The organism is Vibrio sp. Isolate32 (genome assembly GCF_022397955.1).
Classification (GTDB): Bacteria; Pseudomonadota; Gammaproteobacteria; order Enterobacterales; family Vibrionaceae; genus Vibrio.
The window spans coordinates 1-57,671 of sequence record NZ_JAKEUQ010000008.1; the positions used below are offsets into that span (position 1 = coordinate 1).

Below are 57,671 nucleotides of genomic sequence, written 5' to 3' on the forward strand. Positions count from 1 at the left end.
CCGTACAAAGCCTTGAGAGACATCTGCTTTTTTGAGTTGCTGGCGCTTAGCATAAAACGTCGAGGGATTGAGTTCATTAAGCTTACAAAATGCAAGCGTTGACAATGAACTCGATTCAGACTGAGCGATGAGCGTTTGCCATTCTTGATTAGTGTGTCGTTTTCCCATTTCAAATCTCCTCATGGTTGGAGACTTGATCTTATTCTTCGCGCTAGGCGATTAGAATGCGGGTTTTATGGAGCGCTTACTAATAATCCAGTGCAATCGTCTTGTAGGAGCTACAATCAATTTAGAGTCATCCACTTAAATTAAGTGAAGAATACAAGCCTAATCAGTAAACGAATAATCGTCACCTTGAAAAGCCGATAAATCAAATTTTAGTAAAAAGAACTCAGGCGTTTTGCGTTTTTTTAACACATGGTAAAGCCCTATCATGGGCAATGGCATTAGGTGGTTCCCAATACGTTACGATTGCTGATCCTAGATTATACTACTTTGAGGTAAATAATTAGTTTATCTAATCTGAAATGCTTATTCACGGTACAAATATTCATTCGTCAATCGCCTATTTTACTACTACACTCGCGCTTCATTTTTATATCTCCAAGGCCTATAAGACTCCAATTTATAGACCTAAATAATAGAGCTACAGCAATGCTACTAAGTGTTTTGTATATCATTGGCATCACGGCAGAAGCCATGACCGGCGCTCTCAGTGCTGGCAAACAAAAAATGGATTGGTTTGGTGTAATGTTGGTTGCCAGTGCAACGGCAATTGGCGGCGGTACAGTCCGAGATATCTTACTTGGACATTACCCTTTAGGTTGGGTTGAAAATCCACAGTATCTGGCGATCACCTGTATCGCGGGTGTTATCACAACGGGACTGGCTAAATGGGTAATCAAGCTAAAAGGCTTATTCATTCGTTTAGATGCTTTAGGGCTTATCGTATTTAGCATCATTGGCACCAAGGTGGCGATGACAATGGGTCTACATCCAATGATCTGTATGGTATCTGCGCTAGTCACAGGTGTCTTTGGTGGTTTGCTACGCGACCTTATCTGTCGTCAAACACCATTGGTGTTGCATGAAGAGCTCTATGCCTCTATCGCACTGATTGCTTCAGGCTTATACCTAGGTTTGCTTGAACTTGGCATTAACGATGTCACCGCAACGATTGTAACGCTCGTGGTGGGTTACTTGCTACGTATGGCGGCGGTGAGATTCAAGTGGCGTTTGCCTTCATTCCAGCTTGATCCTGAAAGCTCTGTGCATTAGATAATATATTCTCAGTAACGCAGAAAACAAAAAGGGTTGCTCCAGCAGGAAGCAACCCTTTTTTCATTCGCTCAATCGTTAGATTTGAGGAGTGTTAGTCGTTACACCAAAGTTTTGACCACGGTGACGTAACAAGTGATCAAGCAATACAATCGCTAACATCGCTTCTGCGATCGGTACAGCACGAATACCCACACATGGATCATGACGACCTTTAGTGATTAGCTGTGTCGCTTCACCGTCTTTAGTGATCGTGTCACCAGGAACCGTGATGCTTGATGTTGGCTTAAGGGCAATACTTGCCACAATATCTTGTCCAGTAGAAATACCACCTAAGATACCGCCAGCGTGGTTGCTGCTGAAGCCTTCTGGCGTTAATGGATCACGATGTTCACTACCGCGCTGATTAACCACATCAAAGCCATCGCCAATCTCAACACCTTTCACAGCATTAATGCTCATTAGAGCATGCGCGATGTCTGCATCTAGACGGTCAAAGATTGGCTCACCAAGGCCTACAGGCACTTTAGTCGCAACCACTTGAATCTTAGCACCGATCGAGTTGCCTTCTTTTAGCAAATCACGAATCAGTTGGTCGAATTCAGGTACTTTATCGGCATCTGGGCAGAAGAAAGCGTTGTTTTCGATCTCGTTCCAATCCACTTTATCAATCGAGATATCACCCATTTGAGAAAGGTAAGCTTGGATTTCAACACCAAATTCTTGTTTTAGGTATTTCTTCGCAATCGCACCTGCAGCAACACGCATTGCAGTTTCACGAGCTGAAGAACGACCACCACCTCTGTAATCACGCACACCGTACTTTTGGTGGTACGTGTAATCAGCGTGGCCTGGGCGGAATTTATCTTTAATTTCGGAATAGTCTTTAGAGCGTTGGTCTGTATTTTCAATCAATAGACCAATAGAAGTACCCGTAGTTTGGCCTTCAAATACACCTGATAAAATCTTTACTTCATCCGCTTCACGGCGAGCCGTTGTATAACGAGAAGTACCAGGGCGACGACGATCCAAATCTTTTTGAAGGTCTGCTTCGGTAATTTCTAATCCTGGTGGGCACCCATCTACGATACATCCTAGTGCGATACCGTGACTTTCTCCGAACGTAGTCACGCGGAAATGTTGTCCGATACTGTTTCCTGCCATTACTTCCTCTAAATCAGCCATCACTCAGAAGGTTTGATTCCTAAACCAACCGGCTAATAGCTTTACTTGTCTATTCTTCGTGAATTCATAGTGGCTTTATTACTAAATGATGTAAACCCCAAAAAAGGAACAATTTTAACTTTCTATTACATGAGCCGAACGAAATGAACAAGAGAAGGAAATAACTGGAGCTTTGAAAGAAGTGTTTTATGATGGATGAAATGCAAAAAACCCGACAACTCTATGGGCTATCGGGTTTCTTTAAATAATGGCACGCCCTGAAGGATTCGAACCTTCGACCACATCCTTAGAAGAGATGGGATGTCGAAATCAACATGAAACACAAAGAATCAAAATAAAACGATAAAACTTTAAAAATCAAAAATTTATAATATCAAAAACATAAATATAAGTTTTATTACGTTTCACTAAGTTTCAAAGAAATCACTCGTTACTTGACCATATACTTGACCACGGATCTAGGCAAGTGCTATTTTTAATCAACGAAGCTTGGAGAAAAACTTATGCTAACTGTTACACAAATTAACAGCCTAACGCCTAAAAAAAGTTCATTCTACGCTTGGGATAAAACAGGCGAGCGCGGAAAAGGACGATTAGGTGTTCAAGTAACGCCTGCCGGTTCAAAATCTTTTAAGTTTCGTTACTACCAAAGTTCAAAAGCAATTTTGATTCCGATAGGCCGCTTACCAGGAGTTACGCTGGCAAAGGCAAGGAAAATCGCTGAGTCTTACAGCGAATTACTGTCTCAAGGTATAGACCCGTTAGAATATCTTCAGGAAAAAGAAGCAGAGCAAGAATATCTCGAACAAGAGTCACTTAGGGCTGGTTCGTTTGAGCAGCTTATAGACCTCTATACATTAGACAAATGTAAGCGCGGCAAAAGAAATTACGAAGAAGATAAACAAAAAATCATCTGCAACATCTACCCTTACCTTGATAAAACACGCAAAGCAAAAAGCTTCGAACCAAGTGATTTTATGCAGGCACTCAGTATCCCTATCCAAGAAGGTTACGCTCCAAAAAGTAATAAGCTTCGTTCTTACTTACATGCCGCCTTTGAGTTTGGACTTAAAAACGATAATGACCCAGCAAGTAATAACTCTAAAGTGAAGTTTGGGTTGAAATACAACCCTATTTCAGCCATTCCTAAGCAAACATACGCCGAAAAGGCAGGAGACCGTTTCTTAAACATTGATGAATTAATACAACTCATCCATGACATGAGCTATCGCTACCACGACCTTAAGTTAGCAACATCAACGCGACGCTTTATCAAGCTTTGTTTCTATTTAGGAGGCCAGCGCCCCTATGAGATCGCCAATACTAAATGGAGCGATATTAACTTCCGCGATAAAACACTCACGATTCGCGCTGAAATTTTCAAAACCAACCACGCACACGTAGTACCTCTCACTCATACTGCAGTGGAGATCCTCAAGGATTGCCTCAAAGATAACGAATTTAATAGTCCATTTGTGTTCCATAAAAAGACCAAGCCAACTGAGCCAATGCCAAGCAACACTCTTGCTCAAGCAGTGCTGTCCTACAAACGGAATACAGAAATTGAAAACTTTATTGCGAGAGACTTTAGACGAACATTTAAAACGCTTGGCGGTCAATTCAAAATCAGTAAAGAAGTCCGTGATAGAATTCAGGGACATGCTATCAGTGATGTCTCAGGCAAACACTATGATAGGTATGAGTACCTGGACGAGAAAAGATACGGACTAGAACTATGGGAAGAAGTTCTCAATGAACGATTAATTGAGCGCTCAAAGTTTGGGGACATTTCGTAGATAACGCATTGAAACTATGGCCTATTCAAGACGCTCAACTTCAAAAAGTTCGTCAATTTGAACATCCAGATACAAACACAACTTACCAATGACATCTAGCTCTACCCTCTCCGCTTCATCATAATACAAACGTGTGATGGTACCTCGATTAATCCCGGTATCCCTCGAAACAATTGAAATCTTTAACCGCTTTTCGCCCATAATCCTAGACAAATGGCACTTTACTACGCTTTTTAAAAGCAAAATATAACCTCCTATAAGTCATAATAAGTTGCAAAGACGTAATTATGTACTAATATTAATCTATAGGAGATTAAAAATATGCTTCTAAAGACCAATATGTATGACTGAAGAGTGTAATTTGTACAACTCTAGTTCGCTGTGACTCTGGTCTCATCTGGGGGAAGACCCCACGAAAGTTTCGAAGAATATGGAGTTGAAAATGAACATCACCCCTATAGAGATCCAAACTGCAGGAATATGCTTAGAGATTGCAGCTTTTGAGGAATTCCATCACTTAACCAGCGATGAAGTAAGAAGCTACCAGCCTTCAATACAAGATAAAATATGGGAACATGATTTCCATATAAATTGCCACCTAACTGAAGGTTATGTAAATCATTTATCCCAGCGAGCAATAGAAGTACTACTTAAGTGTCGACAAGGAGCTCAGCTTCATGATGCAAGTTGGATTATAAGGCAAATATCATCTTCAGAAAAACAAACCTATCTGCATTAATTTACGTAAAAGTCCACCAGCATCGCTGGTGGACGTGTCTGCCAGCCAAGGTGTCAATTACAAGTCCTAGAGGGAGATCGTTTATCTTTGCTAAATGCAGCAATATATTGACCTTCGCTTTATAGCACTTACTAAAATACCGCATAGATTTACTAATACTGTTGCATTAATACATATATAGTTTAGCAACTAACTACGGGCAGTTAAATTACGGTATTTACATTTCCCATGTTTAGGCGACCTAATTCTGTTTTGCTAAGCGAACGATCACATCCTAAATTAGACTGACTCTAGCATTGTTCTGCCCACTTTTGAGTGGGCCACGATGGCTAACTCAAAATTGCCCCTTTATGGTTTAGAGTAGATGCTCATACAAATTCTGTTAATGTGCGTTTGCCCTACAAAAAGTTATTTTAGCCGTCACTCTCTTTGCCAGTACGCTTATTACGTTTTGTCGTCAGAAGGAAACTATGTTCGCTGCAATTATATTCAACATGTAAAACTAAAAATAGTGATAACTGATGATTTTACACTTGCAACTGCTTGAAAGATTAAAGGGTGTTTTGTAGCATATTTGATAATAATTACAAATTATTACAACTCTTTAAGGAAAAGGATAATGTTAAAAAGCAAGTGGTTGGCTAGTGCTATAGTCACGTTGATGTTGTCAGGGTGTGCAACAACATATGAATCGGCAGAAGAAGCCTATCAAGATGGTGATTATGCTAAAGCAAGAGAATCTTGGCAAAAACTGGCTTTAGACGGTGATAATCGCTCAATGTATCGCTTATATACCTCAACGAACCGTCCATCAGATGAAGATATTGGTTGGCTTAAAAAAGCGGCGGATTCTGGTTTAGTTAATGCTCAATTTGATTATGGTATGTATGCGCTTGAACACGAAAAATATAAAGAAGCACAAACATATTTGACTAAAGCGTCAGAGCTAAAATCAGATCGAGCATCCAGAGTTCTAGAACAGAATAAAAAGCTGTTCCCATTATGGCTAAAAGCTGAAAAAGATGATGCTAAATCGATCAAAAAGCTTGGTGAGCATTTTTGGTCAACTAAAGATTATGGAAAATCTCTAAAATGGTATGAAAGATGTGTTGAAAGCTATAGTGATTGTTCAGCTTACATGGGATTAGCTTTTGAAAATGGATATGGAGTAACTCAGGATTATCAGAAAGCTATCCACTGGTATACTAAATCGGCCAAAAAGGGGAATGGCTCTGCTGCAAGAAACTTAGCGTGGCTCTATGAATATGGAAAGGGAGTACACATAGATAAAAAGAGAGCTTTTCACTGGATGAAAAAGTCTGCTAAAACTAATTGGAGTGGGCAAGCTCAACTAGGTTCCTATTACCTCTATGGCATAGGAACTGAAAAGGATACCGATAAAGCGTTTTCTATCCTAAGTGAAGCAGCACCACACACGAAGTACGCATCCCACTACTTGGCAAAAATGTACTATTATGGCGATGGTATAACGCAAGATTATAAAAAGTCATATGAGTACTTTGCTAAGGCAAGCAAACAAAACCACCCTTGGTCTGATTACTTTATTGGTAATCATTATTATTATGGTTATGGGAAAGAAAAAAACTATACGCAAGCCTACAATTGGTTTGAAAAATCAGCAAATGCAGGGGTTGTTGATGCTGAGTTTAGGCTTGGCTGGATGCAGAGTGAGGGCGAAGGGGTTGCTCCGAATTCAAGAAAGGCATTTAAATGGTATCAAAAAGCAGCGGAACAAGGTTCAATTGCCGCTCAGAACAACCTTGGTGTTATGTATGCGGAGGGCAATGGAGTAGAAAAAGATGATTATAAAGCATTCAAGTGGTATAAAAAAGCGGCAAGACAAGGTGATGATGTTGCTCAAAAAAATCTGGGAGTAAGGTTCGAAACAGGAAAAGGTGTACGAAAAAGTAATCAACTAGCTGCGTTCTGGTACGCAAAGTCTGCACAACAAAATCATAAAGAAGCACAATCGTACCTTAATGAAATACTGAATAAACTTAAAACCAAAACAGTTCAGATCAAAAAAGCTTCAGTGTATGAAGAAGGCAATTTTGACAGTAAGGAACTGCTGGCATTGCCACAAGGTCAGCGTGTTTATGTCTTGTCCTCTGGAAGCAAATGGACAGAGGTATATGTTCCTAAAAACCACACCATTGGTTACTTAAACAATACTCATCTTTACTAAAATGGATTGAAAAATGAAGAAATTAATCTTTGCACTGTTATTTATATGCCAATCAGTATTCGCAAACCCTACTGTATTTGGGCTAACGATTGGTGAAACTACCGTTGAACAACTTAAAAGCAAATATAATGTATCCCACCAAGGTATCAACAAGTATAGTCAGGGTGATATGTATCAGATCCCTCGAAATCAAATACAATTCGAAGATATCAATGATGTGACGGTGATCTTTAGTCGCTCCAACAAACTGATTGCAGTTTTAACCGAATTACCGAAAAATAAGTTTGATTATTTGAATGGCACCCTTGGGAAAAAATATCAATTAGTAAACCAAAAAATCCCTTTTGTCGGGAATAAATCTGCGACATACAAAGATGGTGAGACTGAGATTACATTGGAAGCTCCACACATGAACTTTCAATTATCTATGAATTATATCCACTCAGACCTTTTGAAAGCCTTCAACACCCAGAGCGAAAAAGCGAAAAAAAAGAAGCAGCAACAAGAGAGTTCAATGCTTTGATCTAAATAGGTCGTTATTTTGCGCTCGCTAGATGGACGATAGTGGTAGAATCTGAGCTTTCAAGTTACTATTTCTCATCTTTTAGAAACGATTTAGAGCTATTTACCTAAATCGTTTCTGTCCAAAAGCTATTTAGATCAAGCTCTACAGATTTCATGAGCTTGGTTCTCTGCTATCCAATATAATTCGATGAAAGAGGATAAGATCATACTCATATGAGAGTGATGTAGGAGTAAGTAAGTGTTGATATTGGGGTGTTATGAAGAAAAGTGAAAAAGTATTAGGTATAGCATTTTTTTGGTTTTTAACCTTAGTGCTTAACTTCAAAGGATTGTTGATATTATCGGTATTGAGTTACTTTAGTTTCTGGATTTTACTTGTTAGAGAGAAGTCTTTTCTTGAGTTTAAAAAATCATGCATATTCGCATTAGTATCTGTGCCGATTGTCTATTCCTCTATCATTTTAGATGGTTATTTTCAGTTAGAAGGGAACTTAAGAATAATAGTATCTTTACCTATTATTACGATTGGTGCTTTTGTTTTTTCTAATATAAAACGTTCTCTTTCACCGGCAAACTGAAGGTAACTGGGGTATTGGAGGTTCAAACTCTCTAAGCCCCATACGTACTGGTCAACAAACTTCGGTCCCAATTTAACCACTGCTTGGATAAGAACTTGCATTCAAGGCTTACAGATACTTTTTCTAATAGATATCGAGCGCGTTAGAGTCCAAACTCTAACCCGTTTCTGTCCAAAAGCTTCTCAGATTGAATCTTTACCCGTTTGTGATCACCAAGCGATTCTGTCGTGCCTGAATTACCGAGCGACTTTGTCATTACACTAACTACCGAGGGAAAATGACGGGACTGAATTAGCGTACTTTTTAAAGTATTTGAACAAGCTTTAAAGGGTGCTAAGGATGTTCTACATGGATTCAAAATCACAGTTTACTGTCGATATCATTAGCAAAGTCATTGATGGCTAAAGGCTTCTTGTACTTAAAACAAACCTATCTGCACTAGTTTGTTTACATCCACCAGCATTGCTGGTGGATTTATCCCCATTTAGAAACAATAATAATTACTCTCTCATGATCGAAATCTGCTTTTTATACTAAACAGTCATTAATTTACGGGACGATAATTTTCGTGTATTCCTTATTATTACCACCCTCCAAACTATTATTTTTATTTCCTTCATAAGCATCCAGCTTCTTGGTCAACTCTAGATTTTTCTTATATTCAAAATCTAACTTAATCCGCAAAGCTCTCTCTGTCGGATTACTAGATCTAATTACTTCATCATATTCCTTTCTCAGATCTAGCAGTTTACCTTCAATCACAGTTAATTCATTTTCCAATCTAGCTCTTTCTAACCTTTTATAATAAAGAATTTCATTCTCTGATTTACTATTTAATACAGTTTTATTTATATCACGTTTTATTTTCTTTAGGTGGTTATTTAACTTAACAATATCTTCTCTAGCGACCATTAATTCATGCTTACTATCATTATAATTAATTTCTTCCTGCTTCTTAACTAAGCGAAGTCTATTAATTTCAGAAGTGGTTTTTATTAATTCTTTTTTTAGTGAAACTGACCTACATTCTTCTTTTCTAAAATTGGACTCTTGGTCTATTATTTTTGACTCAATGCCTGAAAGCTTAATCAGTTTAACACTTAACTCTTTTTCTACTTGGCTATAAGAAGCATTAAGAGATTCTAAAGCCGCCTTAAGTCGTTCAACAAGAGCCTCTAAATACTCTGCTTTATCCTTATGTACAGCACTTGTTAACTCCTTCGATTTACCACGGACAAACCCTAATTGAATAAATGCCCTACCTGTAAGATCTTGCAGCTTCTTCATATTGCCTTTTCCCATTAGGCGAAAAGGATGAATCAATTTTTCGAAATCGAAATTAAAGAAGGTCATATGCACGTGAAAATTTTCAATGAACTCTTCGGATTTAAAATGGCCCTCATCAACATGAAGATCAATCGCCATTGGAAACAGCCCAAAGTTCTTATGAATAAAGTTTGCCAATTTCTTACAGCAATCTATAATTTTATCTTTCCAATTGAATGGATACTTTGACTTTACAACCATAACTTGGTCTCGAGAAAGAACAACAACATTATCAACGAAGGCGTTTGAATTTTTAGAGAATTCAATATTGCAAGTACGCTTACCTGCAGCTTCCTTCAATTTTTTCATTCTCTTCTCACAATTTGCGAATGAAACAACCTCTTGAATATAAACATTTCCACAACTCAACTCCGGATAGACGTTCTTGTCATCTACAATAGTTCTTACATGATGTTTTCTAAGACCAAGAAATTGAGTTTTTTTAAATCCCTTCATCTGACTAGATACATAATTACTCATAATGAAACCTATTTTTTTATTTACATTAACAAATAATTTCACATGGTGTAAACACTGAACAAATCACATTAAACAAGGAAAATAAAAAACATCGAACCATATTAAACCACGATGTTTCAATATGTTTCATGGTAGTTCTAATTTATTTTAAATTAATTGGAGCTAATTTTTGATAGCGTAGCGGCTTTGTTGCGTAATTCAATGGAACTAAATCCAGAACCTACGATCTGATTAGTTCCGTCCACTCCCTCTCTTAGCCCAATACCTAAACCTCATTACAAAACAACCAGGAAGCAAATACACCCAATCATTAACCGTGGTTCTCTGACCTTTTGGCTTGATGACGCTGCGATAAATGGGTGAGCACAAAGAAAACAGCATAAGCGTAGGAGGTCTCGTCGGTTAAGAGATTTAGCTATCACGATAACGCTCAGGGTGAAGCGAGTTTTCTATGCCGCTGAAAGCGCGGTCCCCATCAAAATCATGCCTTGGGTTGCCAGAAGTTATACGGCTCAAATAAGTATTAGAAAGAGCGGAATGGACACCATAGACGCTCGCTGTCAGAAATCGAGATGGATCGAGTTAAACAGTTGTTAGGAGGGCGATTGAACTTAAGAGATTACAATGCACAGGTGGGGGGAGACTTACTCGATGATAAAAGCGTTGAACAAGCATACGGAGCTAGGTATGCCTGAAGACTAAACGCCCTTACAAGCCCCACCGCCTAGCGTATTCTGCAGTGAAAATCTAGTAAATGAAAGACTAAGACAGGCACAGTTGCAATACCTATTGGCGTACAACTACTGCCTATTAGCACACTAACCCTGCCTATTGGCGCACTAATACTGCCTATTGGCGCACTAATACTGCCTATTGGCGCACTAACGCTGCCTATTGGCGCACTAACACTGCCTATTGGCGCACTAACACTGCCTATTGGCGCACTAACACTGCCTATTGGCGCACTAATACTGCCTATTGGCGCACTAATACTGCCTATTGGCGCACTAATACTGCCTATTGGCGCACTAACACTGCCTATTGGCGCACTAATACTGCCTATTGGCGCACTAACACTGCCTATTGGCGCACTAATACTGCCTATTGGCGCACTAACACTGCCTATTGGCGCAGATGTAACGTCTACTCAATCAAAAGCTCCCAAATAACTAATTTTTAGGCACTGACAAAGTACACTCCATGGATCCGCCCTCAACCTAAATTTCAGGGTATCTATTATACCTATGGACAAAGACGCAAAGGAAAAAGAGCTTATTAATTCCAACTCAGCGCTTCAAGGTAGGGCATCATGATATTAGTCATTCGGTAATACTTGGCATATTCCCAGAGCTTATCGTGATTGAGCTTATTAGCTCGTTTTGCTTCCACAAATGCTTCAATCGCAACGTCAATCCCGATTTTATTACGGAACTTAAAACAATCAACAATAGTCCGCTCAACATCAGTCACCAAAATAGGAATACCATCAACTTGTCTTGAGACAACTCCAAAATTCGCCATGTCTCTGGTGCGAACAATTCGTATGTTTGGGTAGTCAATGCTGGGCGCTCTATCGTTTTTATTAATGCTGATCCACACCTGAAATGGCGCTTGGGTGGTGAGGTCGTGGTATCTGAGAGCAGACAGAAGGCAAATAACGCTATTTTTCGCTCTAGCACTAACCTCTGCAAAAGATTGCATTTCTGACTCTTCTCGCCCTACGTATCCATAAAGCCCTCTCTGAAGTTTTTCTATATGACCTTTTTCCACGGCGCGAGAAAGCGCTGCACGAGTGATGTTGAATTTCGCGGCATCTGAGGTAGTAAATATAGATAACTTTTTAAGTTTATCTCGTTGTGAGGGATTCATTTAAAATGATACGCTTTGTAGTACATTGTATGTATTGTACTACAAAGCGTATCACCGTTCCTGCAATAAAGCAGAACATATTAGAAATGTTACCTGAAATCGTTTCAAGGCATATCAGGCTAAATATGACCGCCGCAGGTTATGACGATGAGGCACACCATCGCTTCCCCATCTCTGCTCATACTATGCCATATCGTTTACTGGAGTATGAGTACTGCTGAATTCTACTGCATAGTGAAAAGCCGACATATCCAATCGGCGCACTGCCCCGATTATTAACATTCAAGGTTTCAATACACAAACAAAGTGCAATTCCCGAAATATATAACAAAGCCACCACCACATTCACAGCACACATATTAAGCCGCTTCGGTTAAGCATAACTAAATTTTGGATATGGATTAATGTGTTGCACCACTGCAGTAATAATTGTGTATGTTGTAGCTATTAAAAATCGATAAATAGGGATTAGTTTGGCTTTGTATGCAGACTCGGCAACACAAGAGTCCCAAGATAAATACCAACAATGATACTCAACACAGAAAAAACACCCGCTAGAGAAAGCACCGGCATGGCAACAAGAAGTTGAGTGTCATTCCCTCCTCCTGCCATCACGGCCCCAAACCCCATAAGTACACCAGCAATTAAATGTTTACCAAACCGACGTATCGGGCTAAACCTCAATGAAAAAGATCCTGTAAATAGTGCAGCACTGATCATTCCAACCAATAGTGAGGTCATCAATATAAAACGCTCACTACTCGGCCAGTCTTCTGTCTTCCCATGCCAAATTGAAGTACCCATAGATTTCAGCAAACCACTTGGCGTCCAATGCGGTTCATACAAGAATACGAAGCCGGCCATCAACCCAATACCCAGCATTGAAAACCACAGCTTACGATTGACCGAGTTCATAAAGTAACAACTCACCACAATTATGAGCGAGATACTCCCAAGGAATATGTATCTGGAAAAGTCGGACAGTACCAACCTAGAGCCTTTCAACTCCGAAGGCAAAACTGGAGCAAACACCAGCCAAGCAACAAACCAACCGAATACAGTAGCCAACATAACCACTTCGCCGCGAGCTAACCTGCTCACTGTAGAAACCCCACAACCACTGTTGATTGCCGCGCCAATACCAAATAGAAAGCCACCAAGCAGTGAGAACAAACTCGGCCAAAAAGCTATGGACAACTGGCGCCCCTCAACCACTGAACCTAACCCCATTGATACCCAAGCCAGCGATCCACTAAAAACAATCGCAACGATGAACATTGGTGATCCTTTTATCGCCTCTTTTACTCCTCTCACCATACAAAGGCCTGTGGTTTGGGCGAGATATCCCAATAAGAAAATGCAGAGCAAAGCGAGAATAAACAACATACATAGCCTCCAGATTGCATTGATTTTGCTGTTGTCGTTCGTTAAATATAGTAAGAGCGTAAAACTTCTAGGTAAGAATATGATCCACATACTGGTTAACTGGCATAAAGACAAGCACCCCGGCTATTTGGGTAGCAACGTAACTAATAAGCTTTCTAATGCCGAATTACAGCGCTTAATGGTTCAGGTTATCCGGCCCATCGAACGAGAGTTTGGAGAAGTAACGGTGACCTACGGCTACACCAGCCACTCTTTGCTTCGTTGGATATTGAAGAATAGCCCAGGTGACATGGCTCCAGACATTGACCAACACGCTTCCATGGAGCTCAACAGCAAAGGCAAGCGTATTTGCAAACGCGATGGAGCAGCCTGCGATTTCTATGTTGAAGGCTATGAAACCCGAATGGATGAAGTCGCGAAATACATTTGCACTCACCTACCGTTCGACCGCCTCTACTTTTATGGAAAGAACAAACCGATCCACATCAGCATTGGCCCTGAAAACAGCCGGTATGCACTGATTCGGCAAGCACGAAGTGATGGGCTTCGCGTAAATACGAAAAGTGCAAAAGGCAGCGCCACACAGACCTTATTCGATGACTTATAATCGAAAAAACATCTGAGAGGACAAGGAATGAACGAAGAACTGTTTGCTGAGTTGGTGGCACAAATCAAAGTGGGGAAACAATTGCCGGATGCCGTTTACCTTCATAGAGACGCCCTCAATGCCCTTCCGAACGTTCTCACTCAATTCATTCCTGCCGTCGCAAAAGCCGTTAGCTTAGAAGATGACAACTGGAACCTAGTTAAGCTATTCAAGAAAGAGTTCCGCTTATCCCTGCTTCATTACCCTGACTTTTACACCGATTCCTACCCGGCTTTAAAACAGAGCTTAAACGTCGACCTCTCTAAACTCAGCCATAAAGTTATGAGCTACGAAGGCTCTGATAATCCTCCGATTTTGCACCGTAAAGAGACCATGATTCTGCCCGACAGCGAATACTTCGAGCACTTCACCTCTTTAACACAAGAAGGTGAAAATGCAGGGCTGTACGAGAACAGTCGCTTGATCGGATTTAAGCGCTCTTGGGAGAACTTGATTGCACGCCATGGTTACGAGCTTGTCGATGGCCGCCTGTTTCGTAGCTCTGCAATTACGCAAGTAGAAGACGCAGGGATAGACAGGCACAGAACCGCATTAGTACGACATGAGTTGTCTGCTCCGATGAAAACATTGGTCAAGCATGGTTACTTAGAAGGCTCTTACTCTATTTTCGACTACGGTTGCGGCCGAGGTGACGACTTACGAGAGCTTGAAGCGCATGGTTTAGATGTGCTTGGTTGGGACCCGAACTTTCAACCGGATAACGACAAAGTTAGTTCCAGCATCGTTAACTTAGGCTTTGTACTTAACGTTATTGAAGATCAAGATGAACGATTAGAGGCACTATTAGGGGCTTGGGAGCTAGCAGACAAATTCCTGGTGGTGTCTGTGATGCTGGCGAACGAGAACTACATTGCGCAGTTCAAACCCTATAAAGATGGGGTGATCACCTCTCGTAACACCTTTCAAAAGTACTATGCGCAATCTGAGATAAAAGCATACATAGAAAGAAGCCTTCAAGAAGACACCATTACCGTCGCGCCCGGTATTTTCTATATATTCAAAGATAAACTCGAAGAACAGCAATACCTACAGAGTAAATACAAACGACACCACAAGTGGCAACAACTGACTTCGCCAGAACCTATCGAAGCGAAAGATAAAGCCAAGCTACTTATCACTCAGCATCAAGACCTGTTCAACAACTTTTGGAATACCTGTTTAGAACTAGGCCGTATTCCGGCCAACGACGAATTTGAACACTCCGACAAAATCCGAGAGTTAATCGGCTCACACAAAAAAGTGTTCAATCTGCTGCAAGAAATGTTCGATACCCAAGAGTTTGAGCAAGCCGAAAAAAGCAGAAAGGAAGACCTTTTGCTGTATTTCGCTATGGGGCTGTTTGAGAAAAGAAAGCCTTACACGCAGCAGCCAGAGCCACTAAAGCGCGATATCAAAGCGCTGTTTGATGACTACAAAACTGCCATTAACCTCGCTGCCGAGCTACTGTTCGCGATTGCCGACACCGACTTAATCCAGCGGCAGTGCGAGAAAGCACATAACCAGTTACCAGCAAGCCTTCTAAACGAAGGGCACTCATTGATTCTTCATCGAGACTTTATCGATGAGTTACCATTACTGCTACGAGCATACGTTGGGGCGGGACTGCAAATGTATGGCGAGATGGATCAAGAGATAGATCTAATCAAAATTCATATAACATCCGGGAAGCTGACCCTCACCGCCTATGACGACTTTGAAAGATCGGTTCCTTTCTTAGTAGAACGCATAAAAATCAAGATGGCCGAGCAAGACATCGACTTCTTCGATTACGTTAATGAAGAACGCAGGCCACCACTACTTAATAGGCATCTTTACATGACAGCCGAACACGAGAACTATAAGAAACAGCTGAGCTTCGACAAGCGATTGGCGAAGCTCATGGAGTTTGAATCAAATGAAGAAACACATATGGTGAGAGCAGAATTTGAAGTGCTTTTAGGTAAACACAACAAAGAAATCAAAGGGTTCATAATCAACACCCAAGTACCCACGTAAACTTTTAGAAAAAAAGCGCCCTGCCATAGAAATCCCCTCTCTATCACTGTAAAATACTCGACCTATTTTGGCAAACCAATGTAGTATTTCGCACTTTCGAAACGCACACATAACAAACCCGACGCCTAGTATGTCATTTTTTGACAAACTAAAAATAATTAACTTTACTTATTTTTAGTTCTTACGTCATAAAAATAACAAACCAACTAAGGTCTTCCCATGCAAAATCAAGATTCAGGTTATTGCTACTCTTTTCCTGCTGTTAGAGGTATTCAAGCTGGACGTCCATTTTACATTGCGACATGCCCTCTTCGAATTATTCCAAAAATTTTCAGTTACAACGAAGATGACGTTCCACCAGAGCTAAGAGCTCAAAGAACTTTGAACAAAACTCGTATACCTGAAATGGTCAAGTACCTGCTCGATAACCCTAAAGAGTACGTATTCTCAGCATTAACAGCATCGGTTGGTGTTGATATCTCATTCCATGATCACGAAGGTGCACCTAATTTGGGTACACTTCAAATACCAATGGATGCGCAGATTCTGATTAATGATGGTCAACACCGTCGTAAAGCGATTGAGGAAGCACTGAAAGAAAACCCAGACCTCGGGCAAGACAATATTCCGGTCTTATTCTTTATCGATGAAGGCTTAGGTAGAAGCCAACAAATGTTTGCAGATTTAAACAAGTATGCCGTCAAACCGAGTCCATCCCTTGGCACACTTTATGACCATAGAGACGAAAGCTCAGAGCTTGCTCGTGAATTAGCAACCAAAGTGAAACCCTTCATCGGAATGACTGAAATGGAAAAATCCAATATCAGTCCTAAGTCAAACAAACTATTCACTTTGAGCAGCATAAAACAATCAACACGAGCACTTTTAAGTAAAGGGCCAAAAGATGGTTTCACTGAAGAAGAGAAGCAGTTAGCGTCTGAGTTTTGGGAAGAGGTCACTCGCCATATTAAAGATTGGCAAATGGTGATGGACAAACAAGTATCCCCAGCACAGCTTCGCCAAGAATACATCCACGCACATGGTGTCGGGCTGCATGCGATTGGCGTCTTGGGTAAACACCTGTTGTGCCAAGAGCCAAAGCAATGGAAAGAAAAGCTTCAGTTACTAGGGAAAGTTAATTGGTTGAAAACCAACCCTGAATGGATAAAGCGTAGCATGAACCACGGCAAGTTGAGTAAATCGAACATCAATATTCAGCTCACAGCAAACGCACTTAAAATTGAACTTGGGTTACCACTAACCCCAGAAGAAAAAGCTCTAGAGAAGCAGTTATCATGATACACGAGCTAAAACTGGCAGAAGATCTCGCCGAAGAATACCAAGAATTCATCAACGCTGAAGAGTTCGCAAATAATAAACTCAGCTATTATGTTGCTGACGTTCAACGCGTCTATTGTGCAGACAACCGCCCATGGGTGATTGGCTACAGTGGTGGTAAAGACTCCTCCGCGATCATGTCTTTAATCTATATGGCACTACTTGGCCTAGAAAAAGAACAACGCAACAAACCCGTATTTGTCGTTTCATCAGATACCTTGGTTGAGACACCTGTTGTTGTTAACCACATTAAAGACTCTTTAGCGGCGATACAAAAAGGCGCTAAGCGTGACGACTTGCCAATCAGCTGCCACAAAGTTGTGCCTGAGTCAGACCAAACGTTCTGGTCAAGTCTTCTTGGTAAAGGCTACCCAGCACCGACACGTTCATTTCGCTGGTGTACGGAGCGAATGAAGATCGATCCAGTTAGTGACTTCATCAAAAGCAAAGTGTCTCAATTTGATGAGGTGATTGTTGTATTGGGCTCACGTAGCCAGGAAAGCGCCTCGCGTGCTCAGGTTATCGCTAAACACAAAATTGATGGCTCTCGTCTAGCTCGTCATACAACGCTTGCTAATGCATTCATTTACACCCCTATTGATACATGGGCTGTTGATGATGTTTGGAAGATCTTGCGTTTATGTCACTTAGAGACAAAAGAAACGCCATTAGGTACTAGAAATATCTGGAAAGATGACTATGACCTAGAATGGGAAAACCCTTGGGGTGGCAAAAACCTAGTGCTTTGGAATCTTTATAAAGATTCTTCAGGGCAAGGCGAATGCCCAATGGTTATTGACGAAACAACACCTTCTTGTGGTAACTCTCGTTTTGGCTGCTGGACATGTACGGTTGTAACGAAAGACCGAGCGATGGAAAGCCTTATCCAAAATGGTGAAGAGTGGATGGCTCCTCTTCTAGAATTCCGAAATAAGTTAGCAATGACAACGGATCCAGCGAACAAGGAAGAATACCGAAACCACAAACGTCGAACCGGTAAAGTAAGCTACCAATATGCCAAAGAAGGTGAAGATATAGCGAGCGAGCGAAAGCACGTACCGGGCCCCTACTGGCTTAAATACCGTCGCCAATGGCTTCGTGAACTTCTAGAACTAGATAAGAAGTTTAAAGCTGAAGGCCGAGAGATTGAGTTAATCACGGTGCCAGAGCTGCATGCTATTCGCCAAGAGTGGATTCATGATCCAAATGAGCCAGACTGGGATGACTCTCTACCGACGCTTTTCAAAGATGTTTATGGTTATGACCTAGATTGGGTATACGACGATAACGCGAGTTTTGGTAAAGATGACGCACAGCTAATTCATGAGTTATGCGACAACTTCGATGTTGAGCCCGAGATGATCATGAAACTGATCGAGTTGGAAGTTTCTATGGAAGGTTTAAGTCGCCGTAGCGGTATTTCAAACAAAATTGCATCGCTATTGAAGCGAGACTGGGGAAGCTTGGAAGAGATCAAACAAAAGCATGCTTCTCTGCAGAGTAAGGCTGAATTTGATATTCACCAAAAAGAAATTGAGCGTTATAACGAACAGCTTGCTGACTTAGATAAGCAGCTTCAAAAAGAGTTTTAAATACTGAAATGTTGATTACAAAACTAACTTTAAACAACTTTCGCGTGTTTCGCGGTGTGCATGAAATCGACCTGCGCCCTGCTCCTGCTCGTCTAAGTAAAAATGGTCCTATTGAAGGAACCGAAAGACCAATCATTCTGTTTGGTGGTCTTAACGGTGCTGGTAAAACATCGATTTTGACAGCAGTACGACTCGCTCTTTTTGGCCGTCAATCATTTAGCCAAGTACTATCAAATGGCGAGTACGTGGATGCCCTATCCGAGCTTATTCATAAAGGTGTCGGCCATGGTGGCGTTCAAGATAACGCATCTATCGAGCTTGAGTTTAAATACAGCCAAAACGGTGAAGAGAACACTTATAAAGTGATTCGCGGCTGGAAACGAGGCAAGAAAGACAACCTTTGCCTTGAGAAAGATGGTATCCAAATTCCAGAGCTCAATTACGAACAGTGCCAAGGTTTTCTTAATGAACTTATTCCAACTGGCATCGCTGACTTATTCTTCTTTGATGGAGAAAAAATTGCAGAACTAGCTGAAGACGAATCTGGAACAGTTCTGAAAACAGCTGTACGTCGACTACTAGGTTTAGATGTAATCGCGAAACTCAAAAGCGACCTAAATATCTTCTTGAAAAAGCAAGGCTCCGGAGCTTTAAGTCAATCTCTTAAAGAAGAGATGAATGCATTAGATGAACAAAGAATTGATCACGAACGTAAAGCTGAAAAGCTTCGTGGTGAGGCTGATATTGTTGATGCTCAAATTGAGCTAGTATCACGCGATATTCTTAACTTGGAAAACAAACTTTCCCAGAATGGCGGTGCTTGGGCAAAAACCAGAGAAGATGAGCAACACAAAGTTGAAAGCTTGCTTAAAGAGAAAGTAGAACTTGAGAAACAGATTCGTATGGAAATGGAAACGAACCTTCCATTTTCACTTGCTCCGAAAGCAATGCAAAGGCTTCAAACTCAGATCAAACAAGAGCAACAAGTTAAGAAAAAACAAAACTTTGGTAATGAGCTAGATGCTTTCCTAGAAACTCTATGCTCAAAATACCCAAGCTTTGATACCGAGATGGCGCAAAACGCAATTGCAGATAGCTTTAAAGCACACGTAGGTGAATTCGATTCAACAGAGCTTCTTTTGGATATCTCTGATCGCCAAGCGAATACCATCGATTACCAATTATCCAACCTATCGCAAGATTCTTTCTCTCGTTTCGACAAAACAAGAGTGCGCCTCGGCAAAGTCGAAGAAGAGATCGACAATGCTTCAAATAATATCGCACGAGCACCTGAACAGGAGCAAGTGCAAGAGTTGTTTGCAGATGTCCGCGCATTAGATAAGAAAAAAGAAAAGCTGATTATCGAATATCATGATTTACTGGAAAAGGCTAAGCGAGAACTTCGACTAGCTTTAGAAACAGCACGTCAAATTCAGAAGCTACACGATAAACACAAAGACCAATCGAACAAAGATCAAAGTATTAGTAATGCGCAAAACTCAATCTTATTGCTAGATAAGTTTGGTGAACAGCTAACTAAAGCGCGTGTGAACCAGTTAGAAAATGAGTTCGTTCAGTCATACAAGAAGCTTGCTCGTAAGGAAGATTTACAACTCACAGCTTCAATCAACCCAGCAACATTCGATGTTGAGTTAGTTGATGAACACGGTATTAAGATCAACCGTAAAGCGATGTCTGCTGGTGAGAAGCAGATCTACGCGATCTCGATTCTAGAGGCTCTTGGCCGTACATCTGGTCGTAAACTTCCAATCATCATTGACACCCCACTAGGTCGGTTGGATTCACATCACCGTGACAAACTGGTAGAGAATTACTTCCCAACCGCAAGCCATCAAGTTGTGATTTTATCTACCGATACAGAGATCGATAGAAACTACACAAGTCTTATCCAAGACGATATTGCTCGTACTTATGAGATCTGTTTCGACGGTACAACTAAGGCTTCAACATTGAAAGACGGTTACTTCTGGAAAGAATCGATTAAGGAGGCTGTTTAATGCTACCTAACCGCATGAACTTAACTCGCTCTACTGAAGAACAGCTCAAAAAGTTAAAGGGTTATACTGGAATCACTCCAAACGTATCGGCACGTATTGCTTTCTTCCGTTCTATCGAAAGTGATTTTCGATACCAAGGCCAAGAAGCCAAACTAGACGGATCATTGGTGCTAGATAAGTACACTTGGCTTGGTGAAACTAGTGATGTGACCGAACTAATGTTGAAGATGTACTACCCAGAACTAGATACAAAAGCGTATCAACAAGCTTGGGCTGCACATGTTGAGGATGGAATTGCTTCTGTTCGAAACTGCAAGTCACTTAATCTTATTTCAACAATGCTATAAACTTCTGAACACTCTATAAAGTGGGGCTATACTATTAAGCCCCTCTTGTTAGTTCTATTTCACACCTGATAGTTTTAGCATTCTCTCGTATGCGATATTCATTGCTTTAGTAGTAGATGTATATATCTCAGGGTCACTAAAGTCTTCTTCAAGCTTTATCTTTTTTAAATATTCAGGAAATATATTTTTCATTGTGTCTAGTGAAACACCATCTTTCAAAAGCACTGCCTTCAAGTATTTAAATATACAAGCAATTCCAACAGTTTTCTTTAAGAAGTTATCATCGCCCACCTTGCTCCAAAAAACGTCATCAGTAGCTTCCAATGCAAGAGTCAAAACATCATTTATAGCTTGATCATTTCCTTCTATATATAAATCTCTCAATGGATATCTACCATCTCTATCCAGAACACCTCGGCCTACGATTGCATTATCATCAGCCGTTTTCTTCGTGTTCATTAAATACCTATCTTCCTTTGGATTATGACTAATAAGAGAAAGAATAGCCTCTACAATTGAAGAAGTAGAAAATCGCCAAGGAGGTAAGGCATCACGATCTTTCTTTGTTAAGTTTTTCTCATCAGCAGTACGGTACTTAACTCTATTTAGAAGCGGTTCTACTTTATTTAATTCACGAACAAAATATACAGCTAACGTTTCTGGTGGCCACTCGACAGGATCTACACTATCGATTTCATAACCAAATAGTTGATACGCCAGACTTTTATCTACTTTCCCCTGATTGTAGTTTATTGTAGAAAAAAGAAAAGCTTGATATGGCGTAGCTAAGTCTTCATATATTGAACATGATAAATCCATTGACGAATCTGCATAGTCAAATGCAAACAGCCGATGCTGACCATCAATTATAGACAAAAGCTTTGAGTCTTTAGGAACAATAACATCATATATTTCTTCAGAATCATCAATTGCCTTAAACTCAATTTTATTATTATCAGCATAACGACCTGACTCTTTAAAATTAGCACCCAATATAATAGGGTTTGGAAAAGCACCAGAATCACTATCAATAAATTGAGCGATTTCTTGGAGGCGTTTAGTATTCAAAGTCCGCTGGACACCTTGAACCTCTCCATCGTTATTTACAGCTTTCAAAGTATAGCTGATTGTTCTCAACACATCCGAAGGTATTTTACATATATAGTAATCAGAAAAAGGCTGCTTAATTTTTATCGCTTTAAACACATAAGGTTCCATTACTTTAATCCTCCACCGGCAAGTGGCTTAACATTATCATTTTCGGCTACAATATTTCCTGGATTAGTTTTAGGCTGTCTAAAGTCGGCTTTATTATGATTGACACATATCCATAAACTTACTGCTATAGCTGTTCCTACTAGGGTAAAAAAACTGAAACTAGTTGGTGCAGTCAATCCATAAAACGATAGTATAAACGCGACTATCCAAGCAGAAAAACCGGCAAAGTCATTCACTCTCTCTTCATTCAACTTATCTGGGCTCAAATTATTTTTCTCATACTTTTTTGGCCCTTGGGTCATGAAAAAGTCAAAGGCAATTCCACCTAAAATCCCAAGGTTAAACATAAACACAGCAAAGCCTTGAAATAAAGTAACTGGCAAAGAGCTAATATAATCGCAGGCTAAATAAATGGACTCTTTTAGCTTTGTGGAATCTAGATGAGTTGTATTAGACTTCTCAAATAGAACAGCCTTATACACTCCTAACTCTAATTCTCTCTTTTGAATAAAGCTATCTTCTTTCAAAGCCAATGATTCATGGCTTATATTACAAACAGAAGAAAGCTCTAGACTAAATGCCCATGGAACCCAAACACCAGCACTAGATATAACCATTATAATAAAAAATGAAAACACAAACTTGGGATTTTCTATCGATTTTTTCGGAACACCTAAAATATTTCCCTTAAGTCTTCTCCAATAACAAACCTTATTATTTTTCATTTATCTCCCCAACCAACTTTATGACCACTATCTCAAACATGACATTTAAACCAACTAATTATTAAACTAAACCCTCTCAACCTAATTAGATTTGAACACCTCACTTAGGTGCCATTCAACAGCCTTTTCAGAAGGATACAACGAAGTCTCTCTAGGCAATAGAATCTGCTGACTGGCATACTCCCAAATCAACATATCTACCATACCTCCTCCTGTTACACCTGGAGATACTTGAACTTTGTAATCACTATCAAGAGCAATCACTCCTCTATCGAGAGCCTTATGATGAATACTACATAAAGCAATGCCATTGGACACTTCACAAGAACCTGAATACTGCTTCCATTTTATGTGAGCAGCTTCAATACCCACTGGAACAGTGTCTAAAGCCAAATCAAAACCACATACAGCGCATCGATAGTTATAAGCACGTAGAACATTCTTACGGAAATTGGGATCACGTTGCTTAGTTGACGTATCAACTTCAAAACCGAAACGGACAAACAACTCTTCCTGAAGCGTATCAGGAAAGTTGTCTTGAATTAACTTAGAAGCTATCTTTTCTATCATTTCTGGATTAGAAATTAAGCTCTGATATGAGTTCGCATCAAACCCAGCCATTACATTGTATTTAATGAGCTCTGACTTTTTAGGGTCGGTATTACTCTTGCGGGGAATACACTCTTCACCGTTTTTTAATTCCCAAAAAGGATCTTTCTCATTGGCTAAACGCCAAAATGGATACTCTGGATGGTAAGCTTTTCGCGAAGGGCCATACTGAACAAGCAGCTCTTTAACCTGATTGTCCACTTCCTTCTCAAACTGGAACAAGCGCTCATGACCTTGCTTGTATTGAGACAAAGCATATAACAACATTAACGGTTTGTGCGGAGCGCGTTGTTCTCCACGCCGCCAACGTGAAATCATTTGAATTTTGTCGAGTAGATCCATCTGTAGCTTCCACAATAATAACCCAGTGCGATTATACATACTGAGTCATATATTAGTACTGATAAGATTAAAAAATGCCCTTAAAGGGCGTTTAAAATCAGTAATTTACTGAAGAAGCTCCCAGAATGCTCTGTCTCTCATTGGAAGTATCTTCTTGGCTCCATCAATGTATAAGCTGTAGTGCTTCTCCAGTTTATTGATGGTTTCCATGAGCTTCTCTTGTTCAGCTTTCTCGTTGACACCAAACATGGCTTTGAGCTCTTGCGGGCGAATCTTCGCTACGCGGTGAATAACCCATGTAAGCACGTAGCTTGAGTAGTCATTCTCGCCAGTTTGGAAGTGTGTAATATCTTGCGTAGAAAGAATCACACCCACGCCGTATTCACGGCCTTCCTTCAAGATTTTACGCAAGCTTGGGAAGTTCTGAGACATGAAGTTATCCGCTTCATCCACCAAAATCATCTTAGTAATTTGACGGAAGTCACCTTGCACTTCTGGCTTACCTTTCTTCTGCATTTGTGAGTAGAACAGGTCTAACGTCAGTGCGACTACAAGGTTTTGAATCTCTGATGGGTAACCCGCCAGTTCAACCACAGTGATGCCATCAACCAAGTCATAAAGGCTCATGCACTTAGTGTTGTCGTCTTCAAAGATCTCTAGTTCATATAAGCTTTCAAGTGCCGCATATAATGAGTCTTCATCTGGTTCTGTTTCAATGAACAAGTCCCACACCTGTGAGATTGTCGGCGCTGCTTTTGACCAAGTACTTGGATCTGCTTTTCGAATACCCGCTAACTCATACGCTTCACCCACCAGCTTACGTAAACGCAGCTGCTGCTTTTGACCTAAACCAAAGGCTTTCCCCATGGTTTCAGAGAAGCCACGAGCTGTGTGCACGGGCAGCATTGGCGTATCACCAAACAAGCTGAGTGGGTTGTATGGCAGTTTATGAAGGTTGAACTTCTTACCCGAGGTCGCCTGTTGGAACTTGTCGTCTACATAATCGGATTTGTAGTCAAAAATAAGCATGCCAATAGGTGCGCCGTTTACGTTGTCTACTTGATTGCGGTAAAGCTGAGTGATCACCGACTTGGTAAACTGCGTTTTACCCGTACCCATAGTGCCAATAATACCGGTATTGGTATTCATGAATTTGGCAGTATTCGTTGGCTCCCAATTCAATGGAGCTTGTGTTAGCGCATTGTGGCCAAATAGTACGTTTAGGTTGCTGTTAGACTCGACCTTCATTGGCTCAACGACTGGCGATACTTGCTCTTCAACAACAGACTGTTCAGGCAGCACTAATTCTGTAGTTTCAACCTCATCAGACTCCACAAGTACTGGCTGAGGTTCAGCTTCAGTTATTTTTTCTAATCGAGTTTCACCATTCAGCACATACTCACTTGGCACGTGGCAAAGTTTCACTACATCTAATTCGTTCAACACTTCTTGCAGCGGAGTTTCCACCAAGCCAGGAAGTAGCCCCATAGGTAGGTCGACTTTTAACACCCCTTCCATCATTTGGTAGTCAGGTTGTAAGCAGCCAGCCCCTTCAAGGTGGCTAACCACAAAGCCTTCTGGGTAATCTGCGATTTGGCCAAGTGAATAGTCGCCTCTTAGCCACTCTTCTTTGTTTGCCAGTAAAGTGTCGAAGTAATCATCAGCAAATACTTTGTATAAGCGATACTTATCAACTTGCATCAAAACTTGGCGCATGAACAAGCCACGGTATAACTTGCTCGCTAAGTCTTTGTTACCTAGTAAGTCTTGGCTTAAGTAACGCAATAGCTCTTTCGATTGTTTAACGGCTTTATTGTAATTCGGCACCGAACCCGTTTTCACTTCGACAGGTAGCAAGTACATGTCTTGGTCTTTGAAACCAACCAATAATACATCGTCAGAAATTTCGCCTTTCCTGTAGCCTTGAACGTTACGAGAGAATTCGCTGTCAGACATCTTCAGACCAATATTACCCGATACACGAATCATCTCTGCAACAGACAGCGGCACCCATGTAATGTCTGAATCATGCACTAGGCTAGTCACAAACTTGTAGGCACCAATCACGCCTTTGCGCTCTTTATTGATGGTTGGCGCGCAAGTCATCATTTTCAACAGCCAATCACCGTTGAACGCGTTGAACTCATTGATTTGGCCACCATCACCTTGCTTAATGACTTTCTCAAACAAACCGCGCTGCGCAGTAACTGTTATTGCATCATAGCTAGAAGAGCTGGTGTACTGATCTGAATAGTGAATCAATACTACATCTTCGTTGCTGTGGAAGAAGTCCAACGTCACTTTAGGATCAATAATAGTCGTCCAGATAGAGCTATCGTATGAACGTTCCAGTAAGCCTTTAAAGTCCTCACTGACCGCTAAGGCAACTGCATTTGCACCGTGATATTGAGTATTCGGTTTGAGTGCTGGCTTTAATAGAGCGCCAACATACTTCGCCATCATTAAGTGTGGGTGGTCTTGGTAGTCCGTACCTTTCAAACCAAAGCCCGTAAAGTACGAACCTGATTTACTTTCAGAAGCATCACCCGTTAGTAGGCCGTCACAAGCAATGCCTGATGCCATGTCTTCTATCGCAATATCTGAACAATCAACCTTGTCGTTGTTGCGGAAGAAAGAAAGGTGCGCGTATGACTGGCCATCTTTTTCAGCCTGAGCATTCGTGAACTTACTATACGTTAGACGAGTACGAAGGATATCGATAATAGTATCGGCAACCTCTCGTACTTTACCCTTGTTGAGCTCTAACCACTCTTTCAGTTCATCGTAATTGGCTGTTTCTGCGAACCGGTCAAACGCATTGAACGCCAGTTTATCGTCATACAAGTTAATGTGAATCGATGCAGACTGTTCTTGATTGCTACGGATGTAATCCACCAGCCCCATAAACAACTCTTCGGCGCTATCTTGGTTCACCGCATTAACGATAATGCTCTTCTCAGAGCCAGTGAATAGTTGGCTGAATGCCGTTTGGAACTCATCGATTTTCTCTTTTACCAGCTTACGAACGAACGTAAGAGAGCTTTTCTCTTGAGGCACACTCCTGATCCAAAACGCGTTCTCTTTCACCTGCTGGTTGTAGGAAAACTCATGCTTAGGATGGTAAACATATGGCAGCAAACCTTTTGGCGACAAGCGTTCAAAGGTGACATCAGGAAGCTGAGCAAAGCTCTTATCATCACGAATCGCATCTCTTAGGTTGAGGTAATAAGCCAAAATCAGCGGATGGAAAGGCGAGTAGTATTCTTCGTCTTCAGATTGAACCAAACCGATTTTCAACGCTGATTTCTGTTCTTTTGTCAACATGCTACCCGTTGGGATTGCTTCAAAATACGCTAAGCAAGCATCAACTGTATTTTGGACGAGTGTTGTAAACTCATCACCCCAAGACGCCAATGATGGCGTACTACGGCGCTGTTCTAGGTAATCAAAAAGATCAACGTAAGAACCATGAATAGCATCATCAATCGCTTGCAGGTCATCAAGCTTAATTGCCCCTGAATCCGCAATAGACACTACTTTGTTGTTGATGAACTCTTCTTCCCAACGCAGCAGTTTTAAACGAACACCTGGAACAACAAACTCACTGTTATCGATGCCGACTTTGCCTTTTTGAGAATAAAACTCACCGTTATATTCATCTTTGAAAAGCTTGTGGTAACGACCTCTATTAAGCAGTAAGGGTAAACTCAATGAATCAGTCGCTACTGCGCCTTCAACATTAAATTTGAGCTGGTTATCACCTGATTTAACGGAAAAATCTATTTCGTCAGCTTCATTAGCTAACGCTTCAAAATCCACGAAGGCGTAATCTGCAGCATCGACAACCTGCTTGGCATCAAGCAGTGAATATGCGCTGCCTTCGTTGGCTCTGATCTGCAGTTTGTTCTCTTCCATGTTCAAGGTTAAACGCTGTTTCGCAGGTGCAGGCTCTACCAAGAAGATGTTCTTGAACGGCTCAATATAGAACTCGCCTTTACGAACCACTAAACAACGGAAGTTATAAACTTCAGATTTGTTTTCACGCTTTAGAGCCAAGTTAAAAAACAGTGGCTCATGCTTGTACGTACCTTTCAAGCTAGCTCGTGTCGTTTTCAGACCATTCAGTGTGGTAATCACTTCTTCATTATTAAGCGCTTTTGCTGGCTGAATTTTGAACTGACTTTTATCGAGATTACTCGCACCTTGGAAGATCAGCTTCAGTTCAAACTCATTTACACCTTCATCTAACTCGATGATTAAGTGGCGATCACGCATGCCTGCTTTGGTCTCTGCACGGTTACGAGCTGTAATGGTCATACCGTCGCTAGCCAGCTCCTCTTCAAGAACAAGCTGCTGCTGAGCATTGCGCTTTTTCTCTTGTAGGAATGCTTCGAACTCAACGTCTTTCCATGCATCCGTTTCTGAGAAGTTCTCTTTAATAAATTTCTCGCCGAATGATTTCAAGCGGTCTTGAAGCTGACCACCAAAGTGTTCAACTTCAAAAGAGAGCTCTTCGTAAAGTGCACGGTTATCTTCCAGGCGTTTTTTTATTTGCTTGGGATTGCCGCTCATTTCAGCTACGAGCGGATCTTCAAACATGCCCAACTCATTGAAGCGCAAGTCACCGTCTTCAACGGCTTTGTATAGAGATTCGAAACCAAACATAGTTGCGCCATCTTCTAAAATGGCATCGAATTGATCATCAAGCAGGCAACTTGACACATCACGCCCTTTGTCTTGCTGGTCGATTAGCCCTTTCATTGCTGCTTTGATCTTTGATGCGCTCCAAACTTGTCCCACTTGAGCCAAGTCTTCTGCAGAATTTATCAAGGTATCAAGCAAGCTATTGTGGATCACAACTAGCGCGCAACCTTTTAAGTAGCCAGATTGGCTCGCCACTTCGTCACGCAGATGTGAGATGTAGTTTTCAGTAAAGCCTTCGAATTCTGTTGGGTTTTCGCTATGGATCACAGGTACGATTTTGCAGCCTGACAATTCAATGAATGGCAACTTGATATCGTTAGTCGCATCAATGCTGTTTTCAGAATGAGCCGTCATCGCCTGATACAAGCGCATACTATTTTCATTATCTGGCGACTTAAACTGATAGCGAAAACCTGCCTTAATGTGTGTTTCAGCATCCGCTAAAAACTGCTCTACTAGAAAGGTCTCAAATTGTTTTACGGACATATACTGCGTCTCCACTATCACTCATGCGCTCTACGTTACCAATGCGCTCATAGAATTTAATTAGTTCTTGTTCTGTTTGTTTATCAACGAAAATACCACGTTGCTCAAAGGCTGTGATCAGTTCGTGGAAACGGAGTTTGTCCTTTTCTCCAACAACAAGGTTGGTCAATAAGATGATGTAGTCTTGGTTGAGTACGAGTACTCGACCGCTGCGGCCTCGACTTTGAATGAAGTGAGACGCTAGGAACTTCTCTACTTCTGACACATACTTCTTGTTGATATTGAAACGTTCGCCGACGCTAAACTGTGCGGATGCGAGCTTCATTATGTTACCGAGCCAGTCGAGCGCCAGTTCAGATTCATCTAGAGCTGTGTCTAGATTACGCTGTGACTTAAACGCTCTGGCAAAGTTTTCTAGTTGTTCTTTTAGGTACGTCGATTTCGACTCTTGAATACCCTTCGATATCTCCCACAAAGGTACTTTTATCGCGTTCTTATTTCCAACACCCGGCTGAAGTAGCTCAAGCATAGTCAGCATAGGGAATAGTCGGGTGGCTGACTCATTAAACAGCTTATAGCCGTGATTCTTTATATGAGTGCGCTCATTACTGGCACGTTCATGATCCATAATGAAATAGAGAGGCTTAGCCACTGGCTCTTGACCACTACGCCAATCTGTTAGCGCTAAACTCAACTGCGCAGTGTATGCGAAACCATAAAAAGACAGGAACGACTCTATTTCACTAAGCAGATACTTAGGGCGACTAGCCAAGAATTTCAGGTCGTCACGGAATGCTGTTGAAAGATAAGGTAGATACGGTTTCTCGCTCGCTTGCAATGACGAGTCAGACTTCATTTTTCCACGAAGCGTAGAAAGCATTTCACGTTCAATAAAGTTTAATTTGGCATCAAACTCTTCTACACGCATGTTCTGAAGTAAATTGGTGTACATAGAAGCAACACGTGAATCACCTGCTGCAAATTCACCTTTTTGTGCACGGAACAGAAGGAGTTCGGGGCTCACAGTAAAGATGTCTTTGTTTTCAAAATACATCTCTTTTAACACTTGCCAAAACTCTTCTTCACCAAGCTTTTCTTCAAACGCACTTTGGCAATCGGCCACAAACTGTTCGTAGCTATAACCTTCTACCTTTTTACGCAGAAGCCCACGTAGAACCAAACCGATGACAGCATCAAAATCAAAGTCATTACCCTTGGTTCGAATAGGTAAGTAGCTGCTTAGGCTGTTTTTATTTGGCACGCCTTCCGCAGTTTGTGGCAACGATTGATTAAATGGTTGGGTGTAATTATCCATTGTCATTTTATAAACCACTCACTTCGAAATATTCATCATCTTCATTCACGATCTTGTAGCGTTTGTCGTTTTTCAGAATAAACAGAGTATTCTTTTCGTTCGCTACCGTGATGATCTGCTCTATTACTTCATCCAACAAAAGCACCGCATTTTTGTCATGCTTATTCGGACGGTACCCTTGGTTAATTTTTTCCAACAACTCGAGTAAATTAATGCTAATAGGCATAGGTAGAAGCGAATGATCGTCGACTCGAATATGAGCGTTAAATGAGCCTATCTTGCTCACCGCTTGTGTTTTAATCGATGAAAAATCAGGCTTCACTTCAAGTTCAGCCGCCGTTTTAAAGCCGTTGTATTCAGAGACAAAGAATTGGTCTTTATCGAGTGATGGCGAATTGCGGTTACAGTAACGATGCACAGCTGAAATGAGAGTGTCTTTATAGAACTTATTCAGCTCTTTCTTCTGCTTTCCTGAACCATCAAACTCGCGGTGAAGCAGCCAGATGTTTGCGTACTGATCAACCAAAGAGTTATCAAAGTCTGCTTTCAGCTCATTAATGTAATCATTCGCAAATTGCGCTTCGTCTTTCAACAGATAAACCATGCGTAGGTATGAAGCGGCAGTGAGCACATCAAATACACCTTGTGCTTTCACCTGATCTTTAAGTTGTGTAAAGCCTCCATCTTCAATCCCCAGGCCAAATTGAAGAACGAATTCGTCGATTTTACGAGTGTGAATATTGCTTGGGTCAAAGCTTTGAATATGCTCCAAAAGCTCGTTATCTGAACCAGAGAAGAGATTGTCGAATAGGTAGTCATCACCCGCTAAGATCTGGTACACAAAGTCCAGTAGCGCTCGCGCCGTTAGGAACTGATCTTTGATTAAACGAGCTTTCAGAAGTAAAGAAATAATATTCTTCTGCACGGATTCTAGCCCTAACAACGCATAGTTTGCCGTGAGCTTGCTGTGACCTAGCTTTTGGACTTCACTGTCATACAGCGCGTAAAACGGGTTATCTAGCGTTGGCTCTGTTAATCGAGCTAGAAACTTAGCTGCAAAGTCAGAGGTACTAACCTCATGGCCCAGAGTAAATTTCGGGTATTGCTCGAAATCTAAGAAAATATGGTTCGTTGGAATATCGTCCGTTTTGTTTTCCAAGAACGCTTTTATCGAACCTTTAATATCGTCGTGTTGTTCAGCACCTTCCTCAGCATAGTTGCCTAACATTCCGATATTAATGCCAACAACAAGTGGCTTATCATTTCCTTTGAACTGTGAGAATCGCTCATCCAACGCATTAATTGCGGTTTGATTTGGATTAAAGCTGTGTGTCGCATCAAGATGAAATTCATGTGTCGCTTTATGCTTCTGGCTGTATTGGGTCAGGATCTCAGACTTACCGTCACCACTACTGCCACACAAAAAAATGATGTCACTTTTCTTAGAAGACAAAAGCGACTTTTTAAAGTCCACTTCGATATCTGTGGTGATGTACACATGGCTTTTATAATCAGCCAGAAGGTCTTGATTTTGCTCTCTTTCTGTACTTACCGCGTAGGGCGATGATTTAGAAAGTATGCTGAGGGCTTTTTCTAAGTTCAAAGGAATCTCTTCAAAATTTGATTAAACGGACTTTTTTTGTGGAGATAAATAGTATCAAACACGGAAAAGTAACGGTACTTACAACCATAAAAAAATGGAATGAGTGGATGAATCAGCACCACCATATGCAAATTGTTTATCTTACTCGCTTTACAAACAAATATTGTGTTTAGTATTAGAAAAGTATGATTTGGCTTACATTGCTTTACGTAACACTCCGCAATTTTAACTGGTGAGTGTGTACTATACCCATGTTAAAAATGTACGTATATTCTGTACACATCAACATGTATCATTTTCAGGCATTAGATAATTGTTATGACAATAAAGTGGGATCAGTTACTACGCTTCAAATTAATCGAGGTTGTCGCATTATGGGAGGGTCGCGTTACGACTAATCACCTATGTAACTCTTTCAACATTAAGCGACAGCAAGCCTCTAGAGACATCAAAGCTTATCAGGAGCACTTCTCTTCTCCACCACTTGTTCATGATCGTAGTATTAAAGGCTACCGTCTTACTGATCATTTTGCGCCAAAGTTTACAAAAGGCACTCCTAACGAGTATTTGTCGCTACTGCACAAATACAACAGTGACCATGTAGACGGCTTTGATTTAAAAGATCTTGGCTTTGCTGACTCTATTGTCCTTTCAGTCCCAGATAGGCAGATAGCCCCAATAATCGTTCGTAGACTTCTACAAGCAGCACGAGAAAGGCGGAGAGTTGATATTGAGTATGTTTCAATGGATAACCCTGAGGGGCGAGGTCGAAATATCGTTCCACACACCATCGTATTTGATGGGTTCCGTTGGCATGTAAGAGCATATTGTGAAGAAAGAGCAATGTTCTTAGATTTCGTGTTAAGCCGATTTAGAGGGGAGCCTGAACTGCTCAATGAATCAGATATTAACATCGAAGACGATGAAGATTGGACAACAGAAGAAGCAATTGAAATCATTCCAAATCCACATTTGTCACCTGCACAACAACACATTGTGAAAGTCGACTATGGAATGCATGATTCTCCACTCACAATTAGTTGCCGACGAGCACTGATTAAGTATTTGCTCAAACGCTTAGATGTTTGCGTGGATAATAAGAAACTATCTTCGACTCCTAAGAAATACCACCTAGCACTAGCGAACTCAGCAAACATCAAGCGCTGGCTTCTGTAATAACAGACTAGGGGCACAAAAATAGAGAGCTAACGCTTTATAATATATAGGTATGCGATTGGAGTGAGCTCGCTAGTAGAGAAGTAAATATCTGAGACTTGCCCCTATACTCTGAATACCGATTACAAGCTAGCGTCCTTGCTAACTACAAAACAGACTATGCCGCCTCTACATTAATCTACCTACTAGCGTCATACCACCTATATACCTCTTGCTCGCTCCAACGGGGAGAGCGTTTAGAAACCATGATCGGTTTTGGGAACGTGTCACCCTGCCTCATTCTCCAAAAGGTAGTTCGACTAATATCAAAGGTGTAAATAATATCTTCAATCGTGAGTAGTTTGCTCATTCATATTTTACCTCTCATAACCTACTGATACCGACTCCAGAATGGATCTGCACCAAATACTGGCTATGTTTCGCTATTTGAAACAAACATACAGTACAAAAAACGAACAGTCAACATAAAAACTTTTAATAAACATGTAGTTATCTATAATAAATGTATACACCATGCAGGTGTAATGATCGATAACTTGAGTCAAATTGGCTTAAATGATTGTGAATGCGGGATGCATTAGTAGAACTTAAAAATATATCGAGGCAAAGGGAGAAGATAGAAAAGCCTAGAGACGGTATTTGATATAGAGTAGGTGACACTCTAACTTTGGGTGTGTTTCATGCCGTATCAGGTCGTAGCCTGCAGGTTCATCGTTACTTGACCATATACTTGACCACAAATGACAAAAACGAAAAAGGGCGTAGCAAGTACTAACCTGCTACGCCCCGTAAATAATGGCACGCCCTGAAGGATTCGAACCTTCGACCACATCCTTAGAAGGGACGTGCTCTATCCAGCTGAGCTAAGGGCGCGCTACAGGAAGGAATTATACGAATTCGAATCATGAAAGCAACGGCTTTATGTAACATTCTGATCTAAGTGAGTAAAAAAAGGGCAACAAACATATAAGTGTTGGAAAATAGAGCAAGGCAATCGTTTGCTTGATGGTAATCAAAAAGATTTTCTGGAATAATGCGCCAAAAACATCAGCCACTAACTTGAATATCAATACTAAGGAAATTCATGACTGCTCAAAATATTGATGGAAAGCTAATTTCTCAAACGGTTCGCTCCGAAGTTGCTGCACGTGTAAAAGCTCGTACTGAAGCTGGATTACGCGCTCCAGGCCTAGCGGTTGTTTTAGTGGGTGAAGACCCTGCTTCTCAGGTTTACGTTGGAAGTAAGCGTAAAGCGTGTGAAGAAGTTGGCTTCGTATCTAAATCTTACGATTTGCCAGCCACTGCAACAGAAGATGAACTGTTAAACTTAGTAGACCAACTGAACCAAGATCCAGAGATCGACGGTATTCTGGTTCAACTGCCTCTACCTGCTGGCATCGATAGCACTCACGTTCTTGAGCGCATCACACCAGAAAAAGACGTTGATGGCTTCCACCCATACAATGTCGGCCGTTTGGCTCAGCGTATGCCTAAGCTTCGCTCTTGTACACCAAAAGGTATCATCACCCTGCTTGACCGTTACAACATCGATTTGCGTGGCAAGCACGCGGTTGTTGTTGGCGCTTCAAATATCGTGGGTCGCCCAATGACCCTAGAACTGCTTCTAGCGGGTTGTACAACGACGACATGTCACCGTTTCACCAAAGACCTTGAAGGTCACGTACGCCAAGCAGATGTTGTTGTGGTTGCTGTAGGTAAGCCTAACTTCATTCCTGGTGCATGGATTAAGAAAGGTGCAGTTGTGGTCGATGTCGGTATCAACCGTTTGGATTCTGGCAAGCTAGTAGGTGACGTTGAATACGATGTCGCGAAAGAGAGCGCAAGCTTCATCACACCAGTACCGGGTGGTGTAGGTCCAATGACAGTAGCTAGCCTGATCGAGAACACAATGATCGCTTGTGAGCAATTTCACTCGAAGTAATCTGCAGACGTAGTATAAATAGAATAAGAAAGCCGCAGCGTATATCACGTTGCGGCTTTTTTGATAAAGAACACTTACTACTTCTCTGGCGCCTCGACTTTCTCAACCTGTTCTGAAGGCGGCAGCAAACTAATGATCTCACATTCTGTCGATATCAGCTTTTCCAAGTCAGCCCCTTGAGTAATTAAGCGGAAGTCCCCGTCATTGATGACTCCAAGTAGAATCGCTTTAGGATAAAGCGCATTAAATTCATTCAGATCAAATGCCTCTGTCAGCCCTGTACTCTTAATTTGGCTGCCTTGTGCCATTAATGAGTTGAGCTTGGAGTAGGTGACGCCTTCCTCAAATAGACTTCGGTTGACATCTCGACTTACTTGGTGTCTCTCGTGCTTGCTCTCTGGTGACTCAAGCGCAAAAACCTTGTTGGCACCAAACTCGTCTTGATAATGCATGCTGACTAACGGGTTAGTTTGACGATAAGGCGAGACAATCATCGCACGCCCTATCCCATCGAGTTCCAAATTGTTTTCTGCATGGCTGGAAGCTGGGTTACCAAAGTAAACATTCAAGTTATCCATGCGCGCTAAGCGAATGCTCTCCCAGTTGGTATCGGCAAGCACACTGTTGATGTTGTGAGTCGCGAGCACCTTGGCAAACTGTCTTGCGAAGTGGGTGGCACCGAAGAAAATAACCCCTTGCGCTTTCTCTTGAGTGACACCGAGCCTTCTCGCCCACCAGCTTGCGGTTAAACTCTGAATAACAACCGTACCGATAATGACCAAGAATACTATAGGCACCAACAGGTCTGCGCCCTCGATCAATTGCTTCTCTTGAAGTTTGATCGCAAACAGAGAAGAAACCGCCGCCGCCACGATCCCGCGCGGTGCCATCCAACTTAAAAACCATTTATCTGCTGAGCTAAGATCCGTGCCGATCCCGCTGATCCACACACTTAACGGGCGAGCCACCAGCATAACCACCGTTAATAACCCTATTCCCCCCCAACCTATCGACAGGAACGCGCCCGAATCGAGTCGACTGGCTAACAAAATAAACAGCGCAGAAATGAGTAACACAGTCAGGGTCTCTTTGAATTCGATGATGTCTTCGATATCCAAGCCTTTCACATTGGCAAGCCAGATCCCCATGATGGTCACGGTCAACAAACCTGATTCTTCACTCAGGTCGTTCGAGAAGGAGAACGCCGCCAACATTAGCGTCAGTACCGCCACATTTCGTAAATAGTGTGGCACCCAATGCCCTTGTAGCATCTTGGCAATTAAATGGCCACCTATGATCCCCAAGCCTAAACCAATAGCCAGAGTCAGCCCAAGCGCTGACAGCACATGACCGGTAGGGTCAGCTGAAGAGACAATGTATTCATAAACCAGAACAGCAAACAGAGCGCCAATGGGATCAATCACAATCCCTTCCCATCGCAAAATGCTGCCAAGAGAAGCTTTGGGCTGAATACTACGCAGCATAGGCACAATCACTGTCGGGCCGGTCACCACCACCAAAGCACCGAATAGCGCCGCTAGTGGCCAACTAAAGTTAACAAAGTAGTAAGAACCGACCACGATGCACGCCCATGTAATCAGCATGCCTACACTCACGAGGTGAGTCACCATGCGACCATGGCCTCTGATCTCTTTGAAATTAAGCGTCAATGCGCCTTCAAACAGGATGATGGCAACACCTAATGAAATCAGCGGAAATAGCACTTCGCCAAAAATGGCATCTGGGTTAAGGACATTTAAACCGGGGCCCAATAGCAGGCCTACAATAAGAAGAGGGAGAATCGCGGGAAGACGCAATCGCCAGCCGAGCAGCTGACAAGCTAAAGACAAGAGTCCAATTAGCGCCAAAGAAGAAGTAATCGACAAATCCATTTATGCCCCTAAATAGTTGGTGCCACACCCTGTGGTCCAAATCTGTTTACTGAAACAAGAAAGCCTACGTCATTAAACTATAGGCTCTCTTTTTCATGCTAACCGAATATTATTGTGATTAATCAGTCACTTTACTATAGGGGAAATAAAGTGACTGACTCGATCACTCGGTACTTAATTCAATAAACTTGGTATTTACAGTGAAAGTACCACGCCAGCAATCGCTGCACTCATTAAGTTAGCAAACACACCTGCACAAATCGCTTTAAAGCCGTATTGTGAGATGAAAGAGCGACGCTCTGGTACCAAGCTACCCAGACCACCAATCAGAATCGCCATCGTTGAGATGCTAGCGAAGCCACACAGTGCGAAGGTTACAATCGCTTGTGAATGCTCGCTAAGAACCTCTTTCGCATCCATTAACTGAATGAAAGCGACAAATTCGTTCACAACAACCTTGTTACCGATCAGTGAACCTGCCACAACAGCCTCAGACCACGGCACACCGATCAGCCATGCAATGGGTGCGAACACATAACCTAGGAGAAGTTCGAAGCTTAGGTTTACGCCAAACCAACCACCAACAATACCTAGCAAGCCATTCAGCATTGCAATCACACTGATAAAGGCAAGAAGTGTCGCACCCACCGCAACGGCAATACGAAGTCCAGACATAGCCCCATCTGCCATGGCCTCAACTACGTTTGTTGCTCGTGGAATTTCAACATCAGACTCAATGTTTTCTTGAACATCGTCAGCACTGCCCGGAACGAAGATTTTAGCCATTAACAGACCTGCAGGTGCAGACATGAATGCCGCTGCAATCAGGTAGTTTAGGTCTACACCTAGTGACGCATAACCGACAAGCGTGCCACCAGCAACAGATGCCAAACCACATACCATCACTGCGAACAATTGCGAGTCCGTCATGTGTTTCAGGTAAGGCTTAACCACCAATGGTGCTTCAATCATGCCAACGAAGATATTTGCTGTCGCAGACAGGGATTCTGCACGGCCTGTGCCCAAGAACTTCTGTAGCGCACCACCGATAAGGTTGATCACTTTTGGCATAAAACCGATGTGGTACAAACCAGAGATAAGTGCAGAGCAAAAGATAATGATGCCAAGAACATTAATCGCGAAAACGAAGCCGTTATTTGTTAGGCCGCCAAATAGGAAGTTAATCCCTTCTTGACCGTAGTTAATCAAGCTAGATACCGCACCTGTGGCTGCATTCAACGCTTCTTTACCCATTGGTACATATAGAACCAATAGCGCGAATGAGATTTGTAATAAGAAAGCCAAAGAGACTGTTCTTAGTGGAATATTTTTTCTGTCCGTAGATAGTAACCAAGCGGCAACTAAAATAGTAATAATTCCAAGTAGCGAAGCCATGTGCGTCAACCTAAAAGTTGTAGTTAGGAAAGGCGACGCATTCTATAGAGGAAATCGTTTGCGGCAAGCGGCGGTTGTTAATGTGATGTTGGGGTAATCACTCTTGAGCAGTGGTTTTAATTAAGTTATTGAATTTAAATAATTAACTTTGATTAAAACGCGTACTTTTTCCATATAGAAATTATATTTATAGATTTGGAAACAGTTAACGATGCAGCTCAACACAAGTTTTTAGGTTTTCATCCCAGTAAGTTGGCGATCCGATATGATCTTTGATGAACTCGATCACCGCAGAAAGCTTCTTCGGCATATTCTTTCTACTCGGATAAACAGCATAGAACGGCATCAGTTGACTCGCTCTCCATCCCGGCAATACTTGAATCAACTTACCCGTTCTAAACTCTTCTTTCACTAGGTAAGTGGCTAAGTAAGCCACACCCCATCCTGATACCGCTGCGTCTCTTACTGCCTCAGCTAAATCCACCGAGTAATCCCCGGCTACTTTTACACTGAGGTTTTCTTGTCCGTTATCAAACGCCCACGATGTGTAATCTCGCTCTCGGCTGCGATAGATGAGGCAATTGTGATCAATTAAATCAGACGGTACGTGTGGTGTTCCGGCTTTAATCAGGTAATCGGGTGATGCGGCTACCACAAACTAACTATCTGCCAATCGCTGCGCAATATACCCTTCAGGCAAGTCTTCGTTATTGGTGATCCAAAGATCGAGGCGCTCTTCAATCATATCCACTTTGTAATCGAACAGGTGAACTTCGATTCTCAACTGAGGATAAAGCTGTCTGAGCTCATCAATCGCAGAAATAATATGTAAGGTGCCAAATGACTGCGACAGCCCAACACGCAGTATTCCAGAGATGTCATCACGCTGGCTGTCCATATCCATTTGAGACGCTTTTACCGTATTAAACAGTTGCTCACAGTGCTGATAGAACACTTCCCCCGCTTCCGTTAGCGTGAGGCTACGTGTGGTTCGTTGTACCAACTTGATACCAATAGAGTCTTCAAGCAAAGCAACTTGTTTACTGATATGAGACACCGAAACGTTCAAGCTTTTCGCAGCACTGGTAAAGCCATCATGCTTAATTAATGCATGGAATATCACCATCTGTGCAGCTCTATCTGTTAGCACAAGGACACCTTCTTAAATCTCTGAAATATAAAATCAAAAAGGACTCCGAAGAGCCCTTTAGTTCATTTTTCCTATGGTAGGCCAAATGCTATCAAAGCAAGCCATACCGATTAATACAATTAGGTCTACTAATCAAACTTGATTCTGTCTGCTAGATGACTGACAGCCAAAGCAAAGTAGTAAGAACGATTCCACTTCATTAACACATTGTAGTTATTGTAAACGAGGTAAGAACGGCCCGCTTTGTCATCTGGCATAATTAACCAAGCTTTGATGTCTTCATCAAGGTTTGGCAGTGGGCGGTCGTCATAACGCTTAATACCTAGCTCAGACCACTCTTTTAGGTATTTCGCTTTTTCTTCAGAGCGACCTTGTAAATCTGTAGAAACCGTTGACGGTACGCGAACCTGACGGCCCCAAGTGTACTGGTCATCCCAACCAGATTGGCTCAGATAATTCGCCGCCGAGGCAAACACATCTTCTTCAGTACCCCAGATATCTTTTTTACCATCGCCATTACCATCTGCGGCATACGCTAAGAATGAGCTAGGCATAAACTGAGGTTGGCCCATTGCACCAGCCCAGGAGCCTTTCATCTCTTTCGGGGTTATATGTCCTTGGTCAAGAATAGTCAACGCCGCCATCGCTTCACTGCGGAAAAACGCTTCTCTGCGCCCTTCGTAAGCCATCGTCGTTAAAGCATCGATAACGCTGTAGTTACCCGTGAATTTACCGAAGTTACTCTCAACGCCCCATAAAGCGACAATAAATCGCGGCTGAACACCATATTCATCACCAATGCGCTTTAAGGCTTTGTAATGCTTCTTATACAGTGATCTTGCTTGCTTCACTTTCCAATCTGGTACTGCTCGTGGAATGTATTCATCCAGAGTCAGTTTCTTTTCAGGTTGGTTTTTATCCGCTTTGACCGCTCTTGGCTTAAACGTTACACCATCAAAGGCTTCATCAATGATCGCTTCAGAAATGCCTTCTTCACGGCCTTGTTGCTTTAGTTTTTCTACATATTGCTCGAAACTCAGCTCTTGAGCCTGTACTGAGCCAATGGTCAAGCTATTACCTAAAAGTAATGCCGACACCGCCAATGTGCTTTTCGAAAATTTACTCAACGATCACTCCTCCCTGAATTGAGATAGTTATCACTCTTCGTCTTGATTGTTTTGCTGAGCTTTGCGCTCTTTGTACAGCTCAAGTTCGTTTACTGGTGGCGGCGGAACCTGCAAAAAGAAACCATCGGTGTTCAGTGATTCTCTCACTTTATCGATGTTAACTTGAGCCAGTTTGCGACCGTCCATTTTAATTACCATTACAAAGCTAGGTTTACCAAACATTTGCATCAATGCGTCAGGAACTTGTGAAAAATCATCCTTCTTAGGGATATAAAGGTATGTTCCTTCTTTCTTTGAGCTTTTATATATAGAACACAGCATGACAAACCTTTTTAATTGATTATGACTACAAAACTCTCACTTGCGAGATCAATAGTTTATGTAAGGGAAATATTGGGAACAAAACGTTCATTTGACAACAAGATTACTTGCTGTGCTTGGTCTGGGAATATAACATGATAAACCTAGTTTCAGGCAATGCCCTTTATTTTATTAATAAAGAAATTGTACCAATTCGCTATTGAGGTCCTGTAGTTTTTCGATGTCTAGTAATCCAGATCTAAAAGGTAGCAGCTTTACGCTATCTGTTTTGCACTTATCCGATGATCAAGTCGAAAATGCAGTCTCTTTTCTTCAAGAGAAGGTAGACCAAGCGCCCACTTTTTTTGCTGCCGCACCTGTGGTTATCAACATCAGTAAAGTGGCTGGCGATATCGACTTCGTAAAGCTAAAAGATGGCATATCTCAAGCGGGTATGATTCCGGTTGGCGTAGCTGGCTGTTCTAACAAACGCATGCAAAACCTTGCTAGAGAAGCTGGCTTTGCGGTCATGACGGCAAGTAAATCCCCATCGCAAGCGCCTGCAAAAATGGCACCGATTAAAGTAATTAGAACCCCGATTCGTTCTGGGCAGCAGGTATACGCAAAAGATGGCGACCTGTTAATTCTAAGTCACGTAAGTGCAGGTGCAGAAGTGATTGCCGATGGCAGTATCCATATTCATGGCACATTACGCGGCCGTGCGATTGCCGGTGCAAGTGGTCAAACTGAAGCAAAAATAATTTGTAATGATTTACAAGCCGAGCTGGTTTCTATTGCAGGAAATTACTGGCTCAGCGATCAAATTGAAAGCGAGTACTGGCAGAAGAAAACCATGTTCAGTATGGCAAACGATGTATTACACGTTGACGTCCTCGCAATATAAGAGAAATAAAAGGAAAAAATAATGGCACGCATTATCGTTGTAACGTCAGGTAAAGGCGGGGTAGGCAAAACGACCTCTAGTGCAGCTATTGCCTCTGGTCTGGCTCTAAAAGGAAAGAAAACTGCAGTTATCGACTTTGATATCGGTCTGCGTAACCTTGATTTAATCATGGGTTGTGAGCGTCGTGTTGTTTACGATTTCGTTAACGTTATCAATGGTGAAGCAACGCTTAACCAAGCGATGATCAAAGATAAGCGCACAGACAACCTATTCATTCTCCCTGCTTCTCAAACTCGTGATAAAGACGCACTAACTAAAGATGGTGTTCGTCGCGTATTTGATGAACTGGATGAGATGGGCTTTGATTTCATCATCTGTGATTCTCCAGCGGGTATCGAGCAAGGCGCTCTGATGGCGTTGTACTTTGCTGATGAAGCAATTGTAACGACCAACCCTGAAGTCTCTTCTGTACGCGACTCAGACCGTATTCTAGGTATTCTTGACTCTAAATCTCGTCGTTCAGAGGACGGACTAGAGCCAGTGAAAACTCACCTTCTACTGACTCGCTACAACCCAGCTCGCGTAAATCAAGGCGAGATGCTGAGTGTGGAAGATGTTGAAGAGATCCTACACATTTCTCTACTGGGCGTAATCCCTGAGAGCCAAGCGGTACTGAACGCATCGAACAAAGGTGTTCCAGTGATCTTTGACGAAGCAACCGACGCAGGTATGGCTTACAATGATACTGTAGAACGACTACTAGGTAGCCAAGTTGACTTCCGCTTCTTAACGGAACAGAAGAAAGGCATCTTCAAACGACTGTTCGGGGGCTAATACGCAATGTCATTACTAGAGTTTTTCAGACCACAGAAGAAGACCACTGCAAACCTAGCCAAAGAGCGTTTGCAGATCATTGTTGCTGAACGCCGTAGCCATGACGACCCAGCGCCGTCTTACCTGCCGCAACTAAAAGAAGACATCTTGAAGTGTATTGCTAAGTACGTAGAAGTGGATCCATCAATGGTTGACCTTACGTTCGAACACAAAGATGACGATATCTCAGTATTAGAGCTGAACGTTAAACTACCTGAAGACGATAAGTAATCATCACTATCTCGTCAGCAGATTGAATAAAAAAGAGAGCCTAGGCTCTCTTTTTTGTGTCTGCGTTTTGTTCTTAAACAGTCTGGCTATTTGATTGCTTTATTCAGCCTCTCGCCAACCAGATCTAAACGCCAACCTTGCATCACATCCGGCAGTTTTTCTGGATTACGATCGTGCTTCCATACCCAACTCAACATTTGGTTTAGTTGCTTCTTCGATGCCAAAAATTCAGTCGCTAGGCCACTGTGTTGCGAAGCGGTTTTCACTTCATCTTTCAACACTTTAAAGACTTGCTTATAGCCCGGGTAGTCCATCAGACGTTCAACTGGGGCTGGGTACTCTTCTTCTGGCGTATGCTCTGCTAGCTTAACGATTGAGCTGATCTTCGCGCCATGACGACGTACAGATCGGAAATCAAAACCTTCTTCTTCCATACGCTTCGGATTCTTAATCGCAAAACGCGCGACAGCCCAAAGATCTTGTTCTTTAAAGATAAAGTTCAATGCGAGATCGCGCTTAATCGCTTCTTTCAAACGCCACGTTGCAAGTGGTCTTAAGATAGCAAGTTGCTGTGGCTTAAGTTGCCATGCGCCTTTGATATCAAGGTAAGCTGTATCTGGGTTAACTTTACGGATACGCTTAGCCACCTGCAGGTCAGACTCTTGTTGCGCCGCTTCCCACCAGCCGGCTTCCATCACTTTCTCAAGAAGCTTATTGTACATAGGCATTAAGTAGTGAACGTCTGCTGCCGCGTAGTCGAGTTGTTTTTGAGAAAGCGGGCGCGCCAGCCAATCAGTGCGAGATTCACTCTTATCTAAATCCACACCAACAAACTCTGAAACCAAAGCAGCAAAGCCCGTTGATAAGCCATGCCCTAAGAACGCCGCCATGATTTGGGTATCGACCATTGGGGTTGGCGTACAATCAAATGCGTTCTGGAATACTTCTAAATCTTCACCGCATGCGTGTAGCACTTTCAGTACTGAAGCGTCTTTCAATAGCCCAACGAACGGTGTCATTTCATCAAGAGCAATAGGGTCAATCAGAGACAGCGTTTCGCCGTCAAATAACTGAATCAAGCCTAATTGAGGGTAATAGGTTCTTGTACGAACAAACTCCGTATCAAGCATAACGACATCGGCTTCACGTGCTTGTTGGCAAACTCGCTCAAGGTCTTTCAATTGGGTAATGATTTGATAATCCACAAAAACTCTCACTGGTTTCTATTTGATCGCCGGATACAAAAATGCCGACATTAACTGTCGGCATTCTAACACCATTTTACCACGCCCGCTTAGATTAAGCGTTTCAATGGTTTTAGGCAGAACTGTGCTTGTTACTCACTTGCGCGTTTAGCAAGCTCAGCATCGTTCTCTTCACGCAGTACGCGACGTAAGATCTTACCTACGTTGGTCTTTGGAAGATCTTCTCTAAACTCAACCAGTTTAGGTACTTTGTAACCCGTTAGGTGTTCACGACAGTGCGCGATAATATCTTCTTTAGTTAGGCTAGGATCACGTTTAACCACGTAGATCTTAACCAGCTCACCAGACACTTCGTGAGGTTGACCAATCGCTGCTACTTCTAGCACTTGGCCGTGTAGTGCAACGACATCTTCAATCTCGTTCGGGTAAACGTTAAAGCCAGACACAAGAATCATGTCTTTCTTACGGTCAACAATGTGCAGCAAGCCTTCGTCATCAAACTTAACGATGTCACCCGTCGACAACCAACCGTCTTGGTCAATCACTTCTTTGGTCGCTTCTGGACGTTGCCAGTAACCTTGCATCACTTGAGGACCACGAACTTGCAGCTCACCCACTTGATCATTAGCAACCACGTTACCTTCATCATCAATGATACGAACATCGGTTGAAGGTACCGGTAAACCGATAGCACCCGTGTAATCTTTTAGGTCATATGGGTTACCCGTTACCAGCGGTGAACACTCGGTTAAACCATAGCCTTCTAACAGGTGGATACCTGTCACTTTCTTCCATTGTTCAGCAACAGCGCGTTGAACCGCCATACCACCACCAACTGACAGGCGTAAGTTACTGAAGTCTAATTCATGGAAATCTTCGTTATTTACTAACGCATTAAACAGTGTGTTTACACCGGTAATTGCGGTAAACGGAACCTTTTGCAGCTCTTTGATGAAACCAGGAATATCACGAGGGTTAGTGATAAGAAGGTTACGACCACCCATTTCTACGAACAGCAAGCAGTTTACTGTCAGTGCAAATACGTGATACAGCGGCAATGCTGTTACCACTAATTCTCGGCCTTCATGCAGAACCGGACCATACGCCCCTTTCGCTTGAAGTACGTTCGCGATCATATTGCGATGCGTTAAGATTGCACCCTTCGCAACACCCGTCGTACCACCAGTGTACTGAAGGAATGCAATATCATCCCCAGTCATAAATGGTTTTACATACTGAAGGCGACGACCTTTATGCAGCGCTTTTCTGAACGAGATAGCACCCGGTAGATCATACTTAGGAACCATACCTTTCACGTATTTCACGACGAAATCGACAATAGTACCTTTCGCACGAGGTAACATTTGACCAAGACTAGTCAGTACTACGTGCTTCACAGGAGTGTTATCGACCACTTTTTCTAGCGTGCTAGCAAAGTTTGAAACAATAACGATCGCCTTTGCACCAGAATCGTTCAGTTGATGCTCTAGCTCACGAGGTGTGTACAGTGGGTTGACGTTCACTGCAATCATACCAGCGCGCAATACACCAAAGAGTGCAATTGGGTATTGCAGCAAGTTTGGCATCATCAGTGCAACGCGATCGCCCTTCTTGAGCTTCAAATCATTCTGCAGGTAAGCAGCAAAAGCACGACTGCGCTCTTCAAGCTTACGGAATGTCATGACTGAGCCCATGTTCTCAAAAGCAGGTTGGTCTGCGTATTTCTGTACAGACTGCTCGAACATTTCGATAAGAGATGGGTATTGATCTGGGTTGATCGTTTCTGGTACGTCACTTGGATAACGTGAAAGCCAAGGTTTATCCACTATGTTACTCCTCGTTTATCAGCTGACGACTGCTTCGCCGCTTTTATCATTACGGTATTACAGCACAGCTTTAGTGCATGAGCACTAAAAGGCTCAAACACTTGTTTAAATTTTGTTAACTAAACCAAGAATTAGCTCTGAAACTAGCTCTGGGCTCTCTAAATGACAGTGATGTCCGCCGGGAACAGTCTCGATTTTTAGAGGACTATGGGCTGATTTGTAGCGATTATGCTGCAAATGTCTAAATCCATCATTGCCTAATATTATGAGTTGAGGGCATTCAATAGCCGCCATAATCGCTTCAGCGTGCGCCTGTGACATTCGGTATAATGAGTCACATTTTAGATTAGGGTCGCATCGCCATTGCCAGGAGTCGTCTAACTCGGCAATCCCTCGCTCTACAAGAGGAGCAATGAGTTCTGCATTGATTTGATTGGCGTGTGCTCTCAGCTTAATAGCATCCTCTAGGCTTACTAAAGGACGTGAAGGCTTTCTCCGCTGTCGAAGACGACTGAGTACCCCATCTCTTAGACGAGAGACCGTTTCTTGGGGAGCTTCAGAAAGAGGTCCGTGACCTTCAATTTGAATTAATCCTGACACCTTTTCAGGAAAGGCGGCACTATAGCAACTTGCTATCAATGCACCAAGTGAATGTCCTACTAGTACCAGTCTGTTTGACGATAATTTAGTCACAAGCTGATGTAAATCATCTATATAGTCATGAAATGGGTAGTAACTTCCCGACTTGTGTGAAGAAAAGCCGTGGCCAAAGAGATCAATCGCAATCAGGTGACAATCGGGGAGACTGGTTTGTAGGTTGGCAATCACAGAAGAAAAACTCGCAGAGTTATCTAACCACCCATGAATAAAAACGACCGTCGTGACGGTCGTTTCTGGGTTACCTATCTGTTGTGTGGCAAGCGTCCCGCTCGCAAGGGAATATGATTTATCAATCATCAAGCTTTAGTAACCTCTAATCCTTGCTTGGTGTAGCAATCAACATCTAATAACTAGCGTTAATTACTCGACATCCTGTATAACTCTGCCTTGTCTTGGCATTGTTTGAAAACTGCGGCAATGTAGGCTTCTGCACGAATAGTAGGTTGGTGCGAAATCGTTAACAACGACACGCTCCGTAATGTTCCACAGACGTTGGTTATCTACCTTCATCACCGGGAAGGTGTAAGGGTACTCACCGATTTTGCCATCTTCACTACCGTCTGATTGACCAACTAGCGTAATCAAACGACCCTCAGCAAAGCTTAACGGCTCAACGTATCCTTCAATATAACCAACAAAGCGCCCACTCGGCTCTGCATCGAGATCTGGCTTACCATTGCTTGAAATTGGCATGTTCGCAACTTCAATTCGAGTTCTGTCTTTTAAGTTGGTCACTTTAGAAATCACGCCACCTAACCGAACACTCTTGGCGTCTGGTAATTGGTCAACCCATTGTTGGTAGTCGCTGATAACAGGCTCTGATTTTGCTTCGAGTTCGCTAGGTAGTGATGAACATCCTGCTAGCACCAAGATACCAAGAGAAAGGGCAATTAAGCGTATTTTAGATAAGTAATTAGACATGGTTCTGGTCCTTAAACAGGCATTAATAAATCGCTTCAGATGTAAATATCGACACCGATAAGCTTTGCAAGTTCTTCTTTTTTCGCCTGGTTCATTACATCCATGTATTCTTCCATAGCCTTACGTCCTCGGCCTTCTGGAAGATCATACTGGATTTGAGCCTTGTGTAGCTCAGACTCTTTAACTTGACGAATAGAATGAGAGACAGCATTGGCCACTTTGGTTGGTTGCCCAACCGCAGTGCTAGCATCAGATTTTTTTGCCTGCTCCTTCTTTTTAACTCGATTCGGCTTAGACGTATGGCCTATCGAAGAAGGAGGTAAGTTATTAATTGATACCATGACTAAATATCTGCCCTCTCAAATCTAAATAATACGCATTTAGATCTAATTTGCATCAGAACCTTGTAAAAAATTACTCGCGACCTGGTAGCTTCTTCCATGTCACTTTGTCACGCAGATACACTGGTTCAGACTCTTCAGCTGGCACGGCTTTGCCTTCTGCATAAGCAAATTGAGCCAGGAACGCCATATCTTGAGCTTCTGGAAATAGCACGTCACACGCTTTGGTGTTGATCGCTAGTGTGTCCATATGCTCTGCGTAAGCTTCCCAACCGGTACCCACTTTTGCCCATGTTTCAGAGTCTGCTTCAAGCTGCGCAGCCAATTCACTTGGCGGTGTTACACATTCAGCATCAACCGCAGTCCAACGACCGTCTTGTTCACGGCTGTAGCGAGCCCAGTACACTTCACTCATACGTGCATCAATCGCTGTCGCAACATGAGTTTCACCAAATTTACGGTAGCTGCCTTGCGCCATTGCAGCCAGTGTGGAGACACCGATCATTGGTAAATCCGCACCAAAAGCCAAGCCTTGAGCAATACCAATACCAATACGTACACCCGTGAAACTGCCTGGACCTTGACCAAACGCGATAGCATCAATATCGGTTAAAGCGACATTCGCTTCTTTCAGTACTTCATCAACCATAGGTAGAATTTTTTTCGTATGGTCTCGAGGTGCCTCTTCGCTGCGAGCGAACACCTGGTCACCAATTACTAATGCAACTGAACAGTTTTCAGTTGCGGTATCTACTGCAAGAATTTTCGCGCTCATTTGTGTCTCAAATATTCGTTATCTAATCTATAAATAATGGCTAAGCTCAACAATGCCAGTTATTCGGCAGCGGTTGAATGGTCTTTAGCTAAGAATTCTTTAATGACCCCTAAGTCACGTGTACGAGGGATAGGCGGTAAACTCGCCAAAAAGATGCCACCGTAATCGCGAGTCACCAATCGGTTATCGCAAATAATCAAAGCACCATTATCACGCTTATCACGTATCAATCGGCCCACACCTTGTTTCAAGGTAATCACGGCATCTGGCAATTGTACCTGTGCAAAAGGGTCGCCCCCTTTTAACTTACAGTCCTCAATGCGAGCCTTAAGTAAAGGGTCATCAGGGGCTGTAAAGGGCAATTTATCGATGATAACACAGCTTAATGCATCGCCCCTAACATCTATCCCTTCCCAGAAAGCGCCTGTCGCCACCAGCAAGGCATTGCCCAACTCCATAAACTCAGCCAAGGTTTTTTGCTTACTTGTCTCACCTTGCAACAGCACCGGCACGGTCAAGGTTTCACGGAATCGCTCCCCTAACTCTTTCATCATGCTGTGTGAAGTGCACAAGAAGAAACAACGACCTTGGTTTTGCTCAATCACAGGCGTCAGCATACGAACCAACTTATCGGCTAAGCCCGGGCTATTCGGTTCTGGAAGATAACGAGGCACACACAAACGCGCTTGATTCGGATAATCGAATGGGCTCGGCAGTGAGAACTGAGCCGAGGGCTTTAAGCCTAGTCGCGAAGTGAAGTGGTCGAAATCGTCCGATACCGCCAAGGTTGCTGAGGTAAACACCCAAGCGCCCGGCTTCAGCTCAATCTGCTCGTGAAATTTGTCGGCAACTGAAAGCGGCGTAATGTGCAAAGCAAAATGGCGCGGAGTGGTGTCATACCAATAGGAGTAACCAGTAATCGATACATCACATACACGCTCAATGCGTGACTTAATCATGTTTGCACGCTCGAAAGCGGTATCCAATAATTGGCTTCGTCCGAGTGCTAATTTCAAGACATCTACAGCGAGTTGCAATGCGTCTTGCAAGCGAACTAACTCTCTAGCGATCGACTCTGATTTTAGCGCCTCACGCCAGTTACCACGAAAACCGGTATCACCCAGCACAATTCTTAAATCGGATGAGGACTGAACGAGCCTGTCACCAACCTTTTGCAATTGGCGCATGTCTTTCGCTTCGGTGCGATAGCCAATTTCAATGTCTTTGGCGAGCTCGTGAATTTGTCGACTCGATACAGACTGACCAAAATATTGGCTCGCAATGTCGGGAAGTTGATGCGCTTCATCGAAGATAAACACATCGGCCTCTGGGATGAGCTCACCGAATCCGGTCTCTTTAATCGCGAGATCGGCTAGGAAAAGGTGATGGTTCACTACGACGACATCGCAATCCATCGCTTTTTTACGCGCTTTCAATACAAAGCAATCGGTATAACTTGGACACTCTTTGCCCAAGCAATTGTCGTTGGTCGAGGTAATCGTTGGGATTACAGGACTATCTTCCGCAATATCATCACAATCACCTAAATCACCGGTTTGCGTGGATGACGACCAGCTACGAACTTTGACTAACTGAGCGAGTAGCGTTGGATCCGTATGAGTACCATGACTTTCGATCATTTGGCGGCTCAACCTATCCAAACACAAATAGTTTGAACGCCCCTTAAGCAGCGCAACTTGACCATGAAAACCAAGGGCATCAGTCATTAAAGGCAGATCACGGTGGAACAGTTGCTCTTGAAGGTTTTTAGACCCCGTACTAATGATGGTTTTCTTACCACTAAGCAGTGCCGGCACAAGATAAGCAAATGTCTTACCGGTACCCGTCCCTGCTTCAACTACCAATTGGCTCTGTTGCTGAATGGCCTTTGAAACTGCTTCAGCCATGTCTAACTGAGCTTGTCTTGGTTGAAAGCCCGGGATTGCTTTACCCAGTGCGCCATCAGCAGAAAACGTTTTAGATATCATAGAGTACGAAGTTTAAAAAAAGTGAAGGCGAATTATGGCAGGTTTAGTGAGCCGGCGCGAATCAAGAATGACTTCGCACAGGAGGTGTCTGGGTTATTTCAAATTACCAACAGAACGGAGATGAAAATCGAGATTGCTGTTTTAGCTTAAAGGTTAATTGCTTATTTTCGATTGAGATAACGAGATAGCCAAGGAGCGCCTTCAAATTCATTATCATTTGGCTGTATGGCTTTTACTGCATCGCTTGGCAAGGTTTTGCTTTCCCACATTTCATCGAGAACATTTCCATCTAGCTCTGCGCTGCCAGCCAATGAATTCACGCGTTTGCAGTACAGTTTTTTTGCTAGTAACTCTTTATCCATAAGTATCACCTCTATTTTTGGCCAAGGCGAAAATGCCTCGGTTGAAGTTCAAATGCGTACTACGGTCAAAACTTTAAAAATGAAGCTTCTGCCTGTTTTTCTATCTGAATACTGATATTTCGATATCAAACAATTTATCAAAGCGATAAATGAGCAGCAGAATTTGTTGAAACCAAATTGATAATAGATTAATTATAACGGTGATATTGCGGCTCAGTTCACCGTTCGACGGCCTGTATTTAATTTGAAGAATAAAAAATATTTCATGGAAGTAAGATGCAAATGGAAAGAAAAACATTACTAACACATTGTACTGATGCCCCAGGCCTCATCTCAAAAATCACCAACATTTGTTACAAACACCAACTCAATATTATTCACAACAATGAGTTTGTAGATAACACCAGCGGTCACTTCTTTATGCGCACCGAGCTAGAGGGTTACTTCAATGACGAAACCTTACTAGCCGATTTAGACCAAGCGTTGCCAGAGAATGCAAAACGCAAGCTAATGAGCTCTTCTCGCAAGCGTGTTGTGATTCTTGTAACCAAAGAAGCGCATTGCCTCGGCGACATTCTAATGAAGAATTTTGATGGCAGTTTAGACGTTGAAATCGCGGCAGTTGTCGGTAACTACGACATTCTACAAAGCCTAACCGAGCGTTTTGATATCCCTTACCACCATGTTTCTCACGAAGGGCTAAACCGTGAAGAGCATGAGCAGAAGATGTTGGAAGTGATTGACCAATACGAGGCAGATTACCTTGTTTTGGCTAAGTACATGCGAGTGCTTACTCCAGGGTTTGTTGAAAAGTACAACCACAAGATCATCAACATTCACCACAGCTTCTTGCCAGCGTTCATCGGCGCGAAACCATACCAACAAGCGTATGAGCGCGGCGTAAAAATCATTGGTGCAACGGCGCACTTTGTGACTAATGATTTGGATGAAGGTCCAATCATCAAACAAGATGTTATCCCAGTGGATCACAACTTCAGCGCGAAAGACATGGCGCAAGCTGGTCGTGACGTAGAGAAGAACGTATTGAGTAAGGCGCTAAACAAGGTGATCAATGATCACGTGTTTGTTTACGGAAACAAGACTGTGATTCTTTAAGTCGGATATCGATTTCCGGTAAGACTTCCAGTTAGAACCCAATAAAAACGCGCAATAGGGTTAACCCATTGCGCGTTTTTTGTATCTAGTTATTAGACTAGCTTTTAGAGATTCCCGATTACGCTCCTTCGTCGCTATCGGGAATGACGGTGTTCTCTAGTTAGCGAAAACTATGGCTCGGAAACATCCACTCAAACCGAATGATTGTAAGGCCCAGCCCAGACCCGTCATTCCGACGAGCCTAGGCGAGATCAGGAATCTCTTCTTTGAACAACCTTAGGTTATGCCTGCTCTGACTCAACAATCTTCTTCAACGAATGTGGGTGCAGCTTAATGCAAATCCCTTGATGTTTAAAAGCCACTGTTGGGTTATTCAAGCGTTCCCCCTCGCCTTTCGGACTAGAGAGTTTGATCTTAACGCCTTGCTCAACCAGCGTTTCAAAGTTAGCAGCGAATTGCGGGTAAGTACCTCTCAGATCCGCTAGGTACTCATCAGCCGTTTGAGCGTGAGACGGAATCACGAACTCAACGTGTTCCCAATCTTGGCTCGGGTAAATCTTACCTTCTGCAGGGTATGGCAACTCCAAGCACTCAATGCTCCAGCCGCGACTTTGCAGAGGTTCATCAAAAGCGATCACAACAATTGGACGACCATTGATCATCGCTTGTGAAATAGTAGAGCCGTATTCAGACCATGCTTGATGTGCAGCTTTCGCTAATTCCGTTTCATTGATTCTTAGTGCGATATGATCCGCCTGAGCAAAACTCAAATCTAAACCCAGTACGTTACCTAGGTTCTCAATCTTCGCCATAAACGTATCAAGGCGGGCAATCATTTGTTGTGGTTCTAATTCGGCTTGCTTGAGGCTCATCGTCATTGTCTGTGTTCTCCAAATATTGGCTGCATGGTATCAGTTTTACCTTGTTCAACAAGCGCTGCGTATACAAAAAGACAGCCGATAAGCACGTTGGCTCACATTCCTAAATACACAAACGCTGCCTAGCGAAAATTGATTGTCAAAAACCCCTCAGGAAATGCTAATTTTCTATCAATTCGACCTATAAGAAACCGCACAAAATTGGTATGATTACTGCCATTTTTGTGAACTTAAACAGTGTCTGTTGTTCATTTCGGCATTAAATCGTTAACTAGACGCATAATTAACCAAATTTGATGACCTCGAAATAACGGCCACTCTTATCATCCTTGAATTGAAGGAAACGCGTGTGAATATCCAAGCACTTATTAATGACAAAGTATCTCAGGCTCTAGAAGCCGCTGGCGCACCTGCAGGCTCTCCTGCTGCTGTTCGCCAATCTGCAAAACCACAATTTGGTGACTACCAAGCAAACGGCGTAATGGGCGTTGCTAAGCGACTAGGCACTAACCCGCGAGAATTTGCTCAGAAAGTATTGGACGTTCTAAACCTAGACGGTATCGCTTCTAAAGTTGAAATCGCAGGTCCAGGTTTCCTTAACATCTTCCTAGATGAAGCTTTCCTTGCAAAACAAGCAGACGCAGCGCTTGCTGATTCTCGCCTTGGTGTTGCAGCAGCTGAAGCACAAACCATTGTTGCTGACTACTCAGCGCCAAATGTTGCAAAAGAAATGCACGTTGGTCACCTACGTTCAACAATCATCGGTGATGCCGTTGTTCGTACACTGGAATTCCTAGGCCACAAAGTTATCCGTGCTAACCACATCGGTGACTGGGGTACTCAATTCGGTATGCTTATCGCAAACCTTGAGCGCGTTCAGGCTGAGTCAGGTGAAGTTTCAATGGAACTTGCTGACCTTGAAGGCTTCTACCGTGAGTCTAAAAAGCTTTACGACGAAGACGAAGAGTTCGCAGTTAAAGCACGTGGCTACGTAGTGAAACTACAAAGCGGCGACGAGTTCTGTGCAGAGATGTGGAAGAAGCTTGTTGACGTAACAATGATTCAAAACCAACGCAACTACGATCGTCTAAACGTATCACTAACTCGTGATGACGTAATGGGCGAAAGCATGTACAACCACATGCTTCCAGGCATCGTTGCTGATCTTAAAGAGCAAGGTCTTGCTAAAGAAGACGACGGCGCACAAGTTGTGTTCCTAGACGAATACAAAAACAAAGATGGCGACCCAATGGGCGTTATCATCCAGAAGCGCGATGGCGGTTTCCTTTACACAACAACTGATATCGCTTGTGCAAAATACCGTTTTGAAGAGCTAGGCGCGGACCGCGTTCTTTACTTCATCGACTCTCGTCAGCACCAACACCTAATGCAAGCTTGGACTATCGTTCGTAAAGCAGGTTACATCCCAGAATCTGTTTCTCTTGAGCACCACGCGTTCGGTATGATGCTAGGTAAAGACGGTAAGCCATTCAAGACTCGTGCAGGCGGTACGGTTCGTCTAGCTGACCTTCTTGATGAAGCTGAAGTTCGTGCAGCACAACTGATCGAATCTAAGAACCCAGAACTAGCAGAAGATGAGAAGAAGGCGATCGCTAACACAGTTGCAATGGCAGCAGTTAAGTACGCAGACCTTTCTAAGCACCGTACGACTGACTACGTGTTCGATTGGGACAACATGCTTGCGTTCGAAGGTAACACAGCACCTTACATGCAATACGCATACACTCGTGTTGCTTCTGTATTTGCTAAAGCTGGCGTTTCTATGGACTCTCTTGAAGGTGAAATCAAAATCACTGAAGAGAAAGAGAAAGCACTTATCGCGAAACTTCTACAGTTTGAAGAAGCGGTTCAATCTGTTGCTCGTGAAGGTCAACCACACATCATGTGTAGCTACCTATTCGAACTAGCAGGTCAGTTCTCTAGCTTCTACGAAGCATGCCCTATCCTAGTAGCAGAAGACGAAGCTGTTAAACAGAGCCGTCTGAAGCTTGCAGCCCTAACAGCGAAGACAATTAAGCAAGGTCTATCGCTTCTAGGTATCGATACTCTAGAGCGTATGTAAGCGATTCGAGATTCGAGATTCGAGATTCGAGATTCGAGATTCGAGACAATTAGAAAGGTTGACGTTAAAGCGTCAACCTTTTGTTTTATTTGGAGGTTATATTTACTTAGCTATCGACGCTATTCGCTACCCTTCTCCTCCTCCGTCATTCTCTACAGTGAGGTACGAACGTAATAGGGAATCTACTTATTGAGATCGTAAGCGCTAGCCACATTCCCATTCCAACCTTATACTCAACTAAAACAATTAATTGGAAAGATCATGAGCTTCGAACTTCATCCTCAATTGGCAAAAGACACCACCGTTATTGGCGAGTTCCCACTTAGCCTTACACTACTACACAAAGACAACGCTGTACCTTGGGTTATTCTGGTCCCAAAACGTGCCAACCTAAAAGAGCTGCATCACTTGCCAATGAAAGAGCAACAGCAGTTCTTGCATGAATCTCAAGCAGTAAGCCAAGCACTAGAAGCTACGTTCCAACCGGATAAGCTCAACCTAGGCGCACTAGGTAACATGGTGCCACAACTACACATCCACCATATCGCACGTTTCAAAGGTGATGTGGCGTGGCCTGGCCCAGTGTGGGGCAACACCACAGGTGAACAGCGCAGTGAAGAAGAGCAAGCAGCTATCCTAACTCGTATTCAAAATGTGCTGTCACTAAGCTCTATCTTTAAGAAAGCTTAGCCTTCTGACATAGGTGATACCTAACCTCTTGGTATCACCATTATTACCAATGTGTAATAATAATTCACAAAAACACCCCATTATCACAACACAAACTCCCACGTATACTCTCTTGCACACAACATAGAGAGAGCATCATGAAACAAACCTTCAACTTATTTCGTCATATCAGCTGGATCGCCATCATCTGTTCTATGCTTGCTTCCCTACTCTTATTCTTTATGGGAGCAACCAAGACTTACTCTGCTTTTGCGATCTTCATGCTCAATCAGGTACCACCGGAATCGCTCGCGCATTTAGACACAACAGATATCGCGATCTCGTACTTGATTAAGTCTCTCGATACATTCTTGATTGCTTTTGTGCTCTTTATTTTTTCTCACGGTGTGTTCACTTTATTCATCTCTGATAAAAGTAATGCCGCGAAAAGCGACCAACAAATCAATAAAAGCAAAGTACTTAGTTGGATAAAAACACCCAATATTGGTCACCTGAAAAACATTTTAGCTGAAGTGATTATCATCATTCTCTTCGTGAAGTTTTTGGAGCTTGTGCTCGTCAATTTTGACAGCATTGGATGGGATATACTGGTTCTTCCAGTATCCATACTGTTACTGAGTATTGGCCTTAAAGTTCTTGGGTTAGGTGAAACCAAAGAGTCTTAAGCCGATAAACAAAAACAAAAAACCGCAGCTCATAGGCTGCGGTTTTTTATTAGGTATTGACCAAACTACATCATCACATTCAGCGACAGACCATCTTGTTTGCTGATGGTGTAGCGAACACGCGTTGTATGACCATGTTTGTTGGTGTCGACCATGCGAGATACTTTGCCTTTCTTGACCCACACGCTCAACATCGCATCCACGCCGTCTTCACTCATACCAAATTTCGCTGCAATCTCTTTACGCGCTGCGACACCTTGGCTGTCAATGTACTGATGAAGTTCAGTTAAAATCATACGACTTGCACCTCTAATGCTTTTTGCTTGCTGCCAACTTTCTTAAACACACGGTAGGTAATCACAAAGCCACCAGCAATCGCGACCATCCACACTGCACTTGTCACAGGGTGTGCTGCAAAGTTTGCCGCTTGGTAGTAGAAAGTTGCACCAAAGTAGCCAAGCGCCATAGTCCAGACCGCAATAAAGCGTGCAAACATTTGACCAAATTCACGAACGTAAGCACCCATTGCAGCCACACAAGGTGTGTAAAGTAGGATAAGGATCAAGTAAGCAAATGCAGCATGACCAGAAACAAATTTGTCTTTTAGGTTACCAAAGATCGATGAGTCAACCTCTTGCTCTTCTGCAACCGCACCTGAATCGCTTAAGTCACCAACCTCAATACCTAGAGGATCTGAGTAGCTCAAGCCGGCAAGGTTTTCAGGGATCGTCATTACCGCTTCTTGTAAGCTTGCTGCCAAATCGAATTCAGCGGCTTCTTCGTCTGATGGTGTTGTGTAAAGGCTGTTCAGCGTACCTACTACCGCTTCTTTCGCAAAGATACC

47 protein-coding genes, 1 tRNA gene and 3 pseudogenes (1 of these 51 running past the window's edge) are annotated in these 57,671 nt (G+C 42.6%); 22 read left to right on the plus strand and 29 right to left on the minus strand.

Annotation, left to right across the window (positions count from 1 at the left end; genetic code table 11):
- Positions 1-168, minus strand: a pseudogene (locus L1D11_RS22720) (IS66 family insertion sequence element accessory protein TnpB); the annotation flags it as partial.
- A gap of 486 nt (positions 169-654) precedes the next feature.
- Between L1D11_RS22720 and L1D11_RS07800 the strand changes: the two are divergent.
- Complete coding sequence (locus L1D11_RS07800) at positions 655-1,278, plus strand: trimeric intracellular cation channel family protein (protein WP_076654577.1); 624 nt, start codon at positions 655-657, stop codon at positions 1,276-1,278.
- 78 nt (positions 1,279-1,356) lie between these two features.
- Here L1D11_RS07800 and aroC read toward each other — a convergent pair whose 3' ends face one another.
- Complete coding sequence (aroC, locus tag L1D11_RS07805) at positions 1,357-2,442, minus strand: chorismate synthase (RefSeq protein ID WP_239834793.1); 1,086 nt, start codon at positions 2,440-2,442, stop codon at positions 1,357-1,359.
- Between the two features lie 524 nt (positions 2,443-2,966).
- Between aroC and L1D11_RS07810 the strand changes: the two genes are divergently transcribed.
- A complete protein-coding gene (locus tag L1D11_RS07810; protein ID WP_017632540.1) occupies positions 2,967-4,259 on the plus strand; it encodes a site-specific integrase in 1,293 nt (430 codons plus the stop codon).
- Positions 4,260-4,280: 21 nt separating this feature from the next.
- On the opposite strand, the gene L1D11_RS07815 is transcribed toward L1D11_RS07810, so the two are convergent.
- Positions 4,281-4,502, minus strand: a complete 222-nt coding sequence (locus L1D11_RS07815; protein ID WP_017632541.1) for a helix-turn-helix domain-containing protein — start codon at positions 4,500-4,502, stop codon at positions 4,281-4,283.
- Positions 4,503-4,701: 199 nt separating this feature from the next.
- Here L1D11_RS07815 and L1D11_RS07820 point away from each other — a divergent pair, with 199 nt between their 5' ends.
- The 4 genes from L1D11_RS07820 to L1D11_RS07835 all read left to right on the plus strand — a co-directional run bounded on the left by L1D11_RS07820 (position 4,702) and on the right by L1D11_RS07835 (position 8,307).
- The gene (locus L1D11_RS07820) at positions 4,702-4,998 is read left to right on the plus strand and encodes a hypothetical protein (RefSeq protein ID WP_102548407.1); all 297 of its coding nucleotides are present in this window, start codon (positions 4,702-4,704) and stop codon (positions 4,996-4,998) included.
- 619 nt (positions 4,999-5,617) lie between these two features.
- Positions 5,618-7,204 (plus strand): SEL1-like repeat protein, encoded by a 1,587-nt coding sequence (locus L1D11_RS07825; RefSeq protein ID WP_239862324.1) that lies wholly within the window; start codon positions 5,618-5,620, stop codon positions 7,202-7,204.
- A gap of 13 nt (positions 7,205-7,217) precedes the next feature.
- On the plus strand, positions 7,218-7,727 hold the full coding sequence (locus L1D11_RS07830) for a hypothetical protein (protein ID WP_239862326.1): 510 nt from the start codon (positions 7,218-7,220) through the stop codon (positions 7,725-7,727).
- 259 nt (positions 7,728-7,986) lie between these two features.
- Positions 7,987-8,307 carry a hypothetical protein gene (locus tag L1D11_RS07835; RefSeq protein WP_239862328.1) on the plus strand — a complete coding sequence of 107 codons (321 nt, stop codon included), beginning with the start codon at positions 7,987-7,989 and terminating at the stop codon, positions 8,305-8,307.
- A gap of 549 nt (positions 8,308-8,856) precedes the next feature.
- On the opposite strand, the gene L1D11_RS07840 is transcribed toward L1D11_RS07835, so the two are convergent.
- Positions 8,857-10,113, minus strand: coding sequence for a hypothetical protein (locus L1D11_RS07840; RefSeq protein ID WP_239862330.1), 1,257 nt, complete (start codon positions 10,111-10,113; stop codon positions 8,857-8,859).
- Between the two features lie 261 nt (positions 10,114-10,374).
- Between L1D11_RS07840 and L1D11_RS07845 the strand changes: the two are divergent.
- Positions 10,375-10,815 (plus strand): annotated as a pseudogene (locus L1D11_RS07845) (transposase).
- Between the two features lie 573 nt (positions 10,816-11,388).
- On the opposite strand, the gene L1D11_RS07850 reads toward L1D11_RS07845, so the two are convergent.
- Both L1D11_RS07850 and L1D11_RS07855 read right to left on the minus strand, forming a co-directional pair.
- Complete coding sequence (locus tag L1D11_RS07850) at positions 11,389-11,982, minus strand: type IV toxin-antitoxin system AbiEi family antitoxin domain-containing protein (RefSeq protein ID WP_239847851.1); 594 nt, start codon at positions 11,980-11,982, stop codon at positions 11,389-11,391.
- Positions 11,983-12,450: 468 nt separating this feature from the next.
- Positions 12,451-13,260: a YeeE/YedE thiosulfate transporter family protein gene (locus L1D11_RS07855; RefSeq protein WP_239862377.1), complete on the minus strand. Its 810-nt coding sequence runs from the start codon at positions 13,258-13,260 to the stop codon at positions 12,451-12,453.
- A 187-nt stretch (positions 13,261-13,447) separates the two neighbouring features.
- Between L1D11_RS07855 and L1D11_RS07860 the strand changes: the two genes are divergently transcribed.
- The 6 genes from L1D11_RS07860 (at position 13,448) to dndE (ending at position 21,325) form a co-directional block, all read left to right on the plus strand.
- Positions 13,448-13,975: a hypothetical protein gene (locus L1D11_RS07860; RefSeq protein WP_239862332.1), complete on the plus strand. Its 528-nt coding sequence runs from the start codon at positions 13,448-13,450 to the stop codon at positions 13,973-13,975.
- A 27-nt stretch (positions 13,976-14,002) separates the two neighbouring features.
- Positions 14,003-16,030: a DNA phosphorothioation-associated putative methyltransferase gene (locus L1D11_RS07865; protein ID WP_239862334.1), complete on the plus strand. Its 2,028-nt coding sequence runs from the start codon at positions 14,003-14,005 to the stop codon at positions 16,028-16,030.
- Between the two features lie 219 nt (positions 16,031-16,249).
- Entirely contained in the window at positions 16,250-17,329 is a 1,080-nt protein-coding gene (gene dndB / locus L1D11_RS07870) for a DNA sulfur modification protein DndB (RefSeq protein WP_239862336.1), read from the plus strand.
- A complete protein-coding gene (locus tag L1D11_RS07875) occupies positions 17,326-18,960 on the plus strand; it encodes a DNA phosphorothioation system sulfurtransferase DndC (protein WP_239862338.1) in 1,635 nt (544 codons plus the stop codon). Before dndB ends, L1D11_RS07875 begins: the two co-directional genes overlap by 4 nt.
- 8 nt (positions 18,961-18,968) lie before the next feature.
- On the plus strand, positions 18,969-20,978 hold the full coding sequence (gene dndD, locus L1D11_RS07880) for a DNA sulfur modification protein DndD (RefSeq protein WP_239862339.1): 2,010 nt from the start codon (positions 18,969-18,971) through the stop codon (positions 20,976-20,978).
- Positions 20,978-21,325 carry a DNA sulfur modification protein DndE gene (gene dndE, locus L1D11_RS07885; protein WP_239862341.1) on the plus strand — a complete coding sequence of 116 codons (348 nt, stop codon included), beginning with the start codon at positions 20,978-20,980 and terminating at the stop codon, positions 21,323-21,325. Before dndD ends, dndE begins: the two co-directional genes overlap by 1 nt.
- 54 nt (positions 21,326-21,379) lie before the next feature.
- Here the strand turns inward: dndE and L1D11_RS07890 are convergent, their stop codons facing one another.
- The 6 genes from L1D11_RS07890 to dptF form a co-directional block, all read right to left on the minus strand.
- Positions 21,380-22,543, minus strand: coding sequence for a DGQHR domain-containing protein (locus L1D11_RS07890; protein ID WP_239862344.1), 1,164 nt, complete (start codon positions 22,541-22,543; stop codon positions 21,380-21,382).
- Entirely contained in the window at positions 22,543-23,268 is a 726-nt protein-coding gene (locus tag L1D11_RS07895) for a hypothetical protein (protein WP_239862346.1), read from the minus strand. Before L1D11_RS07895 ends, L1D11_RS07890 begins: the two co-directional genes overlap by 1 nt.
- Positions 23,269-23,349: 81 nt before the next feature.
- Positions 23,350-24,219, minus strand: a complete 870-nt coding sequence (locus L1D11_RS07900) for a phosphorothioated DNA-binding restriction endonuclease (RefSeq protein WP_239862348.1) — start codon at positions 24,217-24,219, stop codon at positions 23,350-23,352.
- A 105-nt stretch (positions 24,220-24,324) separates the two neighbouring features.
- Positions 24,325-29,409 (minus strand): DNA phosphorothioation-dependent restriction protein DptH, encoded by a 5,085-nt coding sequence (gene dptH / locus L1D11_RS07905; RefSeq protein WP_239862350.1) that lies wholly within the window; start codon positions 29,407-29,409, stop codon positions 24,325-24,327.
- On the minus strand, positions 29,390-30,730 hold the full coding sequence (dptG, locus tag L1D11_RS07910) for a DNA phosphorothioation-dependent restriction protein DptG (protein WP_239862352.1): 1,341 nt from the start codon (positions 30,728-30,730) through the stop codon (positions 29,390-29,392). The genes dptH and dptG overlap by 20 nt, the downstream gene beginning before the upstream one ends.
- Position 30,731: 1 nt before the next feature.
- Positions 30,732-32,327, minus strand: a complete 1,596-nt coding sequence (gene dptF, locus L1D11_RS07915; RefSeq protein ID WP_239862355.1) for a DNA phosphorothioation-dependent restriction protein DptF — start codon at positions 32,325-32,327, stop codon at positions 30,732-30,734.
- Positions 32,328-32,645: 318 nt separating this feature from the next.
- Between dptF and L1D11_RS07920 the strand changes: the two genes are divergently transcribed.
- Positions 32,646-33,503, plus strand: coding sequence for a WYL domain-containing protein (locus L1D11_RS07920; protein ID WP_239832649.1), 858 nt, complete (start codon positions 32,646-32,648; stop codon positions 33,501-33,503).
- Between the two features lie 796 nt (positions 33,504-34,299).
- Here the strand turns inward: L1D11_RS07920 and L1D11_RS07925 are convergent.
- Positions 34,300-34,376: transfer RNA gene (locus L1D11_RS07925), tRNA-Arg, on the minus strand.
- A gap of 211 nt (positions 34,377-34,587) precedes the next feature.
- On the opposite strand from L1D11_RS07925, the gene folD reads away from it, so the two are divergent.
- On the plus strand, positions 34,588-35,445 hold the full coding sequence (gene folD / locus L1D11_RS07930; protein WP_004737959.1) for a bifunctional methylenetetrahydrofolate dehydrogenase/methenyltetrahydrofolate cyclohydrolase FolD: 858 nt from the start codon (positions 34,588-34,590) through the stop codon (positions 35,443-35,445).
- 77 nt (positions 35,446-35,522) lie between these two features.
- Here folD and L1D11_RS07935 read toward each other — a convergent pair whose 3' ends face one another.
- The 5 genes and pseudogenes from L1D11_RS07935 to L1D11_RS07955 form a co-directional block, all read right to left on the minus strand.
- Positions 35,523-37,337 (minus strand): sodium:proton antiporter, encoded by a 1,815-nt coding sequence (locus L1D11_RS07935; protein ID WP_239832651.1) that lies wholly within the window; start codon positions 37,335-37,337, stop codon positions 35,523-35,525.
- A 195-nt stretch (positions 37,338-37,532) separates the two neighbouring features.
- Entirely contained in the window at positions 37,533-38,732 is a 1,200-nt protein-coding gene (locus tag L1D11_RS07940; RefSeq protein WP_239832653.1) for a NupC/NupG family nucleoside CNT transporter, read from the minus strand.
- Positions 38,733-38,937: 205 nt separating this feature from the next.
- Positions 38,938-39,858, minus strand: a pseudogene (locus L1D11_RS07945) (LysR family transcriptional regulator).
- A 152-nt stretch (positions 39,859-40,010) separates the two neighbouring features.
- The gene (locus L1D11_RS07950; protein ID WP_239832655.1) at positions 40,011-41,009 is read right to left on the minus strand and encodes a lytic murein transglycosylase; all 999 of its coding nucleotides are present in this window, start codon (positions 41,007-41,009) and stop codon (positions 40,011-40,013) included.
- A 30-nt stretch (positions 41,010-41,039) separates the two neighbouring features.
- Entirely contained in the window at positions 41,040-41,330 is a 291-nt protein-coding gene (locus L1D11_RS07955; protein WP_004737952.1) for a YcgL domain-containing protein, read from the minus strand.
- A 220-nt stretch (positions 41,331-41,550) separates the two neighbouring features.
- Between L1D11_RS07955 and minC the strand changes: the two genes are divergently transcribed.
- The 3 genes from minC to minE are packed head-to-tail and all read left to right on the plus strand — an operon-like array spanning position 41,551 to position 43,317.
- Complete coding sequence (gene minC, locus L1D11_RS07960; RefSeq protein WP_239832657.1) at positions 41,551-42,213, plus strand: septum site-determining protein MinC; 663 nt, start codon at positions 41,551-41,553, stop codon at positions 42,211-42,213.
- A gap of 21 nt (positions 42,214-42,234) precedes the next feature.
- Positions 42,235-43,047 (plus strand): septum site-determining protein MinD, encoded by an 813-nt coding sequence (gene minD, locus L1D11_RS07965; RefSeq protein ID WP_239832659.1) that lies wholly within the window; start codon positions 42,235-42,237, stop codon positions 43,045-43,047.
- Between the two features lie 6 nt (positions 43,048-43,053).
- Complete coding sequence (gene minE / locus L1D11_RS07970; RefSeq protein WP_004737949.1) at positions 43,054-43,317, plus strand: cell division topological specificity factor MinE; 264 nt, start codon at positions 43,054-43,056, stop codon at positions 43,315-43,317.
- A gap of 86 nt (positions 43,318-43,403) precedes the next feature.
- On the opposite strand, the gene rnd is transcribed toward minE, so the two are convergent.
- The 8 genes from rnd to L1D11_RS08010 form a co-directional block, all read right to left on the minus strand.
- Positions 43,404-44,522, minus strand: a complete 1,119-nt coding sequence (rnd, locus tag L1D11_RS07975) for a ribonuclease D (RefSeq protein WP_061033719.1) — start codon at positions 44,520-44,522, stop codon at positions 43,404-43,406.
- A gap of 131 nt (positions 44,523-44,653) precedes the next feature.
- Positions 44,654-46,348, minus strand: a complete 1,695-nt coding sequence (gene fadD / locus L1D11_RS07980; protein WP_102422976.1) for a long-chain-fatty-acid--CoA ligase FadD — start codon at positions 46,346-46,348, stop codon at positions 44,654-44,656.
- Between the two features lie 105 nt (positions 46,349-46,453).
- Entirely contained in the window at positions 46,454-47,305 is an 852-nt protein-coding gene (locus L1D11_RS07985) for an alpha/beta hydrolase (protein ID WP_239832660.1), read from the minus strand.
- Positions 47,306-47,368: 63 nt separating this feature from the next.
- Positions 47,369-47,929, minus strand: a complete 561-nt coding sequence (locus L1D11_RS07990) for a Slp family lipoprotein (RefSeq protein WP_239832661.1) — start codon at positions 47,927-47,929, stop codon at positions 47,369-47,371.
- Between the two features lie 35 nt (positions 47,930-47,964).
- On the minus strand, positions 47,965-48,270 hold the full coding sequence (locus L1D11_RS07995) for a chromosome partitioning protein ParA (RefSeq protein ID WP_239832662.1): 306 nt from the start codon (positions 48,268-48,270) through the stop codon (positions 47,965-47,967).
- A 73-nt stretch (positions 48,271-48,343) separates the two neighbouring features.
- Positions 48,344-49,045 (minus strand): tRNA (adenosine(37)-N6)-threonylcarbamoyltransferase complex dimerization subunit type 1 TsaB, encoded by a 702-nt coding sequence (gene tsaB / locus L1D11_RS08000; protein WP_239832663.1) that lies wholly within the window; start codon positions 49,043-49,045, stop codon positions 48,344-48,346.
- 59 nt (positions 49,046-49,104) lie between these two features.
- Positions 49,105-51,033 (minus strand): ATP-dependent DNA helicase, encoded by a 1,929-nt coding sequence (locus tag L1D11_RS08005; protein WP_239832664.1) that lies wholly within the window; start codon positions 51,031-51,033, stop codon positions 49,105-49,107.
- Between the two features lie 161 nt (positions 51,034-51,194).
- Positions 51,195-51,395 carry a hypothetical protein gene (locus tag L1D11_RS08010; RefSeq protein WP_239832666.1) on the minus strand — a complete coding sequence of 67 codons (201 nt, stop codon included), beginning with the start codon at positions 51,393-51,395 and terminating at the stop codon, positions 51,195-51,197.
- Between the two features lie 282 nt (positions 51,396-51,677).
- Between L1D11_RS08010 and purU the strand changes: the two genes are divergently transcribed.
- Positions 51,678-52,511: a formyltetrahydrofolate deformylase gene (purU, locus tag L1D11_RS08015; RefSeq protein ID WP_239832667.1), complete on the plus strand. Its 834-nt coding sequence runs from the start codon at positions 51,678-51,680 to the stop codon at positions 52,509-52,511.
- A 281-nt stretch (positions 52,512-52,792) separates the two neighbouring features.
- Here the strand turns inward: purU and L1D11_RS08020 are convergent, their stop codons facing one another.
- The gene (locus tag L1D11_RS08020; RefSeq protein ID WP_239832668.1) at positions 52,793-53,389 is read right to left on the minus strand and encodes a VOC family protein; all 597 of its coding nucleotides are present in this window, start codon (positions 53,387-53,389) and stop codon (positions 52,793-52,795) included.
- Positions 53,390-53,738: 349 nt separating this feature from the next.
- On the opposite strand from L1D11_RS08020, the gene argS reads away from it, so the two are divergent.
- From argS to L1D11_RS08035, 3 genes are all read left to right on the plus strand, one after another.
- Positions 53,739-55,472 (plus strand): arginine--tRNA ligase, encoded by a 1,734-nt coding sequence (gene argS, locus L1D11_RS08025; RefSeq protein WP_239832669.1) that lies wholly within the window; start codon positions 53,739-53,741, stop codon positions 55,470-55,472.
- A 261-nt stretch (positions 55,473-55,733) separates the two neighbouring features.
- Positions 55,734-56,162, plus strand: a complete 429-nt coding sequence (locus tag L1D11_RS08030; RefSeq protein ID WP_239832670.1) for an HIT domain-containing protein — start codon at positions 55,734-55,736, stop codon at positions 56,160-56,162.
- Positions 56,163-56,299: 137 nt separating this feature from the next.
- Entirely contained in the window at positions 56,300-56,827 is a 528-nt protein-coding gene (locus L1D11_RS08035) for a YqhA family protein (protein WP_004737930.1), read from the plus strand.
- Between the two features lie 65 nt (positions 56,828-56,892).
- On the opposite strand, the gene L1D11_RS08040 is transcribed toward L1D11_RS08035, so the two are convergent.
- Both L1D11_RS08040 and feoB read right to left on the minus strand, forming a co-directional pair.
- Positions 56,893-57,123 carry a FeoC-like transcriptional regulator gene (locus L1D11_RS08040; RefSeq protein WP_239832671.1) on the minus strand — a complete coding sequence of 77 codons (231 nt, stop codon included), beginning with the start codon at positions 57,121-57,123 and terminating at the stop codon, positions 56,893-56,895.
- Positions 57,120-57,671, minus strand: partial view of a Fe(2+) transporter permease subunit FeoB gene (gene feoB, locus L1D11_RS08045; RefSeq protein WP_239832672.1) — the end only. It continues 1,722 nt past the right edge of the window; the window shows 552 of its 2,274 coding nt (coding positions 1,723-2,274); its start codon lies off the right edge, out of view; its stop codon occupies positions 57,120-57,122. Before feoB ends, L1D11_RS08040 begins: the two co-directional genes overlap by 4 nt.

What these genes read in the sequence shown, in the direction of transcription:
- L1D11_RS07875 (WP_239862338.1), top strand. Translation starts at nt 17,326, where the DNA reads ATGATACACGAGCTAAAACTGGCAGAAGATCTCGCCGAAGAATACCAA.
- minC (WP_239832657.1), top strand. Translation starts at nt 41,551, where the DNA reads ATGTCTAGTAATCCAGATCTAAAAGGTAGCAGCTTTACGCTATCTGTT.
- L1D11_RS07855 (WP_239862377.1), bottom strand. Translation starts at nt 13,260, where the DNA reads ATGTTCATCGTTGCGATTGTTTTTAGTGGATCGCTGGCTTGGGTATCA.
- L1D11_RS07940 (WP_239832653.1), bottom strand. Translation starts at nt 38,732, where the DNA reads ATGGCTTCGCTACTTGGAATTATTACTATTTTAGTTGCCGCTTGGTTA.
- L1D11_RS07830 (WP_239862326.1), top strand. Translation starts at nt 7,218, where the DNA reads ATGAAGAAATTAATCTTTGCACTGTTATTTATATGCCAATCAGTATTC.
- L1D11_RS08005 (WP_239832664.1), bottom strand. Translation starts at nt 51,033, where the DNA reads ATGATATCTAAAACGTTTTCTGCTGATGGCGCACTGGGTAAAGCAATC.
- L1D11_RS07920 (WP_239832649.1), top strand. Translation starts at nt 32,646, where the DNA reads ATGACAATAAAGTGGGATCAGTTACTACGCTTCAAATTAATCGAGGTT.
- L1D11_RS08020 (WP_239832668.1), bottom strand. Translation starts at nt 53,389, where the DNA reads ATGACGATGAGCCTCAAGCAAGCCGAATTAGAACCACAACAAATGATT.
- L1D11_RS07820 (WP_102548407.1), top strand. Translation starts at nt 4,702, where the DNA reads ATGAACATCACCCCTATAGAGATCCAAACTGCAGGAATATGCTTAGAG.
- L1D11_RS07835 (WP_239862328.1), top strand. Translation starts at nt 7,987, where the DNA reads ATGAAGAAAAGTGAAAAAGTATTAGGTATAGCATTTTTTTGGTTTTTA.
- dndD (WP_239862339.1), top strand. Translation starts at nt 18,969, where the DNA reads ATGTTGATTACAAAACTAACTTTAAACAACTTTCGCGTGTTTCGCGGT.
- L1D11_RS08040 (WP_239832671.1), bottom strand. Translation starts at nt 57,123, where the DNA reads ATGATTTTAACTGAACTTCATCAGTACATTGACAGCCAAGGTGTCGCA.
- L1D11_RS08010 (WP_239832666.1), bottom strand. Translation starts at nt 51,395, where the DNA reads ATGGATAAAGAGTTACTAGCAAAAAAACTGTACTGCAAACGCGTGAAT.
- minD (WP_239832659.1), top strand. Translation starts at nt 42,235, where the DNA reads ATGGCACGCATTATCGTTGTAACGTCAGGTAAAGGCGGGGTAGGCAAA.
- L1D11_RS07935 (WP_239832651.1), bottom strand. Translation starts at nt 37,337, where the DNA reads ATGGATTTGTCGATTACTTCTTCTTTGGCGCTAATTGGACTCTTGTCT.
- L1D11_RS07890 (WP_239862344.1), bottom strand. Translation starts at nt 22,543, where the DNA reads ATGGAACCTTATGTGTTTAAAGCGATAAAAATTAAGCAGCCTTTTTCT.
- purU (WP_239832667.1), top strand. Translation starts at nt 51,678, where the DNA reads ATGGAAAGAAAAACATTACTAACACATTGTACTGATGCCCCAGGCCTC.
- folD (WP_004737959.1), top strand. Translation starts at nt 34,588, where the DNA reads ATGACTGCTCAAAATATTGATGGAAAGCTAATTTCTCAAACGGTTCGC.
- dndB (WP_239862336.1), top strand. Translation starts at nt 16,250, where the DNA reads ATGCAAAATCAAGATTCAGGTTATTGCTACTCTTTTCCTGCTGTTAGA.
- L1D11_RS07825 (WP_239862324.1), top strand. Translation starts at nt 5,618, where the DNA reads ATGTTAAAAAGCAAGTGGTTGGCTAGTGCTATAGTCACGTTGATGTTG.
- L1D11_RS07895 (WP_239862346.1), bottom strand. Translation starts at nt 23,268, where the DNA reads ATGAAAAATAATAAGGTTTGTTATTGGAGAAGACTTAAGGGAAATATT.
- L1D11_RS07810 (WP_017632540.1), top strand. Translation starts at nt 2,967, where the DNA reads ATGCTAACTGTTACACAAATTAACAGCCTAACGCCTAAAAAAAGTTCA.
- aroC (WP_239834793.1), bottom strand. Translation starts at nt 2,442, where the DNA reads ATGGCAGGAAACAGTATCGGACAACATTTCCGCGTGACTACGTTCGGA.
- L1D11_RS07990 (WP_239832661.1), bottom strand. Translation starts at nt 47,929, where the DNA reads ATGTCTAATTACTTATCTAAAATACGCTTAATTGCCCTTTCTCTTGGT.
- L1D11_RS07850 (WP_239847851.1), bottom strand. Translation starts at nt 11,982, where the DNA reads ATGAATCCCTCACAACGAGATAAACTTAAAAAGTTATCTATATTTACT.
- L1D11_RS07995 (WP_239832662.1), bottom strand. Translation starts at nt 48,270, where the DNA reads ATGGTATCAATTAATAACTTACCTCCTTCTTCGATAGGCCATACGTCT.
- L1D11_RS07865 (WP_239862334.1), top strand. Translation starts at nt 14,003, where the DNA reads ATGAACGAAGAACTGTTTGCTGAGTTGGTGGCACAAATCAAAGTGGGG.
- L1D11_RS07840 (WP_239862330.1), bottom strand. Translation starts at nt 10,113, where the DNA reads ATGAGTAATTATGTATCTAGTCAGATGAAGGGATTTAAAAAAACTCAA.
- L1D11_RS07900 (WP_239862348.1), bottom strand. Translation starts at nt 24,219, where the DNA reads ATGGATCTACTCGACAAAATTCAAATGATTTCACGTTGGCGGCGTGGA.
- dptG (WP_239862352.1), bottom strand. Translation starts at nt 30,730, where the DNA reads ATGACAATGGATAATTACACCCAACCATTTAATCAATCGTTGCCACAA.
- L1D11_RS08030 (WP_239832670.1), top strand. Translation starts at nt 55,734, where the DNA reads ATGAGCTTCGAACTTCATCCTCAATTGGCAAAAGACACCACCGTTATT.
- dptH (WP_239862350.1), bottom strand. Translation starts at nt 29,409, where the DNA reads ATGTCCGTAAAACAATTTGAGACCTTTCTAGTAGAGCAGTTTTTAGCG.
- L1D11_RS07800 (WP_076654577.1), top strand. Translation starts at nt 655, where the DNA reads ATGCTACTAAGTGTTTTGTATATCATTGGCATCACGGCAGAAGCCATG.
- dndE (WP_239862341.1), top strand. Translation starts at nt 20,978, where the DNA reads ATGCTACCTAACCGCATGAACTTAACTCGCTCTACTGAAGAACAGCTC.
- L1D11_RS07985 (WP_239832660.1), bottom strand. Translation starts at nt 47,305, where the DNA reads ATGATTGATAAATCATATTCCCTTGCGAGCGGGACGCTTGCCACACAA.
- minE (WP_004737949.1), top strand. Translation starts at nt 43,054, where the DNA reads ATGTCATTACTAGAGTTTTTCAGACCACAGAAGAAGACCACTGCAAAC.
- L1D11_RS08035 (WP_004737930.1), top strand. Translation starts at nt 56,300, where the DNA reads ATGAAACAAACCTTCAACTTATTTCGTCATATCAGCTGGATCGCCATC.
- L1D11_RS07860 (WP_239862332.1), top strand. Translation starts at nt 13,448, where the DNA reads ATGATCCACATACTGGTTAACTGGCATAAAGACAAGCACCCCGGCTAT.
- L1D11_RS07955 (WP_004737952.1), bottom strand. Translation starts at nt 41,330, where the DNA reads ATGCTGTGTTCTATATATAAAAGCTCAAAGAAAGAAGGAACATACCTT.
- tsaB (WP_239832663.1), bottom strand. Translation starts at nt 49,045, where the DNA reads ATGAGCGCGAAAATTCTTGCAGTAGATACCGCAACTGAAAACTGTTCA.